Below are 57,671 nucleotides of genomic sequence, written 5' to 3'. Positions count from 1 at the left end.
TCCGACGAACTGGCTTACCGGCTATTTCGGCGCGCATCCGGGCGATATCGATTCGCTCGACACCAGCTACCGCGCGAACAACTCGCTCGTTTATATGTCGCCGACGTTCTACGGCTTCAAGGTCGGCGGCTCGTATGCGTTTGGCGGCGAGCCGGGCAGCGTGAACGCCGGCTCGACGTGGAGCGCGGGCATCCAGTACCTGAACGGGCCGGTCGGCATCGCCGCGGCGTTCCAGCGGGTGAACAACTCGACGTCGGGCGGCGGCGATTGGGGCCCGTATTCGACGACGTCGAACGGCGGCGCGCAGGCGGCCGTGTCGGCGATCAACAACGGCTACAAGACCGCGCAGGCACAGCAGCGTGTGGCCGTGACGGCGGGTTACCAGTTCTCGTCGGCATGGGACGTATCGGTGTCGTACTCGAACGTCCAATATATCCCCGGTGTGAAATCGGGGTTCCGTAACACGGCGATCTTCAATACCGCCGGCGCGGTGCTGCACTTCAAGCCTTCTGCAACCTGGGATTTCGCGGGCGGCTACAGCTACACGCGGGCGACTCAGTCGAACGGCATCACGAGCGCCGCGCAATATCACCAGTTCACGCTGTCGCAGTACTACAGCTTGTCCAAGCGCACGGCCCTCTACGCGCTCGAGGCCTATCAGCGCGCAAGCGGCAAGACGCTGGCCAACGGCAAGATCATCAACGCGACCGCATCGATCGGCGACGGCTTCAATTCGTCTCCGGCGACGTCGCGCAGCCAGGTGGGCCTGGGGGTCGGCCTGATTCACCGTTTCTGATGCGCGGAGCTTGCCAGCGTGCTGCGTGAGTCGTGTGCTGGCGGCTCGACGGTTTGGCAGCCGGTTCGTTCGAACCGGCTGTTTTTGTTTGCGGCGACGCGTTTGCGGTGTTTTATAGCGGCAATTGCGACGCGGGCGGGATTTTCACGCGAGCGCGTCGAGACGGCGCATCAAAGCGCGGCAGCACGGATGCGCGCGCAGCAATATGCGCGATGCGATGCGCGAGTGTGCGCTCAGCGCACCACGCCTGCGCGATAGCCGCGGGCGCCGACCCGCAGGACGTTGCCATCCGGCGTGAATAAACGCGGAATTTCGGGGGACGAAGGCGCGGGCGTCGCGCGCGGCGACGCGCCGTCGAGCCCACGCGGTTTAGGCGCGATCCGCGCGACCGTCGGCACCGAGGGGCGGCGGATATGCGCGTCGACGACATGCGGTGCGGCGCGCTTGCGCTTCACGGCGGGCTTCTGCGCAGCGGGGGCGGCGGGCTCATGGTGCGTTACGCCCGCACGCGCTTCGGGCGGGTTCCAGATCTCGACATAGTGCTCGCCCGCGAACGTCGAGGACGTGAAAGTGAACAGCAGCAATCCGTATCCAACCAGTTTCACTATCTCTTCTCCGTGGCACGTGCGATGTCCAGGCGGTGTCGATCGGCTTGTTTTCGCGCGGCTGCAGGCTTGCGGCTGCCGCGCGGCACGCGATTTTCGCATGGGTGGCGCGTTTTGCGCCATCGCTGCAGACTGTATGAATATACAGGTTTGACGAGCGATGTCCATGGCTGTGTCGATCGCGGTTCGACGATGTCGGTTTTTCGCCGCGCTCGCCCATGCATGACCATTTTTTGCTTGACGCACAGCGGTTCGCTTCATCCGGATACCATTTGCCAGTGGCAGGACGCCGGGCGGAATTGTTGCCCGTATGGGCCGTTATCGGCGCATATCGGCCCGTATCTGCCTGGCAACGAACATACATTCCATCCAGGAGGACGACATGGACACGCCCAGCCCACCGCCGTCGCTGCCGCCGCTCGTGCGCGACGACGCCGATGGCGTCACGACGTTGCGATTGAACCGGCCGGCTCAATTCAACGCGCTGTCGGACGCGCTGATCGATGCGCTGCTGCACGAACTTGCCGCGCTGGCCGACGATCCGCACGTGCGCTGCGTCGTGCTGGCTGCGCAGGGCCGCGCGTTTTGCGCCGGGCATGATCTGCGCGAGATGCGCGGTCGGCCGGATATCGAGTATTACCGTGACCTGTTCGGCCGGTGCAGCCGCGTGATGCAGGCGATTCAGGCGTTGCCCGTGCCGGTGGTCGCGCGCGTGCACGGGGTGGCGACGGCGGCGGGTTGCCAGCTCGTCGCGTCGTGCGATCTTGCGATAGCGGCCGATACTGCCCGCTTCGCGGTGTCCGGCATCGACGTCGGGCTGTTCTGCTCGACGCCCGCCGTTGCGCTGAGCCGTAACGTATGCACGAAGCGCGCGTTCGACATGCTGGTCACCGGCCACTTCATCGATGCCGCGACGGCGTGCGACTGGGGGCTCGTCAACGAGGCGGTGCCGGCGGAGGCGCTCGATGCGGCCGTTGCGCGCACGGTCGAGCGGATCGTGTCGAAGTGTCCGGCAGCGGTGCGCTACGGCAAGGCGATGTTCCACCGGCAGCGGCAGATGCCGCTCGCCGACGCTTACGCGTATGCGGCCGACGTGATGGCGCGCAATATGATGGAGGCGGACACGAGCGAGGGCATCGATGCATTTCTGGAGAAGCGGCCCGCGAGCTGGCATGTGCGAGCGCGCTCGTGACGGTTCGCGGCCGCGGCGGAACGCGGTAGGCCGTCGGCCGGCATGCGCCGAACCGGGCTTTCGATTAACCAAGGCCGGGCCGCCGCGATTGTGTCGCGGCATTGTGCGCCGATGTCCGCATGTTCGACGCCGCGCCGGTAAGCGCGCGGCGTGGCCCGCCGAGGCCGCCCGGCCAGGTTTGACGCCGCGCTTTGCCGGTGCGAGCGGGCGCGCGCCGCGGCGATGTCGCGGCTATCGGCCGAAACTTCCGGTGCGCGTGCCGCAGATTAGTTGGTGCGCGGTTGCGTCCAGCGGGTCGACTCCGACCGGCACCCGCCGCGCGAGCGCGCACATCAGCTCGTAGCCGATCGTGCCCGCCGCTTCGGCCACCTCGTCGACGCGAACCTGCGTGCCCCACAGCTCGACCGCCGAGCCGACGCCGGCCGTCGGGCACGGCGTCAGGTCGACGGTCAGCATGTCCATCGAAACGCGCCCAACCACCTGCGTGCGCACGCCGTCGACAGCAATCGGCGTACCCGTCGGCGCGTGCCGTGGATACCCGTCCGCGTAGCCGCAAGCGACGACGCCGATGCGCATCTCGCGCTCGGCGGTGAAGCGGCGGCCATAGCCGACCGTTTCGCCTGCCGTGACAGTTTGCACGCCGATGATGCGGCTTGTGACGGTCATCGCCGCGCGCAGCGGTACGTCGGTGATATCGCGAACCGCGCCCGTGGGCGATGCGCCATACAGAATCGTGCCGGGGCGCACCCAGTCGCGATGCGCGCGCGGATGCCACAGCACCGCGGCCGAATTCGACAGCGTGCGCTCGCCGGGCAGGCCGGCTGTCGCCGCATCGAACAGGCGTATTTGCCAGTCGATCTCGCCTTCGTCGGCGTTCGCGAAATGCGTCATCAGCGCGATCTTGCCGATCGACGGTGCAGCCGCCGCGCGCTCCCATGCGGCGCGGAACGCGTCGAGCCGGAAGCCGAGCCGGTTCATTCCGGAATTCATCTTGAGTTGGATGTCGATCGGCCGGCTCGGCTTGGCCGCCGTCAACATGTTCAATTGATCGTGGCCGTGCACGGCAACCGTTAGGCGATAACGGTCGGCGATCTCGATATCCGTCGCGTCGAAAATTCCTTCGAGCAGCAGAACGGGCTTCGTCCAGCCGAGTTCCCGCACCCGTACCGCTTCGTCGAGATCAAGCAGTGCGATTCCATCGGCGGCATCGAGCGCCGGATAGACGCGCTCGATGCCGTGACCATATGCGTTTGCCTTGACGACCGCCCACACGCGCGACGCGGGGGCTTTCTGGCGGACGAGCGCGAGGTTGTGCGCGATCGCGTTGGGATGGATGCGGGCGGCGATGGGGCGGGGCATGGAAATGTCTGCGAATGGACGAAACAGAGAAAAAAGCGGTAACGAACCGCAGGTGCATGGCAGCAGTGCGCTGCCGAAACACCGGTACGTGCCCGAGATACGTATTTTCCGTATGAGATGGGATAGCCAGTGTTACGCGCTATGATATGTTGATGTGTGTGGTTGTATTTAACGTATTTATCGATTTTTTAGTAAAAATTGACGTAAATTTTTTACGGGCACTCGCGCTGCAGCTAACGGTTAATGTGGCGGCGATGGTTCGAAGGTTCCGGCATCGGAATTCGCGGCTGGCCTGTCGCAGAGCGCGCCATAGCAGGATACGATGACGCCGAAGTCCGACGAGTTTCGCAACCGGAGGCGTTGTCATGTCTGAGCACACCCTTGCCGTCAAGATTCCCGGCCCGGATCATCCGATCACGATCGAAGCAACGGGCGCACGGGTTGTCGTCACCGTGAACGGCCGTCCGCTCGCCGATACGCGCAACGCGTTGACGCTGCGCGAGGCGGCGTATCCGCCCGTACAATACATTCCGCGCGACGATGTCGACATGACGCGGCTCGCGCGCAGCGCGCATGCGAGCTATTGCCCGTACAAGGGCAGCGCGTCGTACTACAGCGTCGACGATGGCGACGGGAGGCGCGTCGACGCCGTGTGGTCATACGAATTACCGCACGACGCCGTCAAGCAGATCGCCGGCCATCTCGCGTTCTATCCCGACCGGGTCGATTCGATCGCGATCGGCTGACGCGCATCGGCCACCCTGGCGTCCGGCGCGCACCGCGTCAGACGTGCCGATTGCACGTGCGGCATGGCGATGTCACAGGTATGTCCTATTCTCTTTGAGATGTTTTCCGTTGAGCGCATTGGCCGGTGCAGTGCACGAGCCGGATCATCCTGTCGGGACGCAACGCAATGACGAACCATGAAGAACCGGCGCGCGACGTCGCGCGCCGCCTCGAGCGTGACTTCGCCGATGTGCGCCGGTATAGCGTCGAGCTGGCCAGGCCGCTGTCGGCCGAGGATCAGTCGTTGCAGTCGATGCCGGACGCAAGTCCGACGAAATGGCATCTCGCGCATACGACGTGGTTTTTCGAGACTGTGATCCTGGCGCGCCATGCGCGCGGCTACAAGCTGTTCGATGCGCGCTATCCCTACCTTTTCAATTCGTATTACGAAGCACTCGGCCCGCGTCACGCGAGGCCGCAGCGCGGGCTGTTGTCGCGCCCGTCGCTCGACGACGTGCACCGCTATCGCCGCTACGTCGACGCCGCGCTGCTCGAGTTGTTGCGCACCGCCGACGCGTCGTCGCTGTTCGCGATCGAGCCGGAGATCACGCTCGGTCTGCACCACGAGCAGCAGCATCAAGAACTGATGCTGACCGATATCCTTCACGCATTTTCGCTTAACCCGCTATTGCCCGCGTACCGCAGCGACGCCGGCACCGTGCCCGCCGATGCGCCCGCGCGCGCGAACCGCGCGGCGCGCTGGATCGTGCGGCCGGGAGGCATCGTCGAAATCGGCCATGACAGCCGCGGCTTTTCGTTCGACAACGAACGGCCGCGCCATGCGGTGATTCTGCAGCCATACGAGATTGCCGAGCGGCTCGTGACGAATGGCGAGTACGCGGCATTCATCGAGGACGGCGGCTATGCTCGCGCGGAGCTTTGGCTTTCCGATGGCTGGGCGCTGGTTCAGCGCGACGCATGGAAGGCGCCGCTGTACTGGATCGCGGCGGACGCGGGCGAGGGGCTCGGCTGGCGCGAGTTCGGGCTCGACGGCCTGCGGCCGCTTGCGCATGACGCGCCGGTGTCGCATCTGAGCTTCTACGAAGCGGCCGCGTATGCGCAATGGGCAGGCGCGCGGCTGCCGACCGAATTCGAATGGGAGGCGGCATTCGACGCGCCAGGCATCGAACAGATGACCGGGCACGTGTGGCAATGGACGCGCTCGTCATATGAGCCGTATCCGGGCTTCAAGCCGCTGGCGGGCATCGCGGCCGAATACAACGGCAAATTCATGGTCGGGCAGCAGGTGCTGCGCGGCAGCAGCATCGCGACGCCGCCGGGCCATGCGCGTGCGACATACCGCAACTTTTTCGCGCCGGCCGCGCGCTGGCAATTCACGGGGGTACGCCTTGCGAGAGATCACTGAACCGATCGACGATGCCGCGCACGCGGCGCACAGTGCGATGCGCACGAGCGCGTTCGGCCGCGATCTGCTGGCCGGATTGCGTAGCTGGCCGCGCAGCATCGCGCCGAAGTATTTCTATGACGTGGCGGGCTCCGCGTTGTTCGATCGGATCTGCGAGTTGCCGGAATACTATCCGACTCGCACCGAACTCGCGATCCTGAAGCGTAGCGCAAGTGAGATTGCCGAGCGCATAGGCCGCGACGCGAATCTGATCGAGTTCGGCGCGGGATCGCTCTCGAAGGTCCGCGTTCTGCTCGATGCATGCGCCGCGTCCAATCCGCCCGTGCGGTATCTACCCGTCGATATTTCGGCCGATCATCTCGCGCATGCGTCGGCCGCATTACGCGACGCTTATCCGTGGCTCGACGTGCGGCCGGTTGTCGCCGATTATCTGCATGCCGAACAATTGAGCGTGATCGAGCAACTGCCGGGGCGCCGCGTCGGCTGTTTTCTCGGCTCGACGATCGGCAATTTCTCGCCGGACGAGGCCGCGTCGTTTCTGCGGCGCATGGCCGTGTTGCTGGCGGGCGGCGGGCTGCTGATCGGCGTCGATCTGGTGAAAGACGTGGCGATCCTGCATCGCGCATACAACGATTCCGCAGGCGTGACGGCGGCGTTCAATCTGAATCTGCTCAAGCGAGCGAACGCGGAGCTGGGTGCGGATTTCGCACTCGATGCGTGGGCGCATCGAGCGTTTTACGATGCCGAGCATCAGCGCATCGAGATGCATCTCGTCAGCCGGCGCGCGCAAACGGTGCGCGTAGCCGGTACTGCGTTCCGGTTCGACGAGGGCGAGACGTTGCATACCGAGAATTCGCACAAGTTCACGGTCGACGGGTTTCGCGAACAGGCGAGGGCAGCGGGATTCCAGCCGGCGGCAGTTTGGGTCGACCCCGCGCGGCTGTTCAGTCTGCATTGGCTCGAAAGCCGGGGGTGAGGGTGCGGGGTTGGCCGAGGCGGCAACGCGCATGCCTCGGTGGCGTCGGTGATCGTTCATCGCAAGCGGCTTTGATGGCGCACACATGCAATGGCTCTCACGTCTCGTTCGTTCTTGGGCCGGCTTGCGCGAGCCGTGCGCCGTCGCCCGTTTTTATATAAGCTGCGCTTGCGTGCATTGCGGCGCTGCATCGGCCGGCGGGCACTAACGCTCGCGTGAACGGTTTTTCTGTTTTTTGCTATTGGCGGCGCGTGGCGCGTCGTTGCCCGCCGCTGCGTTGTCGCCGGTCATGTGCTCGACCCAGGCGAGCGCATCCACATACGACAGGAACTGCTGTAAATACCCCGGAGACAGCTCGCGCATCGACAAAAGCGAGCGATGCACAAGGCTGCTCGAATTGAGCGGTCCGGCGTTTTTCGGCACTTGATTCAACGATTGCCGCAACTGCCTGTCGGTGCTGAGTTTCGACCAGATCTGGCGGAATGCGCCGAGCATCTCGAGTTCCGGGTAAGCATGACGCGGGTGCAATGCGTGATGGGCCGGGTCGCGATCGTCATCCGGCGCCGTATGCCGCGCGGCGATGGCGTCGATCAGCCGGCCCAACTCGCCGCGTGCGGGCGGATGCGCCGCTGCAGACGGCGAGGTTCGAGCGGTCCCGCCGCCGATGGACGCGGCGTGTCGTTCCACCGCATTCGCATAGGACGACAATGCTTCGGATAACTTCTCGTCCAGCAGGCGGCGCGCCTCACCGCTATGGTTCGCCGCGCGCCGATGCAGCGCGGCGATGAAGCGAAAGCGCACCGGGTCCAGCCGATCGGCACCGCACTCGCGCCACGCGTCGAGCATTGCTTGCGCACGCGCGCCGACGCTATTCACGATGCTCACCGCCGGAAGCCGTTGCCCTCGGCACGGGCGCAATCTCGACGCGCCGGTTCTTGGCGCGGCCTTCGTCGCTCGTATTCGCACTCACCGGCTGCTCGGAGCCGAACGCTGCGACGAACACCGACGACGACGGTACGCCTTCGCTGATGAACGCGCGCGTCACGGTCAATGCGCGTTGCGCCGACAGCTCCCAGTTGTCGGCGAATCGGCGGTTGCCCGCATGCACTAGCTGATCGTCGGCGAAACCGCTGACCATCAGGATTTCGTCATGCGTTTTCAAGTAAGCGGACAGCGGCCCGGCGAGGCTCTTCAGCAGATCGCGCCCTTCGGGCTGCAACTGATCGGAATTCAGCGCGAACAGCACGCTGCCGCTGATGCCGATGCGGCCGTTGACGAGCGTCACGCGTCCGGCCGCAAGCGGGCCCGCGAGCGCCTGCTCGAGCGTCTGGCGGCGCTGCGCTTCCATCTGGCGCTGCTTGAGCGCGTCGTCGAGCCTCGACGACAACTCCAGCTGCACGCCGATGACGCTGACCAGGATCAGCATGAAGGCGCCGAGCAGCACCGACATCAGATCGCCGAAGGCCGCCCAGATCGGCGCGCCCGATTGCGCGCCGTCGTCGATTTCGTCGCTCATGCCGTTTCGGCTCCGGCCGATGCCCGCTGGTTCGCGAGCCGTTGCAGATCCTCGATGATCTGCTTTTGCGCCAGCATGCTGAGATCGACGACTTCCCGGGCTTGCGCGACGTAATAAGCGAGTTGCTCGTCGCTGCGCGCGACGGATTTGTCGAGCGCGGCCTCGATGCGTTCCAGATGGGCGAGCAGCTTGTCGTTCGACTGTCCGAACAATTGGACTGCCGCGCCGAACGCATCGCCGAGGCTCGCCACGTCGACAGCGCCTGCGGCAACTTGCGCGGCGGCCACGGTCAGCTTGCCGGTTTCGGCTTCGACTTGATCGGCGAAGCGGCCGCCGACGCGTTCGAGCAGATTCGCTGACGTCGAGATCAACGCGTCGATCGCCGTGCGCTGATCGGTGCACGTGTGGTTTACCGCGTCGAGCAGCGTCTCCAGCGTCGCGAGCAGGCGGCCGCGCTCGTCGAGCATCGCCGTGTCGCGGGCCAGGCTGTCGGACAGCCGCTCGCGCAACTCGGCGATGACGGCGGCCGCGGCCTTCGGCGCCTGTGCCGCGGCTTGTGCGAGCTGCGAGATTTCGGCGATCGTGTCGCGCGCGTGCGCTTGCGTTTGCGCCGAGATGTCACGGGCGGTTTGCGCGAGCGTGTCGCAGATTGCCTGCTGCCGGCTGGCGGTGTGCGCGCCGGCTTTTTCCCATTCGCTGCGCAGCTTGGCGGCCATCTCGCCGAGCGCGTCGGTCCAGGCCGTCAGCCGTTGCTGGTCTTGCGATTTCAATTCGGCGTGCCAATCGGCATGCGACTGTCCGAGCGTGTGCAGCAGTGATGCGCAATGCTGCTCGAAGGTTGCCGCAGCGGTTTCGAGCGCACGCTGATTGCGCTGGGCTAACTGCTCGTTGAGGTCGGCTTGCCGGGCGAGCGCATCGTCGCACGTTGCCGATACCGCGTCCGCCGTGGTTTCGACGCGTGCCGAAACGTTCTCGAGCAGGCTGGCCGAGCGCTGATCGAAGGTTTCCGCGAAGCGATCGAGCGCCGAGCGCAGATGTTGCACGAGTGCTTCGTTCGTGCGCCGATGCTCGACGAGCGCATCGTTCCAGACTTGCGCGGCGGCCGCGGCCGCCGCGCCGAAACCGCTCGACAGGCTGTCCAATTGCCGTTGGACGGCATGCGAGACGCTGTCGTGCAGCGATGCCGCTTCGCGGGCAAGACCCGCCATCGTTGCTTCGATGACCGGCTGAAATGCATCGCCGGCAACACGCGCGCTTTGCGTGGCGCTGTCCTTCAACGATTGCGCAACCGACGACGCAAGATGTGCATAAGCGGTTTGCGCATGACTCAGGAAGGCTTGCTGACTGGCGAGCTGACGCTCGCTTGCGTCGACGCTGCGTTGCTCGACGGCCGCCATCATCGCTTGCAGCCGCTCGGCGAGAACCGGCATTGCTTCGGCTTGCCGTTGCAGCAATCTGATGGTTTCGTCGCGCCGATACGCGTGCGAGTAGACGTGCAACGCCGTGGCGATCTTACCGTCGAGCGTCTGCGCGGCGACGAGCCGTTCGCGCTTGCACAGTGCGGACAGCAACCCGAGCATCGCCGACGTCGCGACGCCCGCGATCGATGTGCCGAACGCGAAACCAAGCCCGTTGACGGGCGCCGCCAGCGACGCGCGCACTGCCTGTAGGTTCGTTGCGCTTTCGAGTGCCGCGCCGGTGCCGCGCAGCGTCGCGACCATGCCGAGCAGCGTGCCGAGCATGCCGAGCAGCACCAATAGGCCGACGAGGTAGGGCGTCAACGCAGGCCCGGGCAGCGCGGCGCGCTCGCCTTCGATGCGCAGGCGCACCGCACCGCGCAGGCTCGGATGCAGCCGTTCGAGCCATGCGCCGAGCGCGGGCGGTGGCTCGGACAGGCCGTCGAGCGCTTGCGACAGCGTGGTTGTCGCTTGCCGATAGCGGTGCAGCTCGAATGCGCCTGCCAGATAGCAGGAGCCAATCAACGCAGTGACGGCGAGGGCGAGCAGGTTCGAGCCGGCGTAGCCGGCAGCGATCCAGCAGACGATGGCCAGACCGGCCAGAAAGACGACGAGATTGAAGTTGAAGCGATGTCTGGACATGATGTTCCAGTTAGCGGGTGCGAAGGGCCGCGAGCAAGCCCTCGACCGGTTGAAAACGAATATCCAGCTCGGCGAGCAGCACGCGCTGCATGTCGTGGCGGAACGTGTCGAGCCACGCGCCCGCCGCGACGGGCGGGCTGCTTTGCGAAGCCGGAGCGTCGGCCGCGAGCGCCTGCTGCTCGGCATCGCGCAGCCGTGCGAAGTACGTGCCGAGCAATGCGGGCACGCACGTCAGCAGTTTTTGTTCGCGCGTGCCGAGCGCCTGTTCCATGGCCGCGTCCAGTGCGGCGAGCCGGGCGAGGCGTGGCGTGGCCGTGGCCAGCATGCTTCTCAAGCGCGCGCGCAAGGTGCCGATATCCGTCTGCATGACCTGTTGCATCGACAGATAGTGCTGGCGGAATTCCGCGTAATCGGCGGTGGCGGGCGCGGCGGCGGCCGCATCCCGCGCGATCGCGTGATGCGGCTGCGCGCGATCGCGCTTGGCGTCGGCCGTGCCGCCGATCACATCGGCCAACGACGCACGCGCGCGCGCGCACAGACGCTCGGCGTTACTTCCGGCGCCGGCGGCGGGTCGAGCGTGATCGGCCGTGGCCGGCGGCTTGACGTTCAGTGCCGACGACAGCGTGATCGCATCGGTCCAGCCGAGCCATTGGCTCAGCCGGTCGGACAACGGTTGCCGGGGCTCGGAAACGTCGATTTCCGCCAGGCGAGCGAGTAGGCGAATCAGCATGGGTCCGCTGAGCGCGCTTCGCTGCGGGACTTGCTCCATGTCGCGAGTGAGGAAAAAAGGCAGAAGTTTACACTCTGGCGACGGCGAGGCCGGCGAATTGGGAAATCGACGATGTGCGAGCGGCTGCCGTTGCTGGAGCGGCGGCGTTCGCGGACCTTCGTTTTATTCGCGCGCGGCGTCTCGCGACGGCCGGCTAAGCCCGTGTCGTGATCGGGCCGGCTGCCGTGTTCGCGGCGCAAGAGAGGCGGGGCGACGGCGTGCTTGTCGTCTGTGGAGCGGGCCGCTGCGCGATGGGCGCACAGGCGCAACGGCGGTTACCGGGCCCTGGGTTTCATTGGAGCGCAGCCCGGCCGATGTTCGGAAGGCGCAGGGGCTCGCCCCCCGCGCATCAGGCCGGGCCGGCGTCACGCACCCGGCCCGTGCCCGGCGGGCGGATCGAACCGTCAGCCGCCCACCGTCATCGCAAACACGTGCTGGCGTCCCCGATCGACCTGATAAGGGAACGTCACGCTTTTTACGGGCCGCGCCGGATCGAGCGGCTGCGTCCACTGGAACACTTTGGCCGGCACGCCGTCTTCGGTGCCGTCCATTCGAAGACGCGTGGGCGTCGTCAGCACGACGGTATTGTAAGGGCCGGGCTGCCGGCTGCCGCCGTTCAAGGTCCAGTCGTCGAAGGTCAGCTCGAGCGTGGCTTGGGTGCCGTCGGCATAGGTCACCACCAGCTTGCCGGTGGATGGCCCGTTGCTCGCGCTGCCGAGCAGCGACAGCGATTTGCCGCGTACCGGCGTGGCGAAGGTGATCGTTTGGCCCTGGACGATCATGTTGTCGAGCCCGGCTTTACTGTCAGGCCAAGCGAACGTCAAGCCGTTCAGCGTCAGCCGCGAGTTCGGCCGCACGCCGATCGCTGCGAGCGCATCCCGAGAATAGCGCGCGCCCGATCCGTCGAACGTATTGCCTTCGGCGGCCTGCTCCGGCGTCGAGCCTCTCGCACCCGTGCCGACGTTGTTCAGCGCGTCGCCGATGCTCACGAAGCCGTCGAGGCCATAAGACGGCAACCGTCCCGCCGCCGCCGCGCCCCACTGCGACGGCGCGCTGCCCAATGCGATGTCGAGTCGCGCCACCTTGCGCAGATCGTCCTTCAGCCAGACCCACGGTGCGTCGAGTGCGGCGCCGTTGAGCGCCGCGCTTTGGATGTAGCGCGATTGCGCGCCGTTGCCGGTCGTGTTGATGATGAGTTGCTTGTGGCCGTCGGCCCAGCGCACGACGGCCTTGTCGAACACGGGCGAATGCAGCGCGAGCCCGCCGACCGACTGGATGGCCGGGTACGCGCCGAGCGCGGCCCATACGTACCACGACGAGACCGCGCCGAGATCGTCGTTGCCGGGCAGGCCGCCCGGCCCGTCGTTGAATACCGGATCGATCCTCTCGTCTGCGTTGCCGTTGATGATGTCGCGCACCACCTTTTGCGTTCGCCACGGGGCGCCGGCCCAGTTGTAGAGCCACGGCGACGAAAAGCTCGGCTCGTTGCCGATATAGAAGTGCGGCGGCGACATGCCCGCGTTCAGGTTCGAGAAATAGGCGTCCAGCCGCTTGACGACGGCGTCGTTGCCGCCCGACAGCGCGAAGAGTTCGCGCGTGTCGTGCGTCATCATCCACGTGTATTGCTCGGCGTTGCCCTCCACCATGTCTTGGTTCGCCACCGGCGACAGATTCCATGAGCCGTCGTCATAGCGCGGCAGAATCTGCTTTTGTTGCACGTTGTACATGTTTTTCCATTGCGCGGCGCGCGCGAGGAACTGGCGATACGCGGTTTCGTCGCCCAGCGATTTTGCGAATGACGCGATCGCGAAATCGACCGTGCTGAATTCCGGCGTAAGCGAGCCCGCCCACCAGCCGCGGTCGAGCGAGACGTAGCCGCGCGTCAGGTGGTCGTTCATGCGGTCGTCGCCGTCGCGCGGAATCGTGCTGCCGCAGCGCACGACCCGCTTGTTGCCGGCCAGCTTCATGTACTTCAGCGCGCTCGCGGTATCGAACCGGGTCGCGCCGAACGCGTAACCGCCGACGACGACGGGCACGCCGGAGTCGCCGGGCATGATGCCCTGGTCGACGTTGATCGGCGACCAGCGCGGAATCGCGCCGCACTGTTCGGCATCGGTGACGAGCGATTGAAGCATATCGCTCGTCTCGCGCGGGAACAGCATGCCGAGCAGCGGCATCAGGCTGCGGTAGGTGTCCCAGTTCGAGTAGTTGACGTATTGCGTGCGGTTGCCCGTGACGCGATGAATCTTCTGATCGAAGCCGATGTATTCGCCATTGACGTCACTGTTGACATTCGGCGACAGCATCGAGTGATACAGCGCCGTATAGAACTTGCGCTTGTCGAGCATCGAGCCACCGCTTACCTGGATCGTGTTCAAGCGGTTGTTCCATGTTTGGTCGGCGGCTTTGCGCACGCCGTCGAAGTCCCAGTTTTTCGCCGGATTCTCCGCGTCCAGGTTCTGCTTCGCGTTGGCGACGCTGACGTATGACAGCGCCACTTTCATCAGAACCGGGCCGGGCTTCGCGGCGAAGCGCACTTTCGCATTGCCCTTGCCGAGGTCGGTGGCGGACTTGTCGATGTTGCGATCGAACTGGATGTAGAAGTAGACCGTGTAGTTGCGCGCTCCGCAGAAGCCGCCGCCGACGGTCGAACCCGACAGTGCGTCATTGCCGCTGTAGCCGATGCTGCCTTGGGTGGACGGTTTGGTGTTGGTGCGCGTCGCATCGATCACGAGCGTAGCCGGCTGCGTGTTGGCGGGAAAGGTGAAGCGCCCGAAGCCGGTGCGCGTGGTGGCGGTCAGCTCGGCCTTGATGCCGTCGTTCAGGACGACGCGATAGTAGCCCGGCGATGCGGTCTCGTTCTCGTGCTTGAAGTTCGCGACCGGCTTGACGAGATTCGACGCCACGGCAGCCGGATCGAAGGTCGGCATGATCGGCAGTTCGCCCGAGTTGCCGTCGCATCCCGAGCCGCTCATCTGAGTCAGCGGAAAGCCGATGATGGTGTTCTCGGTGTAGACATAGCCGACCGGCGTATCCTTGCCGCCGCCGGGCTTGATGCTGGGCGTCATCGGCGACCATTGCACCATGCCGAACGGCGTGGTGGCGCCGGGGAATGTGCCACCGCGCTCGCCTGCCGGCACGGGGTCGGTTGCCCGCACGCTGGCGTTGGCTGTGCCGATGAACGGGTTGACGTACTGGGTGAGCGCCATCTGCACGTTACGCTCTTCGGCTACATCGCTTGCGTTCGCGGATGCGCGCACTGCCTCGCCGGGCGCGGCGGGTGCGGAAGTCTCGGCGTCCGCCCGATTGTTCGCGGCGTTCAAGACGGCCGGCGACGCTGTGCCGTCATCGCCGTTGCAGCCGGCGAGCAGCAAGCTCGCGGCCAATACCGCCAGTGCGGCATGATTGCTTCGTCGCATGAGTCGTCCTCGTGAATGGTCGCATGGGCATACCGGAACTATCGCCGCACGCATTCGCGTTCATGTGGCCGCTCGCCGGTCGAGCGGCAGAGTCGAGATAAAAAATCGCATTCCTGACTAATCGAATCGGCCGTAAACGCAGATGGATTCGACGGCGAACGACATCTGCGTGTCGGGTTGTTTGCAAACTATGGGATTCGTGGCGGAGCTGTCAAGGAAATCGCGTGATTGCAATTACTTAAACAAGCTAAACACCCCGTGACGAATGCATGAGGGCGGATGGCGGTGCCGAGACAAAGCGCTCGGGAGCGGGGATTTTCGCCAGTGCGAACAAGAGAGGCCGGCGTCGAAAACGGCCGCGCCTTCGCGTTCGATCGAACTTACCGTGCAAGCTCTTTTTGGCAAGCCTCGTATGTTCAGGTGTGCGCGCGGACACGAAACATGTCCGCGCAAAAGCTAAACTGAAGCGTGGCAGGGTTTTCCCAGATTGCCCGGCCGATTCCGGGAAACCAATACTGCCACCAAAACATTCCGAGGGCCGTGCGTTCACGAGTTTTCCGAACGGCTCATCCTTTTCGGCCACGCCGGTATTGCAACCATCTCGGCATGGAATCGATCGCTACATTTGAAATCCTAAATAAAAGATGAAGCATCTTCGATCGTCAATTGTTGCCGCGCTGGCCGGTGCGGCGCTTGCCGCGTGCGGCGGGGACGACACGGTAACGGGCGGGCCGTCTGTTGCCGGCATCCTGTCGCCGGGATCGGTTTCAACGGAATCGTCAACGGCGGCGATGTACCGGCAACAGTCGGCAAAGCCTGAGCGGGTCGACTTGGCGTTGACTCAATACGTGAATCCGTTGATCGGCACTGCCGTATCCGGAGACAGCGGATACGCGGGCAATGTCAACCCCGGCGCCAAAGTGCCGTTCGGCATGGTGACTTTCGGACCGAACACGCCGCGCCACGATTTCAACGGATCGGGCGGTTATCTCTCTGCCGCGTCGTCGGCAAACGGAACCATCGATTTTTTCAGCATGACACATCTGTCCGGCGTCGGCTGCCCAGGCCAGGGAACGGTCGCCATGCTGCCGAACGACAACGGCGCTCCGATCATGGGCGCGTGGGGCCCCTCCGGCGCAGGCTACAGCTATCGCAACGAGGCCGCGGAGCCGGGCTACTACAAGGTCAAGCTCGACACCGGCATCATGGTCGAGTTGAGTGCGACCGCGCGAACCGGCAGCGCGCGCATTCGCTACACCGACAAGAACAAGGGGTTTTTATCAATCGACACGACGCTTAACGGCAACAGCGATGCATCGGGCGCGACGCCGATCTCTTCGTCCAACGTTGCGTTGACCGTGGGCCGCGACGGCAAATCGATATCCGGCCAAAGCGTGGCTCCCGCGTTCTGCACGCCCTATGGCACGCCCTGGAATTCACCGGTGTACTTCCATGCGACTTTCGACAAGCCGTTGCGCGCGCAACCGGGTTCGTCTCGGCTCAATACTGCGAGCAACGGCGCGGCAATCCTGCAATTTGACTTGACCGACGCGGACAAGATCGTTCACATGAAAATCGGCATTTCGGCTGTCAGCATCGACAACGCGAAACGCAACCTGCAAGCGGAAAATGCGAACGCGTCATTCGACGACGTGAGGAAGCGGGCGTCGCTCGCATGGAACGACCGGCTGAACGCCGTGCAGATCGATCAAGCGGCGGCCCCCGCCAAGCTGACCGGCGCGCAACGCGACAATCTGACCAAGTTTTATACCGCGCTTTACCACGTGTTCGGCTCGCCGACTGTCTATAGCGACGTCAACGGCGATTTTCGCAGCATGCGCCAGCCGAAGGTCGGCGGCAGTTATCCGAAGCGGGACCCGGCGGGCTCGGTTCCCGTTCGCGATACCGTCAACGTAGCGGACTATCGTTATCGCCAGATGGACGGCAAGCCGGGATCGTACCGCACGCATTACACGGGATTTTCGCTTTGGGATACTTACCGTTCGCAGGCACAGTTGCTGGCATGGCTCGCGCCGCGCGAATCCGGCGACATGATGCAATCGCTGACGGTGGACGCGCTGCAGTGCGGTGCATTTCCGCACTGGGTCGATGCGAGCGACGATTCGACGCCGATGGCGGGCGACAACGCGCTGAACGTGATGGCAGGCGCGTACAAGTTTGGCGCAACGCATTTCGACGTGGTGGCTGCCGCGCGTTTGATGAAGCAGTCGGCGTTCAATCCGGCAAGTGCCTGCAATGACAATGCGAGTGCGCCGAATCTGACCGCCTATTTGACAGCGCATTACTACACGAGTGCGAATTCCGGACATCCTTCATCCGAGCAGATCGAGCGCATCAATAGCGACCGTTCCGCTGCCGCATTCCTGCAAGCGCTGCCGGCGAGCGTGCTGGCCGATCCGTCGGTCCAGGTGACGCAAGCCGATATCGACTCGCTGTTCAGACGGGCGTCATGGTGGACCAACATCTACGATCCGGCCAGCAAAACGCTCGCCGCCCGCGCGGCGCCGCCACCCGGCTCCGTGCCCGGCACGCTGGGGCCGTTGACCGCAGGCTCGTTTCACGAGTCGACCGAACCCAACTACTTCTGGAGTTTCGCTCACGATTGGACGGCGCTGATCCATGCGATCGGCGGCAAGGCCGCCGCCGTCACGCGGCTGAACAAGCTGTTTTCGATCGATACGGCGCTTTCGGTCACGCCCGGCTCCGCGCAACTGAACGGCGGCGAAAGCTCGAACGGCTACTACATCGGCAACGAGCCGTCGTTTCAAGCGCCGTGGGCCTATAACTGGGCGGGCGCGCCGAGCGCGGCGCAATACGTGATCCCGATCGTGATGAGCAAAGCGTTTTCGACCGCGCGCGACGGCCTGCCGGGCAACGACGACATGGGCGCGACGTCGAGCTGGTATGTGTGGGCGGCCCTCGGCATGTTTCCCGTGATTCCGTCGGAGGCCGGGCTGGCGTTGTCGACGCCGCAATTCGGCGGCATGACAGTCTGGTTCGGCGACGGCAAGAAGTTGCGCATCGAGACCGACCAGCCGGCCGTCGACGAAACGGGCCGCGCATCGCAGCGGTTCGTCCGCTCGCTGAAGCTCAACGGCGCCGATTACGCGGGCTCGTGGTTGCCGCTGGGTTCGATCGCGAATGGCGGGACGTTGCGTTACGCGTTGTCGCCTGGGCCGACCGATTGGGCGGCCGCGGACAGTCTGACGCCGCCGTCCGGAGCGAATGCGGACTATGCACGCATGACCGCCGGCGCTCCGCCGGACGCGGGGCGAACGCGCTGACGCCGATGCGGGGCGGGGCAAGCATGCGCACGCGGTATTCGGCCGGATGCGGGCCCGATGCCGGACGTGCGTTGGCTTCGGCGGTGGGAGCGTGAGCACGAGCGAGAGCGATGAAATCGACACAACGCCGCAAATTTCTGGTGCGCAGCGCTGCGCTGATCGGCAGCGGCTGGTTGGCCGCCTGCAACGACGGCGCAGGCGATCCGGCCGCGACGCCGGAACGCCTGGCCGGCAACGCGCGCGGAAATCCCGCAGATAGCCCGCCGGACGAGATTCCGGCGACGTCGCCGACGAATCTTGCAGCATCGGGTGAAATCTCCGGGCGATGGACATTCGCCGCCGCGTCGGACTGCCCCGGCCTCAACGGCGCGCGGCTCGCGAGCGCCGGCGGCATGGCGCGCATGTCGGCCGCGACGGTGCCGGGCACTGCGTTGAGCAGCATGATCGCCAACGGAAAATATCCCGACCCGCTATACGGCAGGATCGTGACCGACACGATTCCCGACACGCTGAAAGATACCGACTACTGGTATCGCACGACGTTCATCACGCCCGCGCTGCGACCGGGGCAACGTCTGTGGCTGCGTTTCGACGGGGTCAATTACAGGGCGGCCATCTGGCTCAACGGCGCGTTCGTCGGCACGCTCGAGGGCGCATTCAAGCACGGCTATTTCGACGTCACCGAGCTTGTCTCGGCAGCGGGCGGAACTGCCTATTTGGCGGTTTGCGTGATCAAGCTCGATTTCTCGGAAAGGCCGCTGAAGCCCAGCTATTCGAGCGGCGTGACGCGCGGCGGGCGCAATGGCGGCCCGAGCGGCGTCACACTGAAAAACGGTCCGACGTTCTTCTGCTGCGCCGGATGGGATTGGCTGCCGACGATTCCCGACCGCAACCTCGGCATCTGGCAGCCGGTGTCGTGGTTCACGACGGGCGCGGTGCGGATCGCCGATGTGCGGGTCGACAGCGTGCTGTCCGACGACTTGAGCCAGGCGACGCTGCGGCTCGACGTATCGCTCGATAACCGCACCGGCCAATCCGTCGCTGCGGTGCTGATCGGCAAGATCGGCAACGACATCGCATTCAGGCGCACGATCATCGTTGAGGCTGCCGATCAGCCGGTGACGTTCTCGCTGACGCCCGCCGAGATACCGGCACTCACGCTGTCGAATCCAAAGCTTTGGTGGCCTAATGGATATGGCGAGCCGCATCTCTATGCGGTGTCGGTCGCCATCGAATGGCGAGGGCGGATCTCCGACGAGCGAACCGTGAACGTCGGGCTGCGGCGCATCGAGTACGCGCGTGACATCGGCTTCGGTCCGCAGTTGAGCATCACCGTCAACAAACTGCCGATTCTCGTGATGGGCGGCAACTGGGGGCTCGACGAGGCGCTCAAGCGAATCCCGCGCGAGCGGCTGTTTCATCAAGTCAGGCTGCATCGCGACGCGAACCTGAATCTGATTCGCAACTGGAACGGCCAGAGCACGAGCCGCGATTTCTTCGATGCATGCGACGCCTACGGCATCCTGGTATGGCAGGATTTTTTCTACTCGACCGAAGGGCCCGCGGCGGAAAACGTGATGCGCGATCTCGACAACATCCGGGACGTCATCGTTCATTACCGCAACCATCCGTCGATCCTGCTGTGGTGCGGCGGCAATGAAGGCTCGCCGCCGCCCGCACTCGTCAGCGGTCTCGACGCGTTGGTGACGGAGTTGGACCCCAGGCGCCTGTGCCTGACGAGTTCGGCGGGCGATACCGGCGCCGGCGCGGTGAACGGCTACTCGTCCGGCGGCCCGTACAACTGGGAAGCGCCGCGCGCTGCCTTCGGGCGCGGCTACGGCGCATCGCAGGTTGCGTTCCATAACGAAGTCGGCTCGCATTCGATTCCGACGCTGGAATGCGTCGAAGCCATGCTGCCGCCATCTTCGTGGGAATGTCCCGACGATTTCTGGGCGGATCGCGACATCAACGGCAATGGCGCCTATTACGCCCAGGTGGGGCTGCAAGGCGGCGCGGGATACATCGCGACGACGGGCGCGCGCTACGGCGAAATTCGAAATCTTGCCGATTTCGTCCGCAAGTCGCAGATGATGAACTACGAATGCATCAAGTCGATCTATGAGGCGAACGCCGCCGTGATGATCGGGCCGGCAACCGGCAAGGTCACGTCGCCCGCGACAGGCGTGATCATGTGGATGACGAATCCTGCGCAGCCGAGTTTCGTCTGGCAGATGTACAGCCACGACCTTGAGCAGCACTCGTCGTTCTTTGCCGTCCGGCGCGCTTGCCGGCGCGTCAACGTGATTCTCGATGCGAACACGTTCGACGTCACGATCGCCAACCATACCGCGAGCGCGGTATCGGGGCGTGTCGAGACGCGCGTGTACAACCTCGACGGCACTCCGAGCGGCAAAGCCGCATGGAGCGATGGGCACGCTGCGCCCGCGTCCTATCGGATCGTTGCGAATCTTCGCGCACAGATTGCGTCGGCCACGTCGGACGTTTGCATCGTGACGCTTGCGCTGCACGATGCGATCGGCTCGACGCTTGCCGAAAATCTCTACTGGTGTCAAAGGAACGGGCAGGACGCCGCTTACGCATCGCTCGATACGATGCCGCCGGCCGCTCTCGCGATCCGCGCATCGGCGGCGGAAGTGGACGATGGCACCGCGCGCATCACCGCCGATGTGAAAAATATCGGCCGCACGATCGCGCTCATGACGCACCTGCAGCTATTCGATCAATCGAGCGGCCAGCGCATCTTGCCTGCGTTTTATAGCGACAACTATCTAAACTTGCTGCCCGGTGCGTCCACGCGGATCGTCATCGACGTGCCCCGTGCGGCGATGCGGTCGCTTTCCCGTGCGGGGCTGCGTGTCGATGGCTGGAAGATCGACCGCGCCAATTCCAGATTGGGCGCGCATGGCGTGCCGGTGACCTTCAACGAGCGGGCGCTTGCGGTTGCGCCCGTGACGGGCGTGTTTGGCAAATGCTAGAAATGCGGGGCGGGCGGGCTTGTGCCGGACACGGCGATGCGTTGTTCAATTAACCAGTCCGATCAAGTCCCTTATATTGGAGCGCTATTCCGGAATTATTAAAGGCGCAGTGTGGTTGGCCCGTTGATTTTTTGAATTATGGTCGATCCTGTTCGGTAATTAAAAATAGAATAAGCCGTCTGCTAATAAAATAAAAAATTGCCTTTCGATAAACCTGGGTTGCTTGAATATGCTCTTGCTTCAATCAATAAAAATGTGAACGGAAAAATAAAATTCGATCGCAAGGAGCGAGAAAATGAAACAGCAACTCGTGGTTACCCTGGCAACATATGCCCGGCTTCAATTGAGGATCTGTGCAATGGCCCCCATGCTGGTGGTCTTGGCCAGTTGTGGAGATGCCCGCGCGGGTTCGCCAGTCTCGACTGCCTTGATAAAGGCGGTTGCTCCCGTCAATAGGTCGATTCGACCAACAGCTATGCTATTCAACTTGCCTTCAACGGACTGAAACCTTGGCAGATAACGACTTCGTCGGCATCGCTCACGTGGACGCCAAAATTTTCAATGGCGGTTGTCGCGACCGGCTGTGCAATTCAAACGACATACGATGACGGTACTGTTTCGCAGAAAACTTATGCCGTCAGCAATGCGCCAGGCTATTACACTTGCATAGATTCGTCGGGGAAGGTCGTGACGGTGAATATCCCGATCGGCAGCGCGGCGTCTACGCATGTGTCGAAGATCATTGCGATGACTTATTACAACGCCTCGGCGACGAGTATTTTGAAAACGGGGCTGCCGGCCTATCAATGATGTCTGAATAAGCATGTCGAATGCGCGCCGTGGCGGAAGTGGCTGCGGCTGCATCGATAGACAAAACCGCGTGGCCTGGCCAGCACGACCGAAAGCGCATAGCGCACGTACCTTTACCGAGCATGCCCGTTATGGGCGCAACCGCAAGCGCCCGTTTGCTGAAGATCACTGGCACGTCATCTGATCCGAACAGGGATTGACGCGATCGATTTTGCCGTCATCGGCATGCAGCCCCGCGCAGGAAAGCGGCTGCATGCCGCACGACGCGCATCGATGAAGGCCTGCGAGGAGGAAGAAGAGGCGAGCCGGTCGGCGGCTGGCAGCCGATCCGTTGATCGCGCCCTGGGGAAAACGTGTGCGACGCCGCTTTGGTTGGTGGGAGCGGGGAGCCGAGCCGGTCAGGCAGATCAACGTAGAAGCATGGAATCCTTACGATCAACGGCCCGCTGCTTGCCCGAAAGTCCTGCTTCTTCTATGGTTTCTAGACGACCGGTCTAATTTATCGATATCATCACGGTTCGTTACGTCGGCGTGGGGCTGCCATAGCCTGGGCATTGCGCCCGGCGTCCACGCTGGACTGCACAACGAGGGCCCCGCGAATCGTATTTTTTATGATTTTTAAGACGACCGGTCTAATAGGCTCGTGCATCATTCGTGTAACTGACCGGTAGCCGTCGCATCCACTGTAACCCGCAGCAAATAGGAGCATTACATGCCCGCATTGTTCGAACCGTTTCAACTGAAAGACATCAAGTTGCGCAACCGCATCGCCGTTCCGCCGATGTGCCAGTACGTTGCCGACGAAGGCGTCGTCACCGAGTGGCATCACGTGCACCTCGCGAGCCTTGCGCGGGGCGGCGCGGGGCTGGTGATCGCCGAGGCGACGGCGGTGTCGCCCGAAGGCCGGATCACGCCGGGATGCGCGGGCCTCTGGAACGACGCGCAGGCACAGGCGTTTGCGCGCTCGGTCGACGCGATCAAAGCCGCGGGCGCGGTGCCGGGCATTCAGTTGGCTCACGCGGGCCGTAAGGCGAGCGCGAACCGCCCGTGGGAAGGCGACGATCATATTCCCGATGGCGATCCGCGCGGCTGGCAGACGATCGCACCGTCAGCGGTGCCGTTCGGCGCACATCTGCCGAAGGTGCCGCGCGCGATGACGCTCGACGATATCGCGCGCGTCCAGGCCGATTATGTCGCGGCGGCGAAGCGTGCGCGCGACGCGGGCTTCGAATGGCTCGAGCTGCATTTCGCGCATGGTTATCTCGCGCAGAGCTTTTTCTCGGTGCATGCCAACCGCCGCGACGACGCATACGGCGGCTCGGCGGAAAATCGCGGACGCTTTCTCGTCGAGACGCTCGCGGCGGTGCGCGAGGTCTGGCCGGAGCGTCTGCCGCTGACCGCGCGTTTCGGCGTGATCGAGTACGACGGTCGTGACGACGAAACGCTTGCCGAATCGATCGAGCTGACGAAAAGTCTGAAGCGCGAAGGGCTCGACATGCTAAGCGTTTCGATTGGTTTCTCGACGCCGGAGGCGAACATTCCATGGGCGCCGGCCTTTCTCGCGCCGGTTGCGCAGCGGGTCCGCCGCGAAGCGCAGATTCCGGTCGCCTCGGCATGGGGAATCGATACGCCCGAACTCGCGGAGCGTGTCGTGGCGAACGGCCAGCTCGATCTCGTCATGGTCGGGCGCGCGCATCTGGCCGACCCGCATTGGCCGTATCGCGCGGCGCGCGAACTTGGCGCCGAGCGGCCGTCGTGGACGCTGCCCGCGCCTTACGCACACTGGCTCGAACGTTATCGCGTGGCCTGAGCGGCTGAGCGACTGCTCGGCCGGCGGCGGGGCATACGTGTTTCGGCGCGCACGGCCGGCAAGCCGGGCAAGAGCGCAGCGCAATGCCATGGGTGGGGCGGCGGACGGCATGGCTTGCGCGCTATGCCGTCCGCGCATCACGAAAATCTCCATGATGGAAACTGCCGCGCACAAGGCTGGCGGAATTCATCCGCGATGTTGCACGGCAGCGGAATCGGCGGCGAAGTGCCGCGGTTGCGCTGGCTGATCGATATCCCGCCATCGGCGCCGCCGACTGGCGCGACGGTTGCCCATCGCACCGGCTGGGCCGCGCGCGTCCATTAAGATGAGGGCTTCGCTGACATCGAGCCCTTCTTCTTTCAGGCATCCTCATGGTTCAAAACGCTAGCGTTGCCCCGGATTCTCCCGGCCGCCCGAGCCGGCAGTCGATCGCACTCGGTGCGTTGTATACGGCGCTCGTCGCGCTTGCATTGTGGGTGATCCGCGATTTCATTCCCGCGATCGCATGGGCAGGCGTGGTCGCGATCGCGCTGTGGCCGGCACTGCGCCGCATCGATACGTACCGCTGGTTTCACGGCCGCACGACACTGGTCGCGACGGCGCTGACGACGGCCGTTGCACTGCTCGTCGTCGTGCCAATCGCGGTAGGGCTTGCCGAGGCGGTCGATCAGAGCCATGAGCTGTTCGGGTGGCTGCATCGCGTTCAAGAGACCGGCATTCCGGCGCCGGATGCGCTGTCGCATTTGCCGTTCGGCGCGCAGCAGGCGCGCGCCTGGTGGCAGGCGCATCTGGCCCAGCCGTTGCATCCGGCGACCGCGGTCAAGGGCGTCGACGGCGGCGCAGTGATGACGTTCGGCCGGCATTTCGGTTCGCGGCTCGCGCACGCGGCGATGCTGTTCGGCTTCATGTTGGTTACGCTGTTCGTGATCTTTCAGGCGGGGCCGCGCCTGTCGGGCGCGCTGCTGACGGGCGTGCAACGCGCATTCGGCGAGAACGGCGCCGCGCTGCTCAAGCGAATGGCCGCGGCGGTTTATGGGACGGTGACGGGGCTCGTCGTCGTCGGTTTCGGCGAAGGTGTGCTGCTCGGCATCGCCTATGCACTTGCCGGTTTGCCGCACGCGGCGCTGCTCGGGCTCGTGACGGCTATCGCGGCGATGCTGCCGTTTTGCGCGCCAGTCGTATTTTGCGGTGCGGCATTGTGGCTGTTCGCCCAGGGCGCGGTAGGCTGGGCGATCGGCCTGGCGGTATTCGGTTTCGTGGTGGCGTTCGTCGCCGAGCATTTCGTGCGGCCGGTGTTGATCGGCAGTTCCGCGCGGCTGCCGTTCCTGCTGGTGCTGTTCGGCATCCTGGGCGGCGCGGAGACGTTCGGGCTGCTCGGGCTGTTCGTCGGTCCGGCATTAATGACGGTGCTGACCGTATTGTGGGCGGAATGGGTCGATTGATCGTTGAAGCGGGAGGAGTTCGCGTTGTTTTTCGGACTTCTTTTAGAAATTCAACAAAAGGCAGCCGAAACGTCGATTACGATCGGATTTTTCACTGCGCCGGCGTTGTGCCGCAGGGTTACGCAGCATGGCATTCCAGACGACGATCCGAACCGCCTCCGCCCAAGCGCTCGCTTGCCCGCTCGCCGCTGCGTTGGTGGTCAGCGGCTGTTCGTGGTTCGGCGGCGCCGAAACGTTTTCATACGCGAAGCTGCCGGTGCCCAGGGCGGCCGCGCAGCCCGGCGCGACACAGACGCAAATCGTCAAGGCCGGCGGCAATCCGGCGAGCGTGCGGATGATGCGCAACGGCGCGGGCGTTTGCTACAACTACGATCTGTATCACGGCTACGAACATCGTTCGTACTACGTCGTGTTCGACCGGCGCGGCGCGGTGGCGCGGCACGGTTTCGCGACTTGCGCGGAGGCGGACCGCAAGGCGTTGCTGCACGACAGCGGTAACGGCGGCCGCCCGGCCACGCATACTTAAGCGCAGGCGGCCCGCTCGCGGCGGGCGGCCTGCACCGCAGACGGCCGATTCGGCGCGCGGCGCAATGCCAGCCGCCGGGCCGTTCTGCCCGTCCGGCATGGCGCACGCAGCAGCCCGCGTTATGCGATCGTGTCGACGACGCCGCCGTCGACACGCAGCGCGGCCCCCGTGGTTGCCGACGCCTGCGGCGAACACACATAGACGACGAGATTCGCCACCTCCTCGGCGCTGGCAGGCCGCTGGATGATCGAACTCGCGCGATGCGTGCGGACGAATTCGAGGGCGACCTGCTCGACCGTCTTGCCGGTTTCGTCGGCCGTGCTCTTCAACATCGTTTTCACGCCGTCGGACATGGTCGGGCCGGGCAGCACCGCGTTGACGGTTACGCGGGTACCCGCCGCGAGTTTCGCAAGCCCGCGCGAAATCGAGAGCTGCGCGGTTTTCGTGAAGCCGTAGTGGATCATGTCGGCCGGAATGTTGAGCGCCGATTCCGACGAAATGAATACGACCCGGCCCCAGTCGCGCTCGATCATCGTCTTCAGATAATGTCGCGCGAGCCGCACGCCCGACATGACGTTGACCTGGAAGAAATGTTCCCATTCGGCGTCGTCGATATCGAAGAACGGCTTCGGGCCGTAAATCCCCGCGTTGTTCACGAGGATATCGACGCTTGGCGCGGCGTCGATCACGCGTTGCGCGCCTTCGGCACTCGACAAATCGGCGGCTATGCCCTGTACGCTCGCGCCGGGCGTGGCCACGCGCAGATGCGCGAGCGCGGCTTTCACGGATTCGTCGCTGCGGCCGTTGATGATCAGGTGCGCGCCGGCACGCGCGAGTCCTTCGGCGATCGCCAGGCCGATGCCTGCGGTCGAGGCGGTGACGAGGGCGGTTTTACCGGTCAAATCGATATGCATGGGCAGACTCCGCAAATGGATCGAATGGCGCGCCGCGCGGCAGCGGGCGGGGGGACGATTAGCTTAGACGAAAGCGGAAATGTTGGGTGGCTGCAGGATCGGCGGGTGGGGCGGCGGGTTTCGCGGGGCCGAGTTTCGTCGCGGAACTCAAGCGGGATGCGATGCCGGCTTCGTATCCGGTCGGTGCGCACGTGCGTTGCACCGGGCGCATGCGGACATAGGCGGGCGTTGGCCGGAGGGCGGTGCGGGTGACCGCGCGCGGCAGCCGCCGGGCTGCCATGCACGGTTTTTCAACGCTTGGGATGGCGCGGCGCACCGCGCCGGCACGCCGCGCTTGGCCCGTATCGGAAGGCGCGCGTTGGCATCAAGCCCGGTGCCGCGTGCGCCGCGCCTCGTCGATTGCCGCGCCGAGCCGCCGCACGCATGCGTCGATCTGTTCCGTGCGCACCGCCCCGTAACCGAGCACGAAGCCGTTGTAAGCGGCGCTCGCGGACTCGCCCGTCGCCGGGGCCGGCATGCAAAAGCGTGACAGCGCGCGAACTGTGATCGAGTGTGCACTTGCCGCGCGCGCGACGTCGGTGTCGGCGGCATCCGTATCGAGGCGCGCGGATAAATGCATGCCTCCCGCGCCGCCCGATACCGTCAGCACGCCGCCGAGATGGCGTATCAGTGCATCTTGCAGCGCGTCGCGGCGCTCGGCGTACAGTCGCCGCATCCGGCGCAGATGGCGCGCGAAATGGCCGGCGTCGATGAAATCGGCGAGCGCGAGCTGCTCGGCGAGGCGCCCGCGCGGTGCGAGCACGCCGACGGTCTTGCGCAATGCCGGCTCGAGTGCCGGCGGTGCGACGACGAAACCGATCCGCAACGCGGGAAACATGGTTTTGCTGAACGTGCCGAGATAAACGACGGGTGCGTCGTCGCCAAAGCTTTGCAGCGCGGCGAGCGGCGCGCCATAGTGGCGGAACTCGCTGTCGTAGTCGTCCTCGACGATCCATGCGCCTGCCGCCCGTGCGCGGCTGACGAGCGCGATGCGCCGCTCGACGCTCATTACCGCGCCGAGCGGATATTGATGCGACGGCGTGATGTAGATGAGCCGAGGCGGGCGGGTGCGCCAATGCCGCTCGGTCGGCGCGAGCCCGTCGGCGTCGACGGGAATCGGCACGAGCCGCAAATCGGCCGCTGCGAACGCGGCGCGCGCGCCGCCATAGCCGGGGTCTTCGATCCAGGCGGTGTCGCCCGCGTCCGCGAGCGTGCGCGCGCATAGATCGAGGCCGTGCTGTGTGCCATCGGTGATGAATACCTGCTGCGCGTCGCAGCCGATGCCGCGCGACACGCGCAGATATTCGGCAATCGTCTGACGCAGCCGCAAATTGCCGTCGGCGCTTGCGTACCGGAGCTGCTCGGCGCCGATGCGCCGCCATGCGCGCTCGAGCGCGCGCCGCCACGATGCGAGCGGAAATTCGTCGAGTGCGGGCATGCCGGGCAGGAACGGCAGCGGGTCGTCGTGATCGTCGAGTTCGCCGTCGGCATCCGGCAACTGCGCGATGCGGCGCGACAGCGCGGGTTTCACATGGGCCGTGCGCGCGCCAGGGGCGGGTGCGCCCAGGCCCACGCGCGCGACCATCGTGCCTTGCCTGGTCGCGACGGCGAAACCTTCGGCCGAAAGCCGCTCATAGGCATACAGCACCGAATTACGTGCGATGCGCAGCGTCTCGGCGAGCGCGCGCGACGACAACAGAAACGTGCCCGGCTCGAGTGTGCCGTTCAGGATCGCCGCGCGCAGGCACGCATACAGCCGATGCTGCTGCGATGCGCGGGCGAGCGCGTCGTTCGCGTCGTCGCGCTCGAAGTTCGACAGCAACACGCCATAGTCCATCGTGGCTCCATAATTAATTGATTGCGTGGGTCTATGAATGGTGCCATGAATTTTTTATCGTGGCGCCTGTTCATCACACATCCATCCAATCAGATAGGGACCACGCCGATGACATCACCCGCCACCGATTTGCCGGGCACCGCGCCCGCCGAAGCTTCCGCGCCGGCTGCTGCCAGCCCGCGCACCCGCGTGCGTCGCGAAGCGCATCGCGCGCATTACGACCGCGCGAGCCTCGATGCGATTCTCGACGATGCCTACGTGTGTCACGTCGCGTTTGCCGACGCATCCGGCATCCATTGCATTCCGACCGCCTGCTGGCGCGAACGCGATCATTTGTATATTCACGGCTCGAACGGCAGCCGGATGCTCAAGCTTGCGGCGACGGGCGCGCAGGTCTGCGTGACCGTGACGCATCTCGACGGCATCGTGCTTGCGCGCTCGGCATTCAATCATTCGATGAACTATCGATCGGCCGTGATCTACGGCGCATTCGAGGTGGTGCCGGACGCGCGCAAGGCGGCGGCGCTCGACGTGTTCGTCGAGCGGATCGCGCCGGGCCGCAGCCGCGACGCGCGGCCCGGCGACGCGAACGAGCTTGCGGCGACCACCATATTGCGTATTGCGCTCGACGAGGCCGTGGCGAAGATTCGCACGGGAGGCCCGAACGACGACGAAGCGGATCTGAATCGGCCGGTATGGGCGGGCGTGCTGCCGCTGAAGGTCGCGCGCTTCGCGCCGCTCGCGGATGCGGCGCCGACCGGCACGCCCGATTATGTGCGCCGCTGGCAGGACGCGGCGCCGTTGGCCTGAACTGACGCGGCGCTCAGGCCGGTTCGTTCCATTTCGTGCGGTGCATGATGCATTTCGGAATGCGCACGCGGACGTTTGCGCTTTATCGATTAGGCTGTCTCCCGATGATTTTTCCGCCTCACGCACGCTGCGTGCGGGAAAGAAAATAGGAAGTTTTATTGGGGATTTCTAAATACCGATGATAACGAATTCGAACAGTCAATTGCGCGGCCCGCAGCGCGTATCCAACGCTCCGAGCTTGCAAGATCCGGCGCAGGCAGGCACCAGCGAGACGGTATCGACGGGAGCCGTCCAGGGGTTGAATCCGGGCGTGTCGCAACATCTGAGGCAAACCGTTTATACCGATGAAGCGACAAGTCCGCAAGCGCCGGATCAAGCGGCGCTTCAAGGGGATCAGGTGCCGCTGCAGCGCACGAGGCGCGGCGGCTACGATCACTATCGAGTCAATCCCTCGTCGGGAGCCTTGCCGGCGTCGGTTCATCGCGTGATGGACGAAGCCGAGCAGGTTTACGATGAGGCGAGGGTCATCATCCTGCCTGGCCGTCAAGCAGTCGGGCAGGTTCAGGAGATCATCGATCAGGCCAATCGCGCAACGCATCTCGTTACAGATGTGCAGAGCGAGACCAATGAGGCCACCCGCCTAACCAATGAAGCGATGACGTTGTCTAGTCAGCGTGGCTCTTCACAGCGGATATGGCCGGCCATCTACGCTGCGCGGCACAATATCGATCTGGCTCGCGAGCATATGACGCAGGCCCGCGCTTACATGGATCAGGCCCGGGTACGGATTCAACCGGCGCGCGGTGTGGTCGATCAGGCGCTGGAGGGGCTCGCGGCTCCCGCGGAGCAGGCGCGGCACGAACAGGCGCTGACCGACATTCAGCGTGTATTGCAGGATATCGACCATGAAATCAATAACGCGCCTATCAATTGGGATCTGTCGGGCTTGCGAGCCGGTCGGCATCCCTTGCGGCAGGCGCGCGATAATTTAATCGCTCTTCAGCCCACTTTGACTGACGCGCGCGCCAGGCTCCAGGAAACCGACGACAGGCTGACGGTGTTGCAGCGGGAACTGGCCAACGCCGAGGAAGTGTTGCGCACGAACGAGCAGAATCTTCAGCGCGTTCTGCAAACGCTGGAATCCACGCAGGATCGTGGCGCGGGACCGGGGCCACGCGGATCTGGTTCCGGCTCGGGTTCTGGCCGCATGGACGCGCCAAGCGGCGGTTCGCTGCCTAAAAAACCGCGGATCGATGCCGGCCGTCAGGAACCTGGCACCGGGGCTGAACCGTCTTCCCGAGGCGCAGGTTCGAGCCAAAGTGATTCCGTATTGGAATCGTCTTATGGCCGACGCATTCACGGCAGTACGTCGGAAGATCCCGCGGGCGAATTTGCCGCGCCTTCGCCGTCGGGGCGGGCCGAGCAGGTGGACCATTTGCTGGACGAAGGCGTGGCCGGATTCGAGCCGGTGCAAAGACAGCGACTGAGAAGCGCGCTGCTGAGAACGCTCGATGATCAACATGGCCAGATATTGGTCGATAACATCGATTCGGCGATACAGGATGGCCGTATCCGCTTCAACCTGATGAGTAGCCTTCAGAAAAGCGGCATGAACGTGATGGACGCGGGCGATCATCACGCATGGATGAACATTGATTTTCCGAGCGGCGACGTCGAACACAATTCGGACCTGCTTCGTGGGCTGCTGCAGCAGGCGCTCGATATCAGCTCGGGCATCGAGATCGTGCCGATGTCACGATGAGGATTGCCGACAAGGCTTGCGCGACGGCGGTTATTTTTCGCGTGATGCAGTGAAGTCAGGCATGGGCGCGCCCGCCGGCGCGCCCGATAAAACCGTCGGCGAGCCGATCATGGTGGCCCGCTTGCCGGCGAGCCCGGCACGACACCTGGCGCGTGCATAATCGGTCGGCACGCGCACGATTCGTTCACGCGGCGGCCGGAGCGCGGATGGTTGCCTGACCGATCGACAAGCCGGCGTCCGCATCCGTCAAGGGCGCAACCGTCGGCGTTCGTCCGGCAGACCGGTTCATGCGCGGCTCAATCCGGAGCGGCGCGCAAGCGGACGATATGAACATGCAAGCCCGGCGCACGCTCGCGCCGGCGCGTCAAAAGCGGCCAGCCGCAGCTTGCGTCCAAGCCGAAGCCTCGGCTCTGTTCGGCCATGACTCGCGCGATGACGGGCGTGAGCCAGCCCGACAGCAGGCGTCGATGCGATAATCCCGCCTGCGCCGGCAATCTGACGAATCCCACCTGTAAGCTACCTTCCAATCGACGTTGCATTGGCTCGGCCACGATAGGCCGCGCGCAGCGGCGTTTCCGTACCGAAAGCGGGCTCGGAGGCGCGGGACTACGCGCGGGACGATCGCGCCAACGGGGCGGTTCGAGTCGATCGTGCGCCGGCCGGCTTTGCGGCGCCCGGCGCGGCGGTCCCGACCGGGAAAGGCGGGCCGCAGTGATCTCCGGTTCGGCTCATGCGTTCGGGGGACAGGAGCGGGCAGCGGTCTTGTCGAGCCGCGCGAACGATTTTGGGGGGCGCAAGAGCGAGGCTGACGGTGATCGCCTGCCGCCGGCGATGTCGTGGGCCGAATCTCGGCGTGTCTCGCCGGACCGATGTCGCGTATGCCGCCAGGCAACTGGGCAGCGCGCTTTCGAACCGATGGCGGGATAGTTTGCATCTCGAATGAATGGATTTGTATATTCCGGATCAAGATGAAGAGTGGAAAGTCGTGGTCGTTACGGCGTAGGCGGAGTTGGCGGCGGTATGCGCGGCTCGGAGGTGGACTCGGCGCGATGCTGATCGCCGCACCGGCGATGGCGCAGGCAGAGGGGGGCGTTGCCGCGTCGCAAGCCGACGCGAATGCGCGCAGTCAGGTATTGCCGACAGTCGTCGTGAACGGCGAGCGTGATAATGCGTGGCGAGCGCGGCGGGCATCGGTCGCGGGCTACGATGATGCATTGTTGCGCGATACACCCGCCTCCGTCAGCGTCGTCACGCGCGCGCAGCTCGACGACCAGCAGGCGAAGCGATTGAGCGATGTCGTCAAAAACGACGCATCGGTAAACCATGATTACGCACCGATCGGTTATTACGAGGGTTTTTCGATTCGCGGTTTCGCGATCGATCCGGCTAGCGCTTACCGGATCGATGGGCTGACGATCTCCGGCGAGCAGAACGTACCGCTCGAAAACAAGGAGAGCGTCGAGATCCTGAAGGGGCTTGCTGGTATCGACAGCGGCGTGATCGCGCCCGGCGGCGTCGTCAATTTCGTCACCAAGCGCTCGGCGAACGTCGCGAGCGTGACAGCGGGATTCGATAGCCGCGGATCGGCGTCGGCCGCGCTCGATTTGGGCAGGCGCTTCGGCGTCGACAATCAGTTCGGCATCCGGATCAATGCGGCGAAGGAAAACATGCACTCGTATGTAGACGGCGCGAACGGGCGGCGCAGTTTCGCGTCGATCGCGGCCGATTGGGACATCAGCCCGCGCGCGAGCCTGCAGCTCAATGCCGAATTTCAGCAGTGGATTCAGAGCTCGGTGCCGGGCTATCAATTGCTCGGCGGCGAGATCGTGCCGGGCGTCGCGGCGCGCTCGAAGCTGCTCGGCGCACAGCCGTGGGCGAAGCCGCTGACGACCGATGCGCTGAATTTGAACGGCCGCTTCGACTACCGGTTCGACGACGCGTGGCGCGCGTATGTCGCGATCGGCCGCAGCCGCACGATGATCGACGACAACGTCGCGTTTGCGTATGGCTGTGCGTATGTGCCGACTTGCGGCGCGGGCGGCACCTCGCCGTTTTTCTTCGGCGCGAACGGTGATTATGACGTCTATGACTTCCGCAGCCCCGGCGAGTACCGTCGCAACGATGACGCACGCGCCGTCGTGACGGGGAAGTTTTCAAGCGGCGCGATCCGGCACGAGTTGACGTTCGGCATGGGTGTGCAGCGGCGAGTGGTGCATCTGGCCGAGGCGGTGTACGACTATGTCGGCTCCGAGAACGTCTATGGGCCGGACCAGACCTTCTCGCCGTCGCAGAACCTCGCGGGAGCGTCGTATCCGCAACTCGACGCATGGCAGTACACGGTGTTCGGCATCGACCGGATTTCATTCAACGATCGTTGGCAAGTGCTCGCCGGCGGCAAGCAAGTATGGTTGCGCCAGAAGAGTTGGACGAGTATCGACGGCGCGGCGTCGCGTACCGATCGCACCAAGTTTTTGCCTCAGTTGGCGCTCGTCTACAAGCCGGCCCGTGCGTTGTCGCTCTATGCGTCGTATAGCGAAGCGTTGTCGCTCGGCGAGCAGGCGCCCGTGCGCGCGAGCAACGCGTATGCGTTTTTGCCTCCTGTCGAGTCGCATCAGTACGAGCTTGGCGCGAAATACGATTGGCTGAACCGGTTGAGCTTGACGGCGGCGGTGTTCTCGATCGACAAGCCGTTCGAGTATGCGCGGCCCGATGCGTCGAGCGCCGGTTATACGTTCGTGCAGCGTGGCACCGAGCGTCATCAGGGCATCGAACTCGGCGTGGCCGGGCGGGTGACGCAGCGGCTATCGCTCACCGCGAGCGTGGCGGCAATTCGCGCGCGTGCGCATGATTCGGGCACGCCCGCTTATGAAGCCCATCAGGTGATCAACGTACCGGCGCTGCGCGCGTCGCTCTACGCCGATTACGCGATGCCCGGCGTTGCGGGGCTCGATTTGCTCGGCGGCGTGAACTACAGCGCGAGCCGCAACGCGAACGAAACGGGAACGGCGCGCGTGCCGTCGTGGTTCGTGTTCAATGTCGGCGCGCGCTACACGACGAAGCTCGGCGCTCACCGGGCGGTAGTGCGTCTATCGATCGATAACCTGTTCAACAAGACCTACTGGCAGGACGCGGGAGAACAACAGGGCGACGCGTATCTGTTTCTCGGGGCGCCGCGCACCGCGCGCGTGTCGGTCACGTACCATTTCTGATGGCGCTGCTTACCGAAGCTTCACGCATGAGGCGTGTGATGCTGGTACACGGGTACATCCATTCGTGGACCCACGCCGCGAGTTTTTATGTCGCACGCGACGCGGGGAGAGGCGATGCCGCCAGGCCCGGCGTCGAAATCGCCGTGCGAGGTCCGGCGTTCGGCGGTGCGCTGTCGCATCTTGCACGGCAGTGCTGTTGCGTCCCTATGTGCAGTGGCTCGCGTCGCACGGGGTGCTACGTTATCCTGAGCAAAGCGTCCGCGCGGCGGCTCATGCATTCGTGCCGGGTGCGGGCGGTCGGCGGCGCGCCGGCGCTCTTCCGAAACCGGAGATCGATAGATCATGTCGATAGTTGAAATAGTCGGCGTAGCGGTCAGCGCGCTCGCGATCTGGCTCACCGCGCAGCGGCAGATGTGGTGCTGGCCAGTCGGGCTCGTGTCGGTCGCGCTGTACGGGTGGATTTTCTTTGATGCGAAGCTGTATTCCGACATGCTGCTGCAGGGCGCGTTTGCGGCGCTGCAGATCTATGGCTGGCGCCGCTGGCTGGCACAGCGCGGCAGTGAGGGCGCTGGCGATGGCAGTGCCGCGGGGCACGGCGACGTTGCACCTGCCGCCGACGTCGGAATCGCGAAACTGGCGCCCGGCATGCTCGCGGCGATCGTCGGCAGCGTTGCGCTCGGCGCCGCGATGGCGCACTGGACCGACGCTGCGCTGCCGTTCGTCGATGCGTCGCTGACTGCGTTCAGTCTGGTCGCGCAATATTGGACCGCGCGCCGCTATATCGCGTCGTGGGTGTTGTGGATCGCCGTCGACATTGTCTACGTCGGGATGTTCGTGTTCAAAGCGCTTTATCCGACGGCGGGCCTGTATGCGCTGTTCGTGGTCCTTGCCGTGATCGGCTGGCGTGACTGGCGTCGCGCGCTTGCGCGCCATGCCGACGCCGGTTCGCGCGCGCATTCGCATTGCGCCCGCCATTCGTGACGCTCAGCCGGATTATCGAGGAAATCAGTTCATGTCGATTCCATCCACGCGCGCCGGGCATCGTTCGCGCAATACCGGCGATGCGGCCGCTCATGACGTCACGCCGCCGCAATTCGGCGTGTATGGCGAGCAGGCCGAGCGCGACTGGCCGTTGATCACGCACGACGAGGTGTCGGCCGTGCTCGCGAACTATGCCCAGCCCGGACCGCTCGCGGCGCTGTCGTGGCACAGCCCGCGGCCGTTCTCGGCGGCCGTGCTTGCAACGACGGCCCGCGGCGGCGAGTGGTTCATCAAACGCAATCACGTGAGCATTCGCGACGTCGCAGGGCTCGAAGAGGAGCATCGATTCATCGCGCATCTGCGCAGCCGGGGCGTGCCGGTTGCGGACGTGCTGTCGGCGCGCGACGGCGCGAGCGCGATCACCGTGGGCGATTGGACCTACGAAGTGCATGCGGCCGCGCCGGGCATTGACGTCTATCGCGGCGTGATGTCGTGGAAGCCTTTCGCGTATCCGTCGCATGCATATGAGGCCGGCCGCGCGCTGGCCCGGCTGCATCGGGCAGCGTTGGACTACGCCGCACCCGCGCGCCCCATCCGGCCGCTGTTGTCGAGCTTCCGGGCGTTGGCTTCGGCGGATCTGATGGGCGCGCTCGATCAGTGGGTGGGCGCGCAGCCGACTCTAGTTCGCGCGCTCGCCGCATACGATTGGCGCCGCGATATCGCGCGAACGATCGGACCGTTTCATGCCCGCCTCGTGCCGCTATTGCCGGCGTTGCGCTCGTTGTGGACGCATGGCGACTGGCATGCGTCGAATCTGCTCTGGACCGATGGCGCACCCGGCGCGCAGGTGCGCACGGTGCTCGACTTCGGGCTGTCGGACCGGACCTGCGCGGTGCACGACATCGCGCTCGCGATCGAACGCAATACGATCGACTGGCTCGCTCCGGATGATGCCCGCTGCGTTGAGCGCGAGCAGATCGATGCGCTGCTCGACGGCTACGAATCGCTCGCGCCGCTCACGGACGACGAATATGCGGCGCTCGTCGCGTTGCTGCCGATCGTGCATGTCGAATTCGCGTTGTCCGAGGTTGCGTATTACGACGGCATTCTGAATTCGCCGCAAACGGCTGCCGAGGCTGCTTACGACGGCTATCTGCTTGGGCACGCGCGCTGGTTCTGCGCCCGCGACGGCATGCGCTTGCTCGATTGGCTGCGCGATCGTCCACGTGGGCTGGCCGGTGCGGACAACGCGGCGGCACGATGAGCGGGCGGCCCGGCGAATTGCAACACGCCGGCGGCTCTCCGGCGGCTCTCCGGCGGCGCGTGCGCTATTGATTGACGCGGATGCGCGGGCGCGGCGGCTGCGGCCGCCGCCAGTCGCCGCTCGCCGCCGCTCGGCATGCCTGTCGATTGTCTGCCGCCAATCTCTTGCACCGCATAACGAAAGCTGAAATTCATGGTTCGAGCGCGACGCGCGCGTTTCTATACTGTTGGTCCCATCATTGGCGCGCTTGCGGTTCCTACGCAAGCGCGCCTCATTCAACGACAAGGATTCCACGCATGAATGCCCCTCACGTCGCCATTGCGGACAACCGGCTGCAGGCGGCGCTCGACGCATTGCCCACGCTTGCAAAAGCGATCGGTACGGATGCGGCGGCGCGCGAAACGAGAAGGGAACTGCCGTATGACGGCTTCAAACTGTTTCGCCGCTCCGAGCTGGGGCAATTGCGCATTCCGGCGGAGTGGGGCGGGCTTGGCGGATCGCTCGAAGATCTGTTTCAGGTGATTACGGCGCTTGCCGCCGAAGATTCGAATCTCGCGCACGCGCTGCGCATTCATTACGACGTGACCGAAACACTGCGCCTGTCGCCGCGCACGCCATTCAACGATGTGCAGACACGGCGCGTGCTCGCGGGCGCGATCTTCGGCGGTGCGTCGACCGAGCGCGGCACGGCTAGGCCGGGCGAAAACACCGCGCGGCTGCGGCGCGACGGCGAGCATTTTCGTGCCACGGGCAAGAAATACTACGCGACCGGCACGGCATTTTCCGACTATGCGCGCATCAACGTGCAGGACGAGCAAGGCACTGACGTCGCGATCGTGATTCCAGTCGATCGAGAAGGGGTGCAACTGCTCGACGACTGGGACGGGATGGGGCAGCGGATGACCGCGAGCGGCAGCCTGTTGCTCGACGACGTGCTGGTTCACGCCGACGAGTTCGTCGAGCGTGACGGCTCGACGCTGATCGGCCGCCATACCGGCGCGTTGCGGCAACTGCATCTCGTCGCGACGGCAGCGGGTATCGTGCGCAACGTTGTTGCCGATGCGCGCGGCTACGTGATCAAGCATGGCCGGCCGGTGTTGCACAGTCCGGCGCCATCGGCGCGCGAGGATCAGTTCATTCAGCAGGTGATCGGCGAGCTGTCCGCGCATAGTCATGCGATCGATGCACTGGTGCGCGACAACGCCCGCGCGCTCGATCGCTCGTCGGACGCGATTCGCGCGAATGTCGCCGATGCCGATGCACTCGTGCTCGATAGCGCACTTGCCACCGCACGCACGCAACTCGTTGTCGGCAAGCTGGCATTACACGCGGCCGAGCGGATGTTCGAGGCGGGCGGCGCGTCGGCGACGTCGCGCGCGCATAACTTCGATCGCCATTGGCGCAATCTGCGCACGATCTTCAGCCACAATCCGCTGCTGCATAAGGCGCGGGTGGTGGGCGATTACGAATTGAATGGCGTGACGACGCATTTGAACGAAGGGCGCGTGTTTTGATTCGATAGTCGGAGGCGCCACTGCCGGAACAAAACTTCATGCTTAACTGGTGAGCAAGTCCGAAACAATTTTTTGACGTTCTATCACTCATTGCTGCCGGCAACTGCCTCGGAAAGACGGCAGTCGTCGCGGCAGCAAGGGTTGCGAGGTTCCGTCGCCTGGGCCCCTTGAGATTAATGATCATAAATCGCTCATGGCCTGAGTGACCGCATTCCCTCTGACTTGCTCTTCGGACGTCGCGGCCGGCGTCGCATTCAGTACGCCGGTTAGCCCATATTCTTCTTCGCTGGCTATTCCCTCTTCGTAAGCCGATTGCTCTTGATTAATCGCGAGCGTTTCTCCAGCGGAGTTCCGGGGCTCGGCTGGCGAGTCCGGCCACTCACCCTCTTCGTCAGGCTTGGTCGCAGAGCTTACACGTCTGCTCTGATCGAAGGCGCTTCGCAAATTCGTATCCATTGTGTAAGGATCGTTATGCAGCAGCGGGCTTCCATATTCTTTGTCCTGCGATACGGCATCCGGCTCCGGATGCCAAGAGGGAACGGGGTGATCGCCGATATCGAGAGTGGAGCCGAGCGCCGTTATGGGAACGGACTTGCCGGTCGGAATTGAATTCCAAATGACATCGTCAATTATATTTTTCGGGTAATTTCCTCGGATATAGCCAGGGGTGGGGTTTGTGGAGTTTTTTACGAAGTTCGGGTCCGCATATAAATTAGGAAAATATTTTTGGAATGAGGCCTGGAAGGCTCGATTTTCTCCCCAGAATGGATCGCTGCCCGGGGCAGGCGATTGCCAGTTTTTTGTGCGATTTGGATCCGCAGTATCGACTTCGTGCCGTATGTCATATGGTAAATTCAATTGAGTATTGAAAGGCGACGCGCCTTCTTGAATCCGCTTGGTTTGATCCTGAGCCACCATCTTCTGTACCTGCTGTTGTTGGGCAGGAGAGAGTAGGCTGTAATAGGGATTGTGCTGGAGATTGGAATTAATCGCATCCTGATTGACCGAGCCATCCTTATTAAATACCCATAGCAGAGATCCGTTATAGCTGGGTTGATTGGTCGGTATGACCGGGTTGACATTATCTCTGCTGGCGTATCGGTTGATGGTTTGCCAGGCCCATCCTCTTCCCCAATCTCCCGTTCCCTGCGCATTTCCATCGAATTCCATTGCCTTGCCATTGTATGCGTAGTGCCAGCCACTAGGGAGATCGCTAAAACCGGTGGCAAAGTACTGGCCGCCCGCCAGCAGAGGTTTTTGTTGGGTAACGGCATTGGCGGTGACTGGGAATAGGGCCGATTGAACTTCATTCCTGGCCTGTTGAGGGGTCTTTCCGTTTTGAATCGCCGTCGAGTATATATCTTGAAATTGATGGTTCGCTTGATTGACTGCGTAATCACGCTCCCGGTCATCCAGGGTTCCTGAGTTCGGATTGGTCGCTATATTGGCGCGCGTTATCTTCGGATCGATTTTTCCGTCTGCTGTGACAGGGTTTTGTAAATTATACCGAGAGTATCCAGGTAGCGATTTGCTGGAATAATTAAATTCGGAAGATGAATTATAGCCATTTCCGGGTTGTGAGATTATGGAATTTTGTTGTGGTTGCGAGATGGTCTTGTTGTTCGGGCCGGATGTTTGTTGGTTTAAATTGATTGAGCCGGTATTCGGTGCACTCTGGCGGATCGGCTGATTTGATAGGCTGTTGCCTGTGCCATGCTGGGCGGTTGGAAAAGCACCTTGCTTGATTTGTTGTGTAACATCAGTTTTCATGCCTTGCATTGCTTGATTTGGTTTGTTTCTATTTGAGGTGAGATTTTGATTGGATTGGTGATTGGCCAGGTTGGGCGCGCCTGCCACATTATTCGATTGATTGCTGGAATTAATCTTGGACGACATGTTCGGCTCCTTGAGAGATCGCACGTTTCCCTGTGAGCTATGTGTCAACTCAAACTCAGAGAGGGGAGGGAATCGATGCTCGAAACAACGATTCACATGATCAATCTATGCCACTGCTATCGGTCTCTCATCGGAACTGCGAAATCACATGTTGAAAATACGAAGAGGCGAGTGGGTATCGAGCGATTCCGGGGCGATGATGATTTGGTGATTAAATAATATTTAATATGTGAAAATAATTTATCCTGTCATGAATTTATTTTTATGAGGCTGGGGATATCAAAATTACCGATATATTGCCCGCTGGCTAACCCAACGCCGCACGCCCCGCCTGACTGCGCAGCAACGTATTCGACGGCGCATGAATGCCGCCGCACAGCACATTGCGGTGATGCCGTTCAAGCGGATTGCGCCGCGCGAGACCGTGATTGCCCGCCAATTCGAGCGCGAGATCGACGGCGCGCGTCGCGTTGTCGATCGCGGTTTGCTTGACGACGGCGGCGAGCGACGATGGCGCGTCGCCGGCGTCGAAGTGCCGCGCATGGCTGTCGAGCAGCCATTCGTTGACGGCGAGCAGCGTCTCGATACGCCCGACGTGTTCCTGCACGCTCGGCAGGCTCGCGAGCGGCGCGCCGCCGAGCGCGCTCGGGCGGCGCTCGTTGAGAAAGCCAATGAGCCAATCGCGCGCGGCGCGTGCGACGCTGTCGTACACCGTGCTCACCAGGCTGAAGTACCACGCGGTGGCGTGCGGATCGCGTTGCAGCCCGAGCCGCGCGGGCCGCAAGCCGACGACGTCGTCGAGCGAAGCCGCGACGTCGGCAAGAATCACGTCGTGGCTTACGCTTGCGCGCATGCCGATCGGGTCCCAGGTTTCGACGATTCGCACGCCGCCGGCATCGCGCGGCACCAGAAAATGCCCGAGACGCGGCTCGGGCTCGTCGGTTCGCGCGAGCACGCTGATCCACGACAGCAGCGGCCCGCCTGTCACGTACAGCTTGCGCCCGGACAACCGCCACGTATCGCCGTTACGGCGCGCGACGGTATCCGGCAAGCCACCGTGCGACGGCGAACCGAGTTCCGGCTCGACCTGGGCGGCGTTGACGAGCGCGCGGCCGTCGACCGATTGGCGTGCGAGACGGCGCGCGAGCGCGACGGGCCAGTCGCCGTTGCCGGAGCGCGCGGACTGGGTGATCGCCGCGTGTTGGCAATAATGCATGGACAGAATCAGCGCGACCGACGGATCGCCGTATGCAATCGCGCCGATCACTGCGCGCGCGGCTGCGAGGCCCGCGCCGTCGCCGCCGTATTCGCGATCGACGGTCAGGCGCAGCAGGCCGGCTGCCTGCAGTGCATCGAATTGCGCGGCGGGCGGCTCGCCCGTCGCGTCGTGATGGGCCGCGGCTTCGGCGAATTGCGCGGCGAGCTGTCGCGCACGCGCGAGCGGTGCGGGATCGGCGGCGGGATTCGGCAGAGGCGGGGTCGAACTCATCGTGGCTTCCTTGTCGAACGAAGAGATATCGCGCGCGGGCACGGCGCGCGCAGTGGAAAAATCGGCCGCGTCGCGGCGGCGGCGCGCCGGGCTGCGGCGGCAACCGCAGCGGTAGCTGCGACGGCGGCGGCAACCGCAGCGGCAACCGCAGCGGCAACCGCAACAACAACCCCGCTCCCGGGCCGCCCCGCCTGGGGCGCGGCGTTCATCGCTGCAACCACAGATCGGCGAAGCTCGCGCCGACGCCGTCCGGCGACACCGTATGGCCATGAACCGCGCGCGACGCCACCGTCACATATTGCGGCGCGACGAGATTGATATCGGGCAGATCGCGCTCGACGATGCGCTGAATGCGGACGAACGTCGCCTTGCGCTCGCGTTCGTCGGTCTGCTCGGCGGCCTGCGCGAACAGGCGGTCGACTTCGGGGTTGCGGTAGCGCGAGCCGTTCGTAAACGGCACGCCGGGCCGGAAACCGTCCGTCGTATATAGACGCGCGACGCCGACCACCGGATCGAACAGATTGCTCATGCCGTTGATGCTGAAATCGAAATCGCGATCGGTGTAGACACGCTTCAGGTACGCGGGCAGATCCTGTGTGCGCACCGTCACCGCGATGCCGGCGCGCGCGAGCGCCGATTTCACGTAAGCAGCGGTGCGCGCCGGAATGTCGCCGATCGGCAGCGCATCGGCGACGAGCGCGAAGCGCGTGCCGTCGGCCTTACGCGGATAGCCGGCCTCGTCGAGCAGCGCGTTCGCGTGGGCCAAGTCGAACGGATACGGATTCGGCGCCGGATCGTAATACCGGTTGCCCGGAATGATCGGGCTGACGATCGGCGTCGCGTAGCCGTAATAGATCACCTTGCGGATCACTTCCCGATCGAGCGCCGACGCGATCGCCTGCCGTACCTTCAAATTGCGCAGCACCGGATGATCGAGATTGAACTCGATGCGCGCGACGCCCGCCTGGAATTCGTAGCCGCGCGTATCAAGCGCGAGCTTCGGATTCGCCTTTAGCCGCGCGAGTTCGGACAGCGGTACGGGCGTGTCGCCGGCGAGATCGGCCGAGCCGCTTTCGAGCGCGGCCACGCGTGCGGCCGGATCGTCGATGATCTTGACGAACAGGCGGTCAAGCCACGGTTTGCCTTTGTCCCAGTAATCGTCGTTGCGCGCGTATTCGATATAGTTGCCGCGCACCCATTTGACGAAGCGGAACGGACCGGTGCCGATGGGCGCGTTGTTGGCCGGATGGGTCAACGGATCGCGGCCGTCGTACACGTGTTTCGGCAGGATCGGCGTTTCGGTCGCGGAAAACGCGTTGATCAGATACGGCGCAGGCTTCGACAGCGTCAGCACGACGGTGTACGGATCGGGCGTCGCCACGCTTGCCAGGTTCGCGAATGTGGTTTTCGCGCGCGGGTGGTAGCGGCGCAGCGTGGCGAGCGAATAGGCGACGTCCGCGGCCGTCAGCGGCTGGCCGTCGTGCCATTTGACGCCGCGCCGCAGGTGGAACACGTAGCGGCGCGCGTCGTCGCTCACTTCCCACGACGTCGCGAGCGACGGCTTCGGCTTCAGGTCGAAGCCGTAGTCGAGCAGCCCTTCGATGACCTTCGGGCTCACTTTCAGCACGTTGACCGCGGTGGTCGCGAAATCGACGAGCGTGGTGGGTTCGGGCGTCACGATGAAGTTCAGCGTGCCGCCGCGCGTTTGCGCGAGCGACGGGCCGTGCGGCGCGACGATCGCGGCGGCGGCGACGCAAAGCGTGCCGGCCGCTCGCTTGGTCGCGCGCAGGGCGCGGGGTAGGCGCGAGCCGCGCGACGCGGCTGTAAGCGCGATGAGCGGCATGGCGAAAACGGGCGCGGCGCACGATAAGCGCCACGGCAACGCTGGCAGCGGCGAAGCGGCTGCGATAACCGGACTGGACGGAATGGCGGAGCCGGCCGGATCGATCGCATTGATCGATCCGGCCGCCGCGCGCATGAGGCGGACGATGCGCACGGTGTTACGCGGCCGCGTATTGCGCATGCGCGCGCCGTGCGTGCGCGGCGGCGAGCGGCGCGGGATCGATCCAGCTTGCGAAATCGAAGTCCGCCGCAATGAATCCCCATTGATGAAGGAACGATTTGAAGTCCTCGAGCGCGGCGAGCGCGTGCGGATCGAGTCCGATCGCAAGCTGCCGATGCAGGTCGGGTCCATACGCGCGCCGAACCCAGTGCTCGGCGCTGCGCGTTTCGCGTGCGACATAGCCGACGGCGTCGTCCGGATGCGCACGCGCCCAGTCGTTGACGTCGAGCGTGCGCGCGAGCACGCGCTCGACGAGATCGGGGCGCTCGTCGAGCAGGCGCGCATCCACCGTCAGCGGGCGCGGCGTGCCGTTGTTCGCGTGTTTGCGCCGATCGCGTTGCGCGCTGATGTCGACCAGCACGGTCGCGCCGAGCAGGTTGACGATGTCCAGGCCGGGCGCACCCTTGACGAATACCACGTCTGCGTCGCCGCGCAGCAGCGCCTGTACTTCACGCGAATATTCGTGCGGCCGCTGCGCGGCAAGCCATTGCGCGAGCGGCGCGTTGGCGGGCGGCGCGGCATCGGCGAGATTGAGCGGCGAATGCGGCAGATCGACGAGCGTGACCGCTTCGAGCGGCACGTCGAGCGCGTCGAGCAGCGACGAAAATCCGCGCAGCGCGGTTGCGCGATGAAAATCGACGATGCCGGGCCGCGCGTTCAGCGGCAGCCCGAACCGTGCGCGGCCGAGCGCGGCGGGCGTCGGCTCGAGTGCGGGATCGAGCGTGATGAGCGCCTGGAATTCGTCGACCCAATTGAGCGCGATCACGCGCGTGTCGCTGCCTTGCGCGCGCGCCCATAGCGCGGGGATATTGCCGCCTTGCCGGAACGACCACGGCTGGCTGTGCGTGAAGTGCGAGCGGCGGATGGCCGGATCGTCCGCATCCTGAAGCGCGCGGATGTCGAGGCCGTCCGGCGCGAATTCGTCGTGCAACCAGCCTTTTTGGATGGCGATGCCGAATGGTGTCGGCGCGGGGCAACGGGTGTACCAGAGCAGGTTCATGGTGTGGTCGGATCGAAAATAAGCATGAAGGAAAGACGAACGCAACGCGCTCAGCGGCGCAGGCCCGCTTCGCGCAACAGCGGCAGCACGCGCTGGCCGAAGAAATCGAGGTCCGGCTTGAAATCGAAGAAGCTCAACTGGATGCCGTCGATGCCGGCGCGGTGCAGCCGCACGATCGCATCGGCGACTTCGTCCGGCGAGCCGACGATCGTGATATTGCCGCCGAGCGCGCGCGCGGCCGCCTGCGCGCGCTGCGCGAGGCCGCCGCGCCATGCGTGCGCGTCGCTATCGAAGCGGTGGAAGCTGCCTTCGTCCGCGTGCGCGACGATCGCATCGCGGTACGCGCGCGCTTCGGCGGCGGTGTCGCGGCAGATCACCATCGGGTTGATCAGCGTGCGGATCGTGCGCCCGTGCGCGGCGGCGGCGGCCTTCACGCGCGCGGTGTGCGCGGGCAGCGCGGCGAGCGCGGGTTCGATGTCGGGGCCCGCCGGGCTCGTGACGAACACGATGTCCGAATAGCGCGCGGCGAATGCGATGCCCGCGTCGGAGCCGGTGGCGTTGATCAGCAACGGGCGGCCGTAGCGCGGCTTCGGCGTGACGAACGCGCCGCCGAGCCGCCAGCTCGACAGTTCGGGCGTGAACGTGAAGTTGTCCGGCTGCGCCCACAGCTGTTGAACTGCGTCGACGAATTCGGCGGCGAGCCGGTAACGCGTATCGTGCTCGATGCGCGGCCAGCCGAACATTTCATGTTCGACTGCGCGGTGCCCGGTGACGATGTTGATGCCCCAGCGGCCGTTCGAGATGTGATCGAGCGTCGCGGTGAACTTCGCGAAATGCAACGGATGCCACGGCCCGTACAGCACGTGGCTCGTTGCGACGAGGATGATGCGTTCGGTGCGCGCGGTGAGCGCGGCGAGCGTCATGAACGAATCGAGCGCGTCGCCGTTGAACACGCCGCCGTAGCCGCCCTTCGGCAGCCACTGCGACAGCGCGAACACGAGATCGAAGCCGAGCGCCTGCGCGGTAAGCACGAGGTCCGCGTTGTAGTCGAATGACCAGTCGGTCGTGCGCGGCAGCGTCGACGCGCTCCAGCCGCCGGCCTGAATCGGCAGGAACAGGCCGAGCATCAGTGGTTGCGCGAACGCGCGCGCGACGGGGCCATCCGGGAAATCGGCCGGCGCGCGAATGTCGACGAAAGGTGTCGGCGCGACGGGCGGCACGGGGAATTCGGTTTCGACGAACGGTGCGTGACTCACGGCGGGTTTCCAGGGGTGGGCGGTACGCGTTGGTGCAACGGTTCAACGGCAAGCGAAGCGACGCGTTGCCGTGACTTGACGACGGCGGGCGGCGATCCGGTTTCGATCGCGAGAGTTAAGCATGCGGGTGCGGTGTACCGCAAAGAACGATTTCTGCTTTTTATTTGAAACTAGACGTGCGCGCCGGTGCGATCGCATGCGCGCGTGGGCGCGTTGCGCATGAAGGCGTGGCGAGCCCGGCTTGCAGCCCTCGTTGACCGGCATTTCGGCGCGCTGATCGGGCAGTCCAGGGAGCCGCGCTGACTTTGCGTTCCATTCGGTATGGCCGCCATGGCCGGCTTGTCAATCGAGGCTGACCGGCAGCGTGCTGAAGCCGTGCAGGAAGTTGGAATAAATCGGGGTTGGCTGCCCGGCGGGGGTGATGCGGGTTACCGCCGTGCGCACCGCGTCCAGCAATGTAACGAGTTCGAGCCTGGCCAGTTGAGCGCCAATGCAGAAGTGCGGCCCGTATCCAAACGACAGGTGCGGATTGGGCCGCCGGTCCAGACGAAACGAATCGGCATCGGCAAACCTGCGCTCGTCCCGGTTCGCGGAGACATTCCATAGCGTTACGATGTCGCCGGCGCGGATTCGATGCTGGCCGAGCTGAACGTCGGTCAGCGCGACCCGGCCGAAATGCATCGTAGGAACGTGCCAGCGGACCACTTCCTCGGCCACCAGTTCGAGATCCACGGGCGCGAACCGGAACGCGCGCCACAGCTCGGGGTGTTGCGCGAACGTGTGCATCGCGCCGATCATGGACAGCCGGCTGGTCTCGTCCCCGCCGAGCAACAGGCTGTAGCAGTTGGCCACCACTTGCTCGTCGGTCAGCCTCGCTCCGTTCACCTCGGCCTGGACCAGCCTGCCGACGAGGTTTTCGCCGGGGTGGCGGCGTTGCCGTGCCACGTGCTCGAGAAAGTAGAGCAGGATGTCCTGCCGCGCGGCTGTCCCGTCCGGATCGGCTTGATCCTCGTGTTCGCTGCTCAGCGCCTGTTTGTCCCAGGCGATCAGCAGTTCATGGTCGTCCTCGGGCACGCCGAGCAGGTCGCAGATGGTCCAGATCGGCAATCGGGAGGCGATGGTGCGGGCGAAATCGAAAGCGCCTGCGCCGATGTGTTCGGCGAGCAACGCTCCGGTTCGGCGGCGAAGCAGGTGCTCGAGGCGCGCGATCGCGTCCTTGGACAGCGCGGGGGCGATCAGTTTGCGCAGCGCGCCGTGCCGAGGCGGATCGGTGACGGCCAGCATCTGCCCGGCGGCGGAATCCCCGCCGGCCAGCAGAGTCAGCAGCACGTTGCCGCGCTGCGAGCTGAACCGGCCGGGGTCCCGGTACACCGAGATCAAGTCGTGGTAGCCGGCCAGCACCCAAAACCCGGGCGCGGCCCCGTTGACCGCCGGGTGCCAGCGCACCGGCTGGTGGGCGCGTGCCCATCGCCAATACTCGGTCATATCGGCACGCAAGTGCGTTCGCGGATCGGTGAGGTCGAGGTCGACGAACGCCATCGTGCATGATCGTTCAGTGGGCATAGCCATGGCTGAATTCGGTCCGTTCCAGTTCGTCGGCCAGCACTTGTCCGATCTCCGCGAGGCTGGACTCCGTGCTCAGGCCGTTGTGCGTTCCGGTGACCGGCCGCTCGACGGTGTTCCCGTCTACGTGGGCTGCCCATTGTTCAGCCTTGCGCTGCGGGTCCGGGGCGCCTGGCTGGTGCGTCTCCAGCGCCCGGACGTAGATCAGCCGGCCCCGGAACTGGCCACGCGGCACGTATCGCCGGGAGAGCACGTAGTTCCTCTTGTGCAGATCGAACATTCGCTGGAAATGGTCGTCCGACAACAACGCGTATGGGCTGCCAAGACGATCCAACTCCACCTTGATCTCGGACAGCGGCGCGGCGTCCCAGATGCCTGGCTCGATCGGCGTGGTTTCCGCGAGCATGGTCAGGAAGTATCGGCGCAGTGTTTGGTCCCGATCGAAGTCGTCGGTGGATGCGTCGAACGGTGTCGGTGGCGGCGGCGAGCTGTCCAGCAGGATCACCGAGCCTACCTGCTGCCCGGCCCGCTGCAACGCGACAGCCATTTCGAACGCCACTCGCCCGCCGAACGACCAGCCGAGCAAATGGTATGGCCCGGCGGGTTGGAATGCGATGATCCGCGCGAGATAGTCGGCGGTCAGTTCCTCCACCGATTCCGGCCAATAGCCGGCGTCGCTGAGCGTCCTGGCCTGAAGCGCGACGATCGGCCGATCCGGCAGGTGCCGCAACAGGCCGGCGTAGCCCCAGCCCAGGCCGGTTGCCGGGTGCATGCAAAACAACGCCGGCCGTCGGCCGGTCCGGCGTAACGGCAGCAGCACGTCCAGCGAATCGGTCACGCTGCCCGGCAGATCGAGCGATGCGGACAAGGCCTGCGGCGATGGGGCTTCCAATAGCGATCTCATCGACAGGTCCGCGCCCAGCATGGTTCGCACCTTCAGCACGAGCTTCGCGGCGAGCATCGAATGCCCTCCCAGTTCGAAGAAATTGTCCGCGCGGCCCACTTGGGCCCGGCCCAGGACTTCGGCAAAGATCTGGCAGAGCAGATGTTCCTGCGGAGACTGGGCCAGCGCCTGCGCATCCATGCGCGGGTGGGCAGGGGCAAGCGCCGGGGCGGGGGCCAGCTCGGGCAAAGCGTGATAGTCGATTTTGCCGTGCCGGGTGCGGGGCAGACGATCAACGGCGATGACCCGGTCCGGAGTCAGGTAGCGTGGCAGCCGGTGCGCCAGATAAAGCACCAGCGCTTGGGGCGTGGCTTCACCGGCGAGCACCGCATACGCGAGCAGTTGCTCGCCGGTGGCGATCACCGCTGCTTGCCGGACGTCGGGGTGCGTTTGCAGCGCGGCTTCCACCTCGCCAGGTTCGATCCGCTGGCCGCGCAGCTTGATCTGCCGGTCGCACCGGCCGACGAATTCCAACTGGCCGTCCGGCAGTTGCCGAACCCGATCGCCGGATCGGTAATGGCGTGTCCCATCCGGTCCGGTGACGAACTGCTCGCCGGTCAATGCGGGATGGTGCAGATAGCCGAGCGCAACGCCGTCGCCGCCGATCAGCAACTCCCCGATCGTTCCGGCGGGCACCGGCCTGAGCCGCTCGTCCACCACTTGCGTGGGGCAGCCGGGAATCGCCCGCCCGATCGGCACGATGGCGAGATCGTCGAGTTCTTCGCTGATCGTCGCGCACACGGTGGCTTCGGTCGGCCCATAGGCGTTACGCAACCGGTGGCGCGTGCGCCACCGGCGCAGCAATCCCAGGCCGGGGCGCTCGCCGGCTACCATGATGCGCAGCCCGGCGGGCACCCGCTCCTCAGGGACGGTCGCCAGTACCGACGGCACCATGATCAAGTGCGAGACGCCATGAGCGGTGATGGCGCTGGCGATGCCGTCACCGTGGCTCAACTCGTCGAAACCCGCGAACACGGCGGTCGCGCCGCAGCACAATGCGAGCGTTAGTTCCGCGATCGACGCGTCGAATGTGATCGGCGCAAACTGCAACACTCTGGCTCCCACGCCAGCGTTCATCGCGTCCGCATGCGCGCGCGCCATGCCCAAAATCCCCCGGTGGCTCACCATCACGCCCTTGGGATGGCCCGACGAGCCCGAGGTGAAGATGAGATAGGCGGGGTCCTGAGGGTGGAGCGCAGACGGGGGCATCGCGGTGTCGGCATCGGCGGCATCGGCGTCCGCCTCGGCGCCTGCTTGCGGCATTGGTTCGGCGGTGAGGGTAGAGATGTCCGCCAACGCCGGCGTGCCGATGGTGTCCGGTTCGACGATCGCGATGACCGGCGCGGCCATGTCGAGCACGTGCGTCAGCCGCAACGTCGGCTGCCCGAGATCGAGCGGCAGGTAGATCGCACCGAGCCGCCAGACGGCCAGCATCGCCGCGGCGGCGAGCGGCGAGGGGCCGCTGGTCACGGCGACTACGTCGCCTTTCATGACGCCGTGCTGCGCCAGCCGTCTGGCCAACCGTGAGCACCACGCTTCAAGCGCCTGATAGGTCAACGATCGCGAATCAGCGGCGACTGCGGGCACAAACGGGGTCCGCCGCGCCTGTTGCGCAAATGCGGCTGGCCAGCTCTGCCATGCCGGCACGGGAGACGATGGCCGCTGGCGAGGCGTGTGCGCGTCATGCGCGACATTCAGCTCGCGCACGATGCCGCGCGGCGAGTGTACCGCCTGCTCGATCAACGCGCACAGTCGGTCCAATAAACCACGCAGCCGCGCGACCGGATATTGCGCCGGATTCCCGGCCAATTGCAGTTCCAGCGAACCGCCGGCCGCCGGTCTGCATACAGTCAGTTCCAATCCGGGCACCGGCCCGTAATTGCACGGATGGATCGTTGCGTTCACCGCGCCGAAATCGGGCCGCAACTCGTCGAACAACATCATGTTCAGCCCGGCCCCGGTAGGAGCGGGCCGGCCCGCGGCAAGCAGATCACGCCGGATATCTTCCCTGCGGTATCTCTGATGCCGCAACGCCGCCCGGATCGCCGCACGCGCCGATCCGATCACCGACTCGAGTGTGTCGTCGGAGCGCATGGGCACCCACAGCGGCACCCGATTGACCGCGACGCCGGCGGTACGCCGTAGCGCGTCGGAATTGCGGCCGCTCACACTCAACTCCAGCAGTGCGTTGCCGGCGCCAAGCAGTACTGCCAGGCAACCGGCGATGACCGCCGTGGCCCCCGGCCGCCGCTCGCTCACCGATTCCACCGCGTCGGACAGCGGCTTCGGCAACCGCCGGCGGACTCGCGCCGGCGCATCGTCCGCAGGCGCAGGGGCAATCAACGGTTTGGTCACGGCGCCCATGGCGGTCAACCAGTAATCCCTGTCACGAAGGAACGCGTTGGACTGCCGGTAGTCCGCTTCCGCTCGCAAAAGCGTGGCCACGCCGGTGTTGTCGATCAGCGGCGCGCGCGCGCCGGCGCAGAGCGCGCGGTAAGTCCGCGCGATCCACCATAGCCGCCAGCGGGCGGCATGGCCGTCCACCACCGCATGATGGCCGCGCGACGCTAACAGGTGCAGGTGCGGCGATACCCGGATCAATACGAGCGTCCAGGCGCGCTGATCGGCAGTCAGGACCGGCTTCGACATCCATGTCGACAGCCATCGCCATCCCGACGTGAGTGCGTCCGGCCGGCCGGTCATATCGACGACTTCGAGGACGTTTGGCGGCGAGCCGCACTCGGCCATACGCGTGCGGTCCGCGTCTTCGACCACAATCCATTGCGCGGTTTCGTCGTGCTCGACTACCCACCGAGCCGCGTCGACTAGCCGATCCACATCCAGGCTCCCGGTCAGCACGACGATCTCTGCCACCAAGTAAGGGTCCGCCCGCCCCAGCGGCGCCTGCGCGAGCCAGATTTCCTCCTGCGCCCGGGACAGCTGATGGACGGAGGGCTGCCGTGGCCTTGTCCGTGCGGCAGTCATAGGAGGGTCTCCCCGCCGACGCGCGCTGTCAGGCTGAGCACGCCCTTCAGCAGGCAGCGCTCCCCCCAGAACGCGTACCGCCCGTGCAGGACCCGGCGGTTGTGCATGAATACCGCATCGCCCGCCATCAACGGGATCGGCGTCACCAGGCCGCCATCCACCAGCCGTTGTTCGCAGAACGCGGCGAACCGGGCGCACATGTCAATGACCGGGGCCGGGTTGTCCGGCGCGACCCGGGTGCTGCTCCAATTCAATACCGGATCCGCGCCGTCATATTCGATCACGCGCCTGGTCACGGTGCGCTCCCCCTTGGTGAACCGCACGTTCACCTCGCGCAGCGACCGCAGCAGCGCGGGATCGCAGGCCGCAAGGTAGTCCGTGACGAGCGCGCCGTCCACCGCGAACGTCGCGCCGCCGAACCGGGCAGGGGTTTCGCAACACAGGAAGAAGACGTCGAACGCCACGTCGCTGTATGCGCCGTCGACATGCAGCGGCATCCGGCCGTTGCCGTACCGGTATTGCGCGGTGGCCGCCAGCGTGGCGTCGTAACGGATGTCCAGCCAGCCGGCATGGTCCAGTCCACCGGTCACCGGGTCCTCGTCGCGGAAATGAAAGTCGCCGATCTCGCCGGCCAGCTTCTGATAGAAGGCGTCGCTGTCGGCGTGCGACGCGCGTCGCAGCACCACCACCTTGTGCCCGGTCAGCGCGGCGCGCAGCCGCTCGCCGGTGCTGGCGCTGCGCGATTCGCGGATCTCAGTGAGAAATCGCATGGCTTGCCTCCCGTTGTCGTGCCCGGCTCGGCGCGATGCCGTCGCTGACCAGCACGCGATGAATCTCGCGCCGCTGCCCGTGATAATCGTTGAGCGCGTAGTGCTGCACGCAACGGTTGTCGATCACCACGAGCAAGCCGCGCGTCCATTGAACTCGGCCGACAAACCGCGTGTCGACGATTTGCTGGGACAACTGTTTGATCAACCGCTCGCTCTCGAGCACGTTCATGCCGACTATGCCGGTCATGTGGCAGGCGCTGACATAGAGTCCGTTGCGGCCAGTCGACGGATGCGTCCGCACGATGGGATGGATGTACGTCTGGTCGGCACGCGCCCGATCGTCGATTCGTTGTACGTCGCCGATGGAAAACCGGGGCGTACCGCTGCCGTGAACCTTCGACGCGGTGAAAATCCCGTCGAGCGACGCAATCCGTTCCTTCATGTCGGCCGGCAACGCTTCATACGCCGCGCGCATGTTCGCGACCAACGTGTCGCCGCCGTGGCGAGGAATGTCCACGCCGCGCAGCACGGTGTAGGCCGGCGGGATCTCGTGGTACGGCGAATCGGTGTGCCACACGCCGCCGAAGTTGCTGGTCGAATCGCGTTCCTTGACGATGCGGAAGATTCCCGGATAGCCATTCAATGGCTTGCCGAACGGATATTCGGCGATCGTCCCCAAGCGCCGTGCGAACGACAAGTGCGCACCGGGATCAAGCGCCTCCCGCCCCTCGATACACACCACATGCCGGTCCAGCAGCACCTGCATGATCTTGCCGAATTCGTCCGGCTCCAGCCGGTCGATCCGCACGCCACTGATCCGCGCACCGATGGCCGGTGCGATATCGACCACCTGCATTGCAACCTCCGCATTTCTTTGTCGATTCCTTGTTGAACGTCCCGGCCGGGCATACGGCACGGGGCCGGACGCGCGAGCGGCTGCGCAGCGCAGCGGCGCGCTGAACGAAGCGAGCCGGCGCGGTGCGCGACAGGGCGCTCTCCACGCCGTGGACGGCCGCTGCACAAGCCGAATGCCGCTGCCCGTGCCGCAAGCCTGCTTTCTGCGCGCCAACATGCCAGGTGAATGCCTGGCCACGTGCTCAGATTTCCCGCATGGGCTGCCATGTCTGGAAGACTCCGCACTGCCGCGGCTTGGCCAACTGCCGGCCGGACCTCACTTCGTCATGAGTTGGCACCGGGTCGCGCCGCCAGGCGTCCAATTGATCGAGATCGAGCGTCGAACGGTGTCGCCACGGCAATCCCGGATAGTCGGCGGGCATGGACGTGATGGTCGGCACGGGCAGCCGGCCAGCGTAGAGGCGGCCCGCCCATAGATCGCCGCTGCCTTCGAGCACGCCGACGCGATCGCGGTCCAGCAACCGACTCACCGGCAGATCCGGCGGAATGCGCAAACTGTTCTCCGCGCCCGGAAGGTCATGCCGCCAGATCCACTCGACCAGTTCGTCCTGCCGCCGGTTGAGCCGCTCATCGGCGAAAACCGAACTCATCACCACCGGCACAGCCACGCCGCCCGCCTGCCGGTAGGACAACAGGCCCGCCAACCGTTGCCGCAGTTGACCCGGCGTGTCCAACGCGCTCACGGACACCCGCAGTTCGGCACCCACCTGAACTAATCCGGATTGCGTGTCCGGGGCGATCACCCGAAAGTACTTCGTGACGAACACGGTGCATCGGCCGGCATCGCGGATCAGCTTCGCGAGCGCATACGCTTTGGGCCAGTTCCACGACGCGTCGCTGTTCCAGCCGTTGCGCAAAAAGCGCTGCTCCGGCGGCAACGAAAGGAGATCCGCCTGCAGCTGATCCGCGTCGAGCAGGTTCTCCACGCGAATGCCGAAGTCGTAGTCCGCGGCGAACGCACCACGGGCGGCGAAGCAGCTGCCATAGCAAATCTGCGATGCGGGCAGACAGCCCATGTACAGATCGGTCGTGAGGCTGTCGAATGGAAGCCCGCCATGCCGTCCGGCCCGAATCGCGACCGGCGTGGGGGATCGCAGCGCGTGGCCTGCCGTCATGCTGCGACCGCTTTCGGCGATCAACGAATGCGCGTCGTGCAGCACCGCGATGGGGATGATGGGCACGGTGTCTGAGTGATGAGACATGGTGGCTGTTCCTCTGTCGTCGGAATCATCGTTGAATGTCCAGATTTGCAACCGCTTCTCCGCCAGGCACCGCGAACATGTCCGTGGGGGCGAAGATTTTGGTGGCCTTCAGCCAACGTCGGCCACGAAAGGCTTCGCGCCGATGCAGCAACTGGGCGTTGTCGTAAAGCGCGCAATCGCCGGTGGCCCACTGATGAGCGTAGATGCGCTCCGGCCGCAGCATTCGGGCCAACACGCGGTCCTTCAGCGCGGCCGATTCGGCGGCATCCAAGCCGGTAAAGCCCTGGGTGTTCTCGCTGACGTAGGCGAAGCGTTTGCCCGATGTTGGACTCACGAGCAATGCCGGGTGCGACACTCGGAGTTTGGGCACGTTGTCATGGTTGTACGCCGGCTCATAGGCCGCGCGCCGAGTGGCAAGATTCGCGATGGTAGTCTCGTCCAGACTGGCCGTCGCGACATCGGTCGACACGAAGCTGGTCGCTCCGCCGGAACTCGCGGGAATCACGCAATACAAGATCGCGAGCGTCGCCGGATTTTGCCGATGCTGCTGATCCGAGTGCCAGCAATCCGTGTCGGCTCCGGCGAAACCGATGGGCTTGCCATGTTCGTCACGCAAATTGGATAAATAGCTGATTGCCGGATAGTCGGGGGACAAGCAGATTCTCCGCGACGACTCTTCCAACGGACCAATCCGTCGCGCCAATGCGTGCAGTTCCCGATCGTCGAGACATTGACGCCGGAATATCACCAAGCCGGCCTGCGCGACCAGCCGCAGAAAGCCTGCCTGATCGTCGGGCGAACACGCCTGGAGTGCGACACCACTGACCTGTAGGCCGAGCGTGTCCGATAGTGGCTCTACTTTCACGGTATCTCCTGAGCCGGGAATGAGAACCGAATGCCGGCGGCGAGCGCCTCGGGATTCGGGATTCAAAGTGCGGCTGCTGCGGGATGCATCTAATTAAGGTTGATCGAATAAGATAGATGGATTTCTGGTATTAATATTTTCGGGGTTTAATTATTTTAATGAATTTAACACAAGCTTCCTTTGTTTGCCTTTGGCGGTTGGGGCGATGGCCTTATATAGGTTGCAATGCAATGGCATGATTCGTGTGGCCAATTCATAATAAGTAGATTAGACGGGGCGGGAAAGATATCAAGAATTTATTCAAATAAAAAAGTGTGTGAGCGGTGAATAAAGGGATGGAATTTTCGTGAATTGAGATGCGGGTAATTTCCTATGTTCGGGCGATGTTTGATTTGCGGATTAATGTCTGGCTGATGGATTTGGCTTGGTTTTATCGAAGATCTTCGATCGCTCTATTGCCGTGGCTTTCTATTTCATTCTTTCTCTCTTTCATTTGCCTGCGCTAATCCGCTTAATGCGAAAAGGCATCCGAATCACAGCCGTGAGCGGCGGCCCATTCAACGCGCAACGCGTCCGGCGGAACTGCGCAACATTCACCGGCTGGCGCGTGAAGCTCCAAGTTGTCCGGGCAAAGCCGCGCGCAAGCGGCGCGGCTTTGTCGCATCGAATCGGCGGGATCGGGCGAACGGAGGCGAAACGGGATGAGGGCGGCTCGCTCGCCGAGCCCAGGCCCGCTTGCCGGCTATATCGGTTCTATCGGCCAAACGGCATCAAAAGCATCGCGCCGCTCGCTGGCGCCGTATTGGCTCCACCGAAAGTTGTCGAGCCTCGCACGCGAATGACCGACACGCTGGCCGATGTCCCATTGACGACATAAGCCGTCACCCCGTCCGGCGTGAATGCAACGCCGTTAGGCCTCTGGCCGGTGAAGTTGGTCACGACGCCGGTCTGTGTATTCGACGCGACGTCGATCACCGAGACCGTGCCTGAGAACAGATTGGTGACGTAGGCGCGCTTGCCGTCCGGCTTGATTGCGATTTTCGTGAGCGTATCACCGGAGAACGAGGCGACCGTGCCGATCTGGACGTTGTTGGCCGCGTAGGCGGCCACCGGCGCGGTTGCCGCCACCACGGCGGCCAGCGCGAGCGCGGAGCACTTTGCGGCGAATCGTCCGGCATTCATTGGCTGACGCGGCCGCGCCAGCGGCATGAGTTGTCGACGCATGATGTTTCCTTTTTACCGATGAGTGGAATTCCGCGCTGGCTCGGACGGAGCCGAGGCGACTGAAAGGCTTGACCGTTCGCAGCCTTCTTTCCGATGGGTTGATCGACCGATTCGGGTAAGAACGCCGCCCATCGGATTTAAAGTGTTTTTTTCTCCAATATCACCGGCTATCTTCTGGAGGATAACGTCCAAATATAAAGCGAAATACCGTTCTCTATCCTATGAGTCGATGAACAAGCCATGATTTATTTAAACACCTTTTTAATGAGGATGGTGTCGGCGTGGCGGCATTGGGCTTGGGAAAAACGGCCGATCGCGGTTGCATGGTCCGAGTCGATTCGAAAACGGAAGCGAATTCCGTTTGATTAAACGTTTGCTTAAGCAGCTTGCCTTATATGTGCGAGTGGCTTGCCGATTCGTTGCCTGAGCGTTGCCGATTCGGATAACGCGTGTTCCAGGTGCGCTGCGCAGTCAAGAATGATTTCTGTTTATTTGAAATTCGATACTTGGGGGCGCTGGTATGCGGGGGGCATGAGGGGGCACCGCGGCGGCGGAAGGCGCTGCGTTGTATTTAGCGTTTATCCTCCCGCAGGTGACCGGTGATATCGGAGAAGAAAACGCTTTAAATCCGATGGGCGGCGTTCTTACCCGAATCGGTCGATCAACCCATCGGAAAGAAGGCTGCGAACGGTCAAGCCTTTCAGTCGCCTCGGCTCCGCCCGAGCCAGCGCGGAATTCCACTCATCGGTAAAAAGGAAACATCATACGCCGACAACTCATGCCGCTGGCGCGGCCGCGTCAGCCAATGAAGGCTGTGCGGTTTGCCGCGAAGCGCTCCGCATGCGTCTTGGCGGCGGGTGGTCCACAACCGCGTCGATGGAGGGCACGCGGCCGACAACGCTCAGATCGGCGCGGTCGCCGAATACTCGGGCACGATGCCATGGGCGGTGGCCGTCACGCTGGACGGCAAGCGTGCGTATGTTGTTAACACGAGTTCGAACACGGTCTCGGTGATCGACGTCGCGTCGAACACGCAGACCGGCGTCGTAAGCAGTTTCACTCGCATTTGGCCCGTTAGAGCCACGTTCACGCCTAACGGGACGAGCGCCTATGTCGCCAGTCCCGCGTCGACCAGCGTGCCGATCATTCGCGTGCGCGGCGCGACGACTTTGTGGAAATCCGATACGGCACCCGCGAGCGGCGCGACGCTTTTGATGCCGTTTGGCCGGTATGGCCGATAAGCGATCCTGGGTTGAGCGATCGCGTCCGGCCACGTTTTACCCCACCTTCGCCCACTCGAAGCGACGAAGCCGCGCGGCTTCGCCAGTGTCGCCTGAGCCGACCGCATCGGCTTCATGCCCGGGCTGCACGATGTTAGAACGGCGCAGCCCACCCGATC

39 protein-coding genes (1 of these 39 running past the window's edge) are annotated in these 57,671 nt (G+C 64.4%); 18 read left to right on the top strand and 21 right to left on the bottom strand.

The genetic code is table 11. The annotated features are described in order from the left end of the window. Nucleotides 1-796, top strand: partial view of a porin gene (locus BSIN_RS04050; protein WP_089339568.1) — the 3' portion only. 407 nt of this gene lie to the left of the window's left edge; the window shows 796 of its 1,203 coding nt (coding positions 408-1,203); its start codon lies beyond the left edge, outside the window; the stop codon is at nucleotides 794-796. Nucleotides 797-1,029: 233 nt separating this feature from the next. On the opposite strand, the gene BSIN_RS04045 is transcribed toward BSIN_RS04050, so the two are convergent. After that, nucleotides 1,030-1,401: a hypothetical protein gene (locus BSIN_RS04045; RefSeq protein ID WP_256583608.1), complete on the bottom strand. Its 372-nt coding sequence runs from the start codon at nucleotides 1,399-1,401 to the stop codon at nucleotides 1,030-1,032. A gap of 382 nt (nucleotides 1,402-1,783) precedes the next feature. Between BSIN_RS04045 and BSIN_RS04040 the strand changes: the two genes are divergently transcribed. Continuing rightward, nucleotides 1,784-2,593: an enoyl-CoA hydratase gene (locus BSIN_RS04040; protein ID WP_089339566.1), complete on the top strand. Its 810-nt coding sequence runs from the start codon at nucleotides 1,784-1,786 to the stop codon at nucleotides 2,591-2,593. A 231-nt stretch (nucleotides 2,594-2,824) separates the two neighbouring features. Here the strand turns inward: BSIN_RS04040 and alr are convergent, their stop codons facing one another. Further along, entirely contained in the window at nucleotides 2,825-3,952 is a 1,128-nt protein-coding gene (alr, locus tag BSIN_RS04035) for an alanine racemase (protein WP_089339565.1), read from the bottom strand. Nucleotides 3,953-4,317: 365 nt separating this feature from the next. Between alr and BSIN_RS04030 the strand changes: the two genes are divergently transcribed. From BSIN_RS04030 to egtD, 3 genes are all read left to right on the top strand, one after another. Beyond that, a complete protein-coding gene (locus tag BSIN_RS04030) occupies nucleotides 4,318-4,698 on the top strand; it encodes a DUF427 domain-containing protein (protein WP_059514630.1) in 381 nt (126 codons plus the stop codon). 167 nt (nucleotides 4,699-4,865) lie between these two features. Next, the gene (gene egtB, locus BSIN_RS04025) at nucleotides 4,866-6,104 is read left to right on the top strand and encodes an ergothioneine biosynthesis protein EgtB (RefSeq protein WP_089339564.1); all 1,239 of its coding nucleotides are present in this window, start codon (nucleotides 4,866-4,868) and stop codon (nucleotides 6,102-6,104) included. A gap of 4 nt (nucleotides 6,105-6,108) precedes the next feature. Continuing rightward, on the top strand, nucleotides 6,109-7,080 hold the full coding sequence (gene egtD, locus BSIN_RS04020; protein ID WP_089339598.1) for an L-histidine N(alpha)-methyltransferase: 972 nt from the start codon (nucleotides 6,109-6,111) through the stop codon (nucleotides 7,078-7,080). A 204-nt stretch (nucleotides 7,081-7,284) separates the two neighbouring features. Here egtD and BSIN_RS04015 read toward each other — a convergent pair whose 3' ends face one another. The 5 genes from BSIN_RS04015 to BSIN_RS03995 form a co-directional block, all read right to left on the bottom strand. Then, nucleotides 7,285-7,956, bottom strand: a complete 672-nt coding sequence (locus BSIN_RS04015) for a DUF2894 domain-containing protein (protein WP_089339597.1) — start codon at nucleotides 7,954-7,956, stop codon at nucleotides 7,285-7,287. Next, nucleotides 7,949-8,596, bottom strand: coding sequence for an OmpA family protein (locus BSIN_RS04010; protein ID WP_089339563.1), 648 nt, complete (start codon nucleotides 8,594-8,596; stop codon nucleotides 7,949-7,951). The genes BSIN_RS04015 and BSIN_RS04010 overlap by 8 nt, the downstream gene beginning before the upstream one ends. Then, entirely contained in the window at nucleotides 8,593-10,695 is a 2,103-nt protein-coding gene (locus BSIN_RS04005; protein WP_089339562.1) for a DUF802 domain-containing protein, read from the bottom strand. Before BSIN_RS04005 ends, BSIN_RS04010 begins: the two co-directional genes overlap by 4 nt. Nucleotides 10,696-10,705: 10 nt before the next feature. Then, entirely contained in the window at nucleotides 10,706-11,425 is a 720-nt protein-coding gene (locus tag BSIN_RS04000) for a DUF3348 domain-containing protein (protein ID WP_256583607.1), read from the bottom strand. A 443-nt stretch (nucleotides 11,426-11,868) separates the two neighbouring features. Then, complete coding sequence (locus BSIN_RS03995) at nucleotides 11,869-14,883, bottom strand: GH92 family glycosyl hydrolase (protein WP_089339560.1); 3,015 nt, start codon at nucleotides 14,881-14,883, stop codon at nucleotides 11,869-11,871. Between the two features lie 644 nt (nucleotides 14,884-15,527). On the opposite strand from BSIN_RS03995, the gene BSIN_RS03990 reads away from it, so the two are divergent. The 6 genes from BSIN_RS03990 to BSIN_RS03960 all read left to right on the top strand — a co-directional run bounded on the left by BSIN_RS03990 (nucleotide 15,528) and on the right by BSIN_RS03960 (nucleotide 25,772). Beyond that, nucleotides 15,528-18,188, top strand: coding sequence for a GH92 family glycosyl hydrolase (locus BSIN_RS03990; RefSeq protein ID WP_089339559.1), 2,661 nt, complete (start codon nucleotides 15,528-15,530; stop codon nucleotides 18,186-18,188). Nucleotides 18,189-18,298: 110 nt separating this feature from the next. Beyond that, nucleotides 18,299-21,184 carry a glycoside hydrolase family 2 protein gene (locus tag BSIN_RS03985; protein WP_089339558.1) on the top strand — a complete coding sequence of 962 codons (2,886 nt, stop codon included), beginning with the start codon at nucleotides 18,299-18,301 and terminating at the stop codon, nucleotides 21,182-21,184. Nucleotides 21,185-21,745: 561 nt separating this feature from the next. Then, nucleotides 21,746-21,994 carry a hypothetical protein gene (locus tag BSIN_RS03980; protein ID WP_089339557.1) on the top strand — a complete coding sequence of 83 codons (249 nt, stop codon included), beginning with the start codon at nucleotides 21,746-21,748 and terminating at the stop codon, nucleotides 21,992-21,994. Nucleotides 21,995-22,706: 712 nt separating this feature from the next. Then, nucleotides 22,707-23,804 carry an NADH:flavin oxidoreductase/NADH oxidase gene (locus BSIN_RS03975; RefSeq protein WP_089339556.1) on the top strand — a complete coding sequence of 366 codons (1,098 nt, stop codon included), beginning with the start codon at nucleotides 22,707-22,709 and terminating at the stop codon, nucleotides 23,802-23,804. Nucleotides 23,805-24,175: 371 nt separating this feature from the next. Next, entirely contained in the window at nucleotides 24,176-25,246 is a 1,071-nt protein-coding gene (locus tag BSIN_RS03965) for an AI-2E family transporter (RefSeq protein WP_069235694.1), read from the top strand. A gap of 127 nt (nucleotides 25,247-25,373) precedes the next feature. Continuing rightward, nucleotides 25,374-25,772, top strand: coding sequence for a hypothetical protein (locus tag BSIN_RS03960; RefSeq protein ID WP_059514613.1), 399 nt, complete (start codon nucleotides 25,374-25,376; stop codon nucleotides 25,770-25,772). 119 nt (nucleotides 25,773-25,891) lie between these two features. Here the strand turns inward: BSIN_RS03960 and BSIN_RS03955 are convergent, their stop codons facing one another. Beyond that, entirely contained in the window at nucleotides 25,892-26,686 is a 795-nt protein-coding gene (locus BSIN_RS03955) for an SDR family NAD(P)-dependent oxidoreductase (RefSeq protein ID WP_069235696.1), read from the bottom strand. Nucleotides 26,687-27,050: 364 nt separating this feature from the next. Continuing rightward, nucleotides 27,051-28,562 carry a MocR-like pyridoxine biosynthesis transcription factor PdxR gene (gene pdxR / locus BSIN_RS03950; protein WP_089339554.1) on the bottom strand — a complete coding sequence of 504 codons (1,512 nt, stop codon included), beginning with the start codon at nucleotides 28,560-28,562 and terminating at the stop codon, nucleotides 27,051-27,053. A gap of 108 nt (nucleotides 28,563-28,670) precedes the next feature. Here pdxR and BSIN_RS03945 point away from each other — a divergent pair, with 108 nt between their 5' ends. From BSIN_RS03945 to BSIN_RS03905, 6 genes are all read left to right on the top strand, one after another. Continuing rightward, on the top strand, nucleotides 28,671-29,372 hold the full coding sequence (locus BSIN_RS03945) for a pyridoxamine 5'-phosphate oxidase family protein (protein WP_089339553.1): 702 nt from the start codon (nucleotides 28,671-28,673) through the stop codon (nucleotides 29,370-29,372). Nucleotides 29,373-29,550: 178 nt separating this feature from the next. Further along, entirely contained in the window at nucleotides 29,551-31,134 is a 1,584-nt protein-coding gene (locus tag BSIN_RS25090) for a hypothetical protein (RefSeq protein ID WP_143757316.1), read from the top strand. Between the two features lie 1,049 nt (nucleotides 31,135-32,183). Next, nucleotides 32,184-34,343 (top strand): TonB-dependent siderophore receptor, encoded by a 2,160-nt coding sequence (locus BSIN_RS03920; RefSeq protein ID WP_369828125.1) that lies wholly within the window; start codon nucleotides 32,184-32,186, stop codon nucleotides 34,341-34,343. Between the two features lie 342 nt (nucleotides 34,344-34,685). Then, nucleotides 34,686-35,324, top strand: a complete 639-nt coding sequence (pnuC, locus tag BSIN_RS03915; protein WP_059514600.1) for a nicotinamide riboside transporter PnuC — start codon at nucleotides 34,686-34,688, stop codon at nucleotides 35,322-35,324. A 31-nt stretch (nucleotides 35,325-35,355) separates the two neighbouring features. Further along, a complete protein-coding gene (locus BSIN_RS03910) occupies nucleotides 35,356-36,588 on the top strand; it encodes a phosphotransferase enzyme family protein (protein WP_089339550.1) in 1,233 nt (410 codons plus the stop codon). 296 nt (nucleotides 36,589-36,884) lie between these two features. Beyond that, complete coding sequence (locus BSIN_RS03905) at nucleotides 36,885-38,102, top strand: acyl-CoA dehydrogenase family protein (protein WP_089339549.1); 1,218 nt, start codon at nucleotides 36,885-36,887, stop codon at nucleotides 38,100-38,102. A gap of 180 nt (nucleotides 38,103-38,282) precedes the next feature. Here BSIN_RS03905 and BSIN_RS25085 read toward each other — a convergent pair whose 3' ends face one another. From BSIN_RS25085 to BSIN_RS03850, 12 genes are all read right to left on the bottom strand, one after another. Then, a complete protein-coding gene (locus tag BSIN_RS25085; protein ID WP_143757314.1) occupies nucleotides 38,283-39,998 on the bottom strand; it encodes a hypothetical protein in 1,716 nt (571 codons plus the stop codon). Between the two features lie 307 nt (nucleotides 39,999-40,305). Beyond that, a complete protein-coding gene (locus BSIN_RS03900) occupies nucleotides 40,306-41,487 on the bottom strand; it encodes an acyl-CoA dehydrogenase family protein (protein WP_089339596.1) in 1,182 nt (393 codons plus the stop codon). 205 nt (nucleotides 41,488-41,692) lie between these two features. After that, on the bottom strand, nucleotides 41,693-43,510 hold the full coding sequence (locus tag BSIN_RS03895; protein WP_256583605.1) for an ABC transporter substrate-binding protein: 1,818 nt from the start codon (nucleotides 43,508-43,510) through the stop codon (nucleotides 41,693-41,695). Beyond that, nucleotides 43,488-44,549, bottom strand: coding sequence for an ABC transporter substrate-binding protein (locus tag BSIN_RS03890; RefSeq protein WP_089339548.1), 1,062 nt, complete (start codon nucleotides 44,547-44,549; stop codon nucleotides 43,488-43,490). Before BSIN_RS03890 ends, BSIN_RS03895 begins: the two co-directional genes overlap by 23 nt. Nucleotides 44,550-44,599: 50 nt before the next feature. Further along, complete coding sequence (locus BSIN_RS03885; RefSeq protein WP_089339547.1) at nucleotides 44,600-45,805, bottom strand: LLM class flavin-dependent oxidoreductase; 1,206 nt, start codon at nucleotides 45,803-45,805, stop codon at nucleotides 44,600-44,602. A 342-nt stretch (nucleotides 45,806-46,147) separates the two neighbouring features. Further along, nucleotides 46,148-47,344: a cytochrome P450 gene (locus BSIN_RS03880; RefSeq protein WP_173678622.1), complete on the bottom strand. Its 1,197-nt coding sequence runs from the start codon at nucleotides 47,342-47,344 to the stop codon at nucleotides 46,148-46,150. A 13-nt stretch (nucleotides 47,345-47,357) separates the two neighbouring features. Continuing rightward, entirely contained in the window at nucleotides 47,358-51,296 is a 3,939-nt protein-coding gene (locus BSIN_RS03875; protein ID WP_089339545.1) for a non-ribosomal peptide synthetase, read from the bottom strand. Continuing rightward, a complete protein-coding gene (locus BSIN_RS03870) occupies nucleotides 51,293-52,066 on the bottom strand; it encodes a TauD/TfdA family dioxygenase (RefSeq protein WP_089339544.1) in 774 nt (257 codons plus the stop codon). The genes BSIN_RS03875 and BSIN_RS03870 overlap by 4 nt, the downstream gene beginning before the upstream one ends. Then, nucleotides 52,050-52,922: a TauD/TfdA dioxygenase family protein gene (locus BSIN_RS03865; protein WP_059572887.1), complete on the bottom strand. Its 873-nt coding sequence runs from the start codon at nucleotides 52,920-52,922 to the stop codon at nucleotides 52,050-52,052. Before BSIN_RS03865 ends, BSIN_RS03870 begins: the two co-directional genes overlap by 17 nt. Nucleotides 52,923-53,163: 241 nt before the next feature. Next, nucleotides 53,164-54,234, bottom strand: coding sequence for a hypothetical protein (locus tag BSIN_RS03860; RefSeq protein ID WP_218192395.1), 1,071 nt, complete (start codon nucleotides 54,232-54,234; stop codon nucleotides 53,164-53,166). Continuing rightward, nucleotides 54,209-55,048, bottom strand: a complete 840-nt coding sequence (locus BSIN_RS03855; protein ID WP_159935878.1) for a TauD/TfdA dioxygenase family protein — start codon at nucleotides 55,046-55,048, stop codon at nucleotides 54,209-54,211. Before BSIN_RS03855 ends, BSIN_RS03860 begins: the two co-directional genes overlap by 26 nt. 753 nt (nucleotides 55,049-55,801) lie before the next feature. After that, the gene (locus tag BSIN_RS03850) at nucleotides 55,802-56,257 is read right to left on the bottom strand and encodes a YncE family protein (RefSeq protein WP_218192394.1); all 456 of its coding nucleotides are present in this window, start codon (nucleotides 56,255-56,257) and stop codon (nucleotides 55,802-55,804) included. Between the two features lie 872 nt (nucleotides 56,258-57,129). Between BSIN_RS03850 and BSIN_RS03845 the strand changes: the two genes are divergently transcribed. Then, complete coding sequence (locus BSIN_RS03845) at nucleotides 57,130-57,513, top strand: YncE family protein (protein ID WP_089339540.1); 384 nt, start codon at nucleotides 57,130-57,132, stop codon at nucleotides 57,511-57,513. The last annotated feature ends 158 nt before the right edge of the window (nucleotides 57,514-57,671 follow it).

Origin of the sequence: Burkholderia singularis (genome assembly GCF_900176645.1) — a bacterium.
GTDB classification, from domain to species: domain Bacteria; phylum Pseudomonadota; class Gammaproteobacteria; order Burkholderiales; family Burkholderiaceae; genus Burkholderia; species Burkholderia singularis.
Note: the sequence above shows the minus strand (reverse complement) of the source record. Positions and strands in the feature narration are given on the sequence as shown.

Bases quoted from the DNA above. Each gene is read 5' to 3' on its own strand.
- BSIN_RS03890 (WP_089339548.1), bottom strand. From the start codon at position 44,549: ATGAACCTGCTCTGGTACACCCGTTGCCCCGCGCCGACACCATTCGGC.
- BSIN_RS03905 (WP_089339549.1), top strand. From the start codon at position 36,885: ATGAATGCCCCTCACGTCGCCATTGCGGACAACCGGCTGCAGGCGGCG.
- BSIN_RS03895 (WP_256583605.1), bottom strand. From the start codon at position 43,510: ATGCGCAATACGCGGCCGCGTAACACCGTGCGCATCGTCCGCCTCATG.
- egtB (WP_089339564.1), top strand. From the start codon at position 4,866: ATGACGAACCATGAAGAACCGGCGCGCGACGTCGCGCGCCGCCTCGAG.
- pnuC (WP_059514600.1), top strand. From the start codon at position 34,686: ATGTCGATAGTTGAAATAGTCGGCGTAGCGGTCAGCGCGCTCGCGATC.
- BSIN_RS03865 (WP_059572887.1), bottom strand. From the start codon at position 52,922: ATGCAGGTGGTCGATATCGCACCGGCCATCGGTGCGCGGATCAGTGGC.
- BSIN_RS03880 (WP_173678622.1), bottom strand. From the start codon at position 47,344: ATGGCGTTCGTCGACCTCGACCTCACCGATCCGCGAACGCACTTGCGT.
- BSIN_RS25090 (WP_143757316.1), top strand. From the start codon at position 29,551: ATGATAACGAATTCGAACAGTCAATTGCGCGGCCCGCAGCGCGTATCC.
- BSIN_RS03960 (WP_059514613.1), top strand. From the start codon at position 25,374: ATGGCATTCCAGACGACGATCCGAACCGCCTCCGCCCAAGCGCTCGCT.
- BSIN_RS25085 (WP_143757314.1), bottom strand. From the start codon at position 39,998: ATGTCGTCCAAGATTAATTCCAGCAATCAATCGAATAATGTGGCAGGC.
- BSIN_RS03975 (WP_089339556.1), top strand. From the start codon at position 22,707: ATGCCCGCATTGTTCGAACCGTTTCAACTGAAAGACATCAAGTTGCGC.
- alr (WP_089339565.1), bottom strand. From the start codon at position 3,952: ATGCCCCGCCCCATCGCCGCCCGCATCCATCCCAACGCGATCGCGCAC.
- BSIN_RS03910 (WP_089339550.1), top strand. From the start codon at position 35,356: ATGTCGATTCCATCCACGCGCGCCGGGCATCGTTCGCGCAATACCGGC.
- BSIN_RS03985 (WP_089339558.1), top strand. From the start codon at position 18,299: ATGAAATCGACACAACGCCGCAAATTTCTGGTGCGCAGCGCTGCGCTG.
- BSIN_RS03870 (WP_089339544.1), bottom strand. From the start codon at position 52,066: ATGCGATTTCTCACTGAGATCCGCGAATCGCGCAGCGCCAGCACCGGC.
- pdxR (WP_089339554.1), bottom strand. From the start codon at position 28,562: ATGGACTATGGCGTGTTGCTGTCGAACTTCGAGCGCGACGACGCGAAC.
- BSIN_RS03980 (WP_089339557.1), top strand. From the start codon at position 21,746: ATGGCGGTTGTCGCGACCGGCTGTGCAATTCAAACGACATACGATGAC.
- BSIN_RS03875 (WP_089339545.1), bottom strand. From the start codon at position 51,296: ATGACTGCCGCACGGACAAGGCCACGGCAGCCCTCCGTCCATCAGCTG.
- BSIN_RS03965 (WP_069235694.1), top strand. From the start codon at position 24,176: ATGGTTCAAAACGCTAGCGTTGCCCCGGATTCTCCCGGCCGCCCGAGC.
- BSIN_RS03920 (WP_369828125.1), top strand. From the start codon at position 32,184: ATGCTGATCGCCGCACCGGCGATGGCGCAGGCAGAGGGGGGCGTTGCC.
- BSIN_RS03945 (WP_089339553.1), top strand. From the start codon at position 28,671: ATGACATCACCCGCCACCGATTTGCCGGGCACCGCGCCCGCCGAAGCT.
- BSIN_RS04000 (WP_256583607.1), bottom strand. From the start codon at position 11,425: ATGCTGATTCGCCTACTCGCTCGCCTGGCGGAAATCGACGTTTCCGAG.
- BSIN_RS03900 (WP_089339596.1), bottom strand. From the start codon at position 41,487: ATGAGTTCGACCCCGCCTCTGCCGAATCCCGCCGCCGATCCCGCACCG.
- BSIN_RS04005 (WP_089339562.1), bottom strand. From the start codon at position 10,695: ATGTCCAGACATCGCTTCAACTTCAATCTCGTCGTCTTTCTGGCCGGT.
- BSIN_RS03990 (WP_089339559.1), top strand. From the start codon at position 15,528: ATGAAGCATCTTCGATCGTCAATTGTTGCCGCGCTGGCCGGTGCGGCG.
- BSIN_RS03850 (WP_218192394.1), bottom strand. From the start codon at position 56,257: ATGCCGCTGGCGCGGCCGCGTCAGCCAATGAATGCCGGACGATTCGCC.
- BSIN_RS03955 (WP_069235696.1), bottom strand. From the start codon at position 26,686: ATGCATATCGATTTGACCGGTAAAACCGCCCTCGTCACCGCCTCGACC.
- BSIN_RS04030 (WP_059514630.1), top strand. From the start codon at position 4,318: ATGTCTGAGCACACCCTTGCCGTCAAGATTCCCGGCCCGGATCATCCG.
- BSIN_RS04010 (WP_089339563.1), bottom strand. From the start codon at position 8,596: ATGAGCGACGAAATCGACGACGGCGCGCAATCGGGCGCGCCGATCTGG.
- BSIN_RS03995 (WP_089339560.1), bottom strand. From the start codon at position 14,883: ATGCGACGAAGCAATCATGCCGCACTGGCGGTATTGGCCGCGAGCTTG.
- BSIN_RS04040 (WP_089339566.1), top strand. From the start codon at position 1,784: ATGGACACGCCCAGCCCACCGCCGTCGCTGCCGCCGCTCGTGCGCGAC.